The organism is Candidatus Polarisedimenticolia bacterium, from assembly GCA_036001465.1.
Lineage (GTDB): Bacteria > Acidobacteriota > Polarisedimenticolia > Gp22-AA2 > Gp22-AA2 > Gp22-AA3.
Genome location: DASYUH010000040.1, coordinates 1 through 56,188, shown reverse-complemented (window position 1 = coordinate 56,188; position 56,188 = coordinate 1). Strand labels below are relative to the sequence as shown.

Below are 56,188 nucleotides of genomic sequence, written 5' to 3'. Positions count from 1 at the left end.
GCTTGATGTGGGCGTACGCGCGGACGAAGACGGGAGGAAGGCGGCGGCCGCTGATCGGGAAGTTGAGCATCGCGCGTCGGGTCTGGATGCCGTAGTAGGCGTCCGCCGGCACGGCCAGGCTCCCGAGCGGATCGCGCTCGAGCCGCACCCGCCGGCGGCGACTTCGGGCTCTCATCACCGCATGCTAACAGAGCGCCGGCCCGCTCCACAACGACGCGCGGGCCCGGTGCCATTCGCGGGCGCGCCGGCCGAATACCCGGACAGACTCCGTGGCCCGCGGGCGCTGTGATAGAATTGCACCCACTCGAGATCATCGTGGTCCGGGCGTCAAACGGACGGGGCCCGGCAATCGTCAGGAGGCGCGGCATGGAGATGGACGCGTTACCGCAGGTGGGCTCGAAGGCTCCCGATTTCAATCTGGTGGGGACCGGGGGCAAGACCGTGGGCCTGAAGGATTTCATCGGCAAGAAGAACCTCGTGCTCTACTTCTATCCGAAAGACTCGACCCCGGGATGCACCATGGAAGCCTGCGCCTTCCGCGACGCGTACGGGGACTACGAGGCGCACGACACCGTCATCCTCGGGGTGAGCCGCGACGCGCCGGACTCGCACCAGACCTTCTCCAGCAAGCACCGGCTGCCCTTCCTCCTGTTGAGCGATCCGAGCGCCGAGGTCGCCACCGCCTACGGCGTCTTCGGCAAGAAGAGCTTTCTCGGTCGCGAGTTCTTCGGCATCCACCGGGCCACGTTCGTCATCGACGCCACCGGCACCATCCGTCGCGTCTACCCCAAGGTCAAGGTGCGGGAGCACGCCGAAGAAGTCCTGGAGTTCGTCCGGACCGAGCTCGCCTGAGCCACCGGCCCGGCCTAGGAAGCACGCGTGCCGCACGTGGTCCTGGAGGGAGACATCACCATCGACGTGGCCGAGCGCCGCTTCGAGCCGTTCGTCCACCGGGAGGGCGGCCTGATCATCAAGGCGGAGCGCTTCTACCGGGAGCGGGAGGCGCGCGCGGCCCTCATCGAGATGGTGGTCGTCGAGACGGGCCACACGCAGAAATTCTTCATCCAGCTGTCGCATCGGGACGACGGCCTCACCGTGCGGCTCGAGCCGCTGACCGACCCGGAGAAGACCTCCGGAGTGCGCCGGGCGCTGGCGCAGGTGGCCCACCGCTTCGTCGCCGCCTGCGGGGCGCGCTACGGCAAGACCAACATCGAGGACGATCTGATTCGCTGAGGAACGATGATGCCGATCAAGGCGCGCTGCGGCCGCGCGGAGGAGATCCCGCCCGGCAGCAGCAAGGTCGTGCAGGTCAACGAGCACGTGGTGGCGATTTTCAACGTGGGGGGGGAGCTGCACGCCATCGACAACACCTGCCCCCACCAGGGCGGACCGCTGGGGGAGGGGTACCTGGAGGGGGAGTCGATCGTCTCCTGTCCATGGCACGGCTGGACCTTCGACGTCCGCACGGGGGAGTCCCCCATCGACTCCGAAATGAAGGTGCGCTGCTATCCCGTCCGCGTGGAGTCGGGAGACATCATCATCGAGGTCCCCTGAACGGAGCCGTGTAGGCGGCGCGGTGAATCGTCCGTCCCGCCTGCACGTACTTGGCCTCGTAGTTCGTCCGCCCCTCGGTACCGTCGTCCGGGAACAGCGGATCGACGGCCTTCCTGAGGCCCGAGTGCGCCGGCACGACGGTCGTGATCTCCTCGAAATACTCCAGGACGTCGGTCGACACATGCAGGTAACCGCCGCCCGCGAGCACGCGGCCCAGGTGCGCGGCGGTCTCTTCGGTGAACAGCCTTCGCTTGCGGTGCCGCTTCTTCGGCCAGGGATCGGGGCAATAGACGTGCACCCGCGCGAGCGAGCCGTCCGGCACCAGGGCGGCCAGCACGTGGCGGGCATCGGCGCGGAACAGGCGGACGTTTCCGAGGCCCCGGCGCCGGGCCCTGTCCCGGGCCACCCGAAGGTACTTCAGCGACCATTCGACCCCGAGGAAGTTCACCTCCGGGCGGGCCTCGGCCTGCGCCAGCATGAACCGGCCCTTGCCGATGCCGATCTCCATCTCGACGGGGCGGCGGTTCCCGAACAGGGCCTCGAAGTCGAACGGGCCGCCCACGCGGCCGGGCGGAATCTCCAGGTCCGGCGCGTCCTCGGGCTCGTCGCTCATGGGATCCCGGGCAGCCGTCAGATGACGCGACGGTAGTCTTCGAGCCGGTAGGTCCAGACGCGCTCGCCGCAGTAGCGCCGGCCCTCGGGGCAGATGGGCCGCGATGCCGCCATCTGCCGGATGTTGCAGGGCGGCAGCAGGTAGCGGCCGATGCGCGGGTTCACCGCGCGGATCTGCAGCGCCTCGTCCAGCGAGGCGCGCCAGATCTCCTCCTGGGCGTTGTAGCACAGGCGCATGGCGTGCTTGTGGTGCAGGTCGAGAAGGCCGGCCGACTCGGTGAAGCGGATGGCCAGGGCGTTCGGGAGAACGTACGCGGCGAACTCGTCGCTCACGCCGAGCGCGCGGAGGCGGGAGAACCCGTCCCAGCTCGCCTCCATGGCCTCGCGGTAGCGCTTCAGGCTCGGCCCGTCCTGCCCGACCAGGATCGGCGTCACGAAGTCCGGCTCGGACGTGAGGTGCGCGTTCAGGATCGGCCGCGAAGCCGGGGTCATCCGGTGCCGCTGGTTCTGCGAGTCGGCGGTGTGGCTCAGGCGCTTGCGGAATGTGTAATGGCAGTGCACCAGGGCGCGCGACAGCTTGGACAGCGTCGTGAGATTCAGCGCCTCGCCCAGATAGCCGTTGCGGGCCGGGTCGAGAGCCAGGGCGATCGCCTCGTCGTCCGCCAGCCGCCCGCGCGCGACGCCGAGGACCTCCCGGACCGACTGCGCGAGCGTCTCCTCGTTGTGGGCCGGATAGTCCACCAGGAGCGACACGCGGTCGCCGAGCTGCCGGTCGAACCCTTCGAGGAACGACTTCCGGCCCTCGTCGTCGCGCGCCGCGTGCTCCTGCATCGCCCGGTGCTCCGCCGTCTCCTCCTCCGGGATCGGCTGCTCCAGAATCGCGGCGTAGGCCGGCTCGCGCTCGAGCAGCTCCTCCACCATGCGGCCGACGACGAGGCGCTGCTCCAGGGGCGCGTCCGGGACCAGGCAGGTGCGGTAGTAGCGCAGCAGAGTCAGCCCGCTGATGGTGTGGTACAGGTAGGCGAACGTGGCGATCGGCAGGACGTAGCGCGCCACCTCCTGCGCCTTCTTCTGCACCTCCTTCTCGTACTTCTTCGGATAGTGCCGGCGCGCCGGGTAGCGTGCGTAATAGGCGGACGACACGGGACCCTGCAGGAGACGGCAGAGGTCCTCATAGGCCTGCTGCTGCAGGGCCACCGTCTCCTCGTAGACCTGGAGCGCCCGGCCGGCGAGCGGGGGGACCGCGTAATGGCCGGGCTTGACCGTCACGTACCGCTGGCTGACCTGCTCGGAGTTGTAGAACGGATGGCTGTGCAGGAACGACCAGAGGAACTGCCGGCTGACGTTGCTCAGGGCGAACTGGAAATGGGCGTGCTGGAGCGTCGTGTGGTGGCCGGCCTGGTACAGGTCGCGCGCCAGCGTATCGCGGCGCCGGGCGCGCTCCGCGCGCGCCTCGGGCGGAGCCAGCGGGTCCCCCAGGATCTGCTCGTCGCGCACGATCCCCGAGCCGGAGTAGCACGTCCGCGCGGTCGCCACGACGTTGTCGAACGCCCCGGCGAAGGCGTTGGTGATCCGCACCTCGGGCGGCGGCGACAGGAAGCGGGAACCGCTGGCGCCGGATGCGGATCTCGGGGCGGATCGGGATTCCGGAAGGGTCACGACGGGATTATACCGGCGTCCGCTCGGGCCGATCAAACGCCCGCGGCGTCACGCCCGGGAGCGTCTCCGAACACTCGCACCGGCCGCCGGTGCCTCGTTGTGGTTATAATCCGCCCTGTCCCCATCGGCATGCCCGTCGATCCGGGCCGGTTCGCACGTTCCAGCGGGGCGCAGGGGAGCGCCACGGGAGGTTCCAGGTGGCCGATTCGCAGGCGAGCTTCGACGTCACCATCATCGGCAGCGGGCCGGGCGGCTACGTCGCCGCGATCAGGGCCGCCCAGCTCGGCCTGAAGACGGCCCTCGTCGAGAAGGGGGCCGCCCTCGGCGGGACCTGTCTGCACGTCGGGTGCATCCCGACCAAGGCCCTGCTCTACAGCGCCGAGGTCCTCGAGTTGGCCCGCGAGGCGGCGCGCTTCGGGGTGAAGACCGGGGACGTCAAGCTCGATCTCGCCGCGGTGCACAAGCACAAGACCGACGTGGTCCGCCGCCAGGCGAAGGGCGTCGAGTTCCTCATGAAGAAGAACGGCGTCGCCGTCTTCCAGGGACACGGGCGCCTGAAGGGGCCGGGGAAGGTCGAGGTGACGGCCCGCGACGGATCGAAGCAGACCCTCGCCACCAGGCACGTGATCCTGGCGACCGGGTCCGTTCCCAAGATGATTCCCGGCGTGAAGGCGGACGGCACGCGTGTCATCACCAGCACCGAGGCGCTGGCCCTGGAGTTCGTCCCGAAGGCGATGCTCATCCTGGGGGCCGGAGCGGTCGGGGTCGAGTTCGCCTCGATCTACGCGCGCTTCGGCAGCGCCGTCACGCTCGTCGAGATGCTTCCGAGGGTGCTGCCGATCGAGGACGAGGACTCCTCCGCCGAGCTGCACAAGGCGTTCAAGAGGCGCGGCATCGATGTCCGCGTGGGCACGAAGGTCGAGAGCGTCAAGGTCGGCGATCGGGGGGTCGAGGTGCAGGTGCAGTCGGAGAAGGGGGGGAAGGAGACCCTGAAGGCCGACGTGCTCCTGGTGGCCGTCGGCCGCCGCCCCCTGACGGACGACCTGGGTCTCGAGGTGACGAAGGTGGAGCTCGATCGCGGCTTCGTCAAGGTGAACGGCCAGATGCGCACGGGGGACCCGTCCGTGTACGCGGTGGGGGACCTGGTGCCGACGCCGGCGCTGGCCCACGTCGCCTCGCACGAGGGGTTGGTGGCGGTCGAGGCGATCGCCGGCAAGAACCCCGCGCCCATCAACTACGACCGGGTGCCGAACTGCACCTACTCAGAGCCCGAGGTCGCGAGCGTCGGTCTGACCGAAGCGGCGGCGCGGGCGCGCGGCCACAAGGTGCGCACCGGCCGCTTTCCGCTTCCGGTGCTCGGCAAGGGACGCATCGTCCTGGCCCAGGACGGGTTCATCAAGCTGGTGGGGGAGGAGCGCTACGACGAGCTGCTCGGAATCCACATCGTGGGCCCGAAGGCGACGGAGCTCATCGGCGAAGGAGGACTGGCGCTCCACCTTGAGGCGACTGTGGAGGACCTGTTCCACGCCATCCATGCCCACCCGACGCTGTCCGAGGCGATGGGGGAGGCCGCCCTCGCCCTGCATGCCCGCGGCATCCACCTCTGATCCCGGGAGGCCGATGAGCGCCGTCCTCAAGAGTGGCAGAAAACGCCCGCCCGCGTCCCGGCGCGGCCCGGGTCTTGCCGCCCGCCTCGCTCCGCCGTCCCGGGCGCCGATGCGGAACCCCGGGCTGTCGCGCGCTCGCCTCCTCGAGCTCCATGCCTTCATGCGCCTGAACCGGATGCTGGAGGACAAGCTGTCGGCGCTCTACCGGCAGGGGAAGATCGTCGGTGGCCTCTACAGCAGCCTGGGGCAGGAGGCGATCTCGGTCGGTTCGGCGTACGCCCTCCTCCCCGACGACCTTTTGGCGCCGATGATCCGGAACATCGGCTCGCTCCTGGTACGGGGCGTGCCCCCCCTGACCCTGTTCCTGCAATTCCTGGCGCGGCACGACGCGCCAACCGGGGGCAAGGACGGCACGCTGCATTTCGACGACCTGGAGCGCTCGATCATCGGGCCGATCAGCGTCCTGGGGACCCTCATCCCGGTGATGACGGGGGCCTCCCTGGCGGCCAGGATGCGCGGCGAGTCGCGCGTGGCGCTGACCTACATCGGCGACGGCGGGACGTCCACCGGCGACTTTCACGAGGGGTTGAACCTGGCGGCGGTCCTGAGCCTGCCGCTGATCCTGGTGGTCGAGAACAACGGCTACGCCTACTCGACCCCGACGCCCGCGCAGTACGCGGTCGAGAGCCTCGCGGAGAAGGGCCCGGCGTACGGCGTCGCCTCGGAATCCGTGGACGGCACCGACGTGCTGGCGGTGTACGACGCGACACGGCGCGCCGCCGAACGGGGACGCCGCGGGAAGGGCCCGACTCTCCTGGAGTGCCGGGCGTTCCGGCGCCGCGGCCACGCGGAGCACGACGACATGCGCTACGTCCCCAAGGCCCTGATCGCGGCCTGGGAGAAGCATGATCCGCTCGACCGTTTCGAGGCGTTCCTCGTGGACGAGGGGCACGCCACGAGCGCGAGCCTGCGCGCGGTCCGCGAAGGCTTCGAGCCCGGGCTGGAGGAGGCGGCGCAGAAAGCGCTGGCGAGCCCGTTCCCGCCTCCTGAGGAGACGCTGCGCGACGTCTATCACGAGGCGACATGAGGGCCGAGCTGACGGCCGGGTCCGGAAGGGGGGGAAGGGGACGTCCACGGGGCGTGCCGCGTGTGGAGGGCACGACGCTTCCCGCCTCCCGCCTCGAGGACGAGGACATGCCGGCGCCGGACGACGCCCTGCTCCTCAGGATGCTCCATTCCATGAAGCTGACCCGGGCGCTCGAGTACCGCATCGAGCGCAAGCTGTACCGGCAGGGAAAGATCGTCGGCGGCGTGTACGTGGGGCGCGGCCAGGAGGCGATCTCGGTCGGCGCGGCGGTGCACATCCGCCGGGGCGAGGGGGAGGATCGCGACGACATCGTCTCCCCGTCGCACCGCGACATGGCGGTCTTCCTCATGCAGGGCGTGCCGCCCGAGAGGATCCTGGCGCAGTACATGGGGCGGAGCACCGGGTTGACGCGCGGGCGCGACGGGAACATGCACATGGGAGATCTGAGGCACCGGATCGTGGCGTTCATCTCGCATCTCGGCGACAGCATCCCGGTCGCGGCCGGGTGCGCGCTCACCTTCGCGATGCGCGGCACCGACCAGGTGTCGTTCTGCTTCTTCGGCGAGGGGGCCACCAGCCGGGGGGACTGGCACGAGGGGTTGAACTTCGCCGCGGTGCGGAGGCTCCCGGTGGTCTTCATCTGCAACAACAACCAGTATGCCTACTCGACGCACGTGTCCCGCCAGATGCGGGTCGGGCGCGTCTCCGACCGTGCGGTCGGCTACGGGATTCCCGGCGAGACGGCCGACGGCAACGACCTGCTCGCCGTGTACGGTCGAGTCGGCCGGGCGGTCGGGCGCGCCCGTCGCGGCGAGGGACCGAGCCTTCTGGAGTTCGTCACGTTCCGCATGACCGGTCATTCCGCCCACGACGACGCCGGCTACGTCCCGAAGGCCGAGTTCGAGGCGTGGGGGCGCAAGGACCCGATCGAGAGGCTCCAGTCCGCCCTGCTGCGCCGCGGGCTCGTCGACCGGCCCGCCCTCGCCGAGATGGAGGCGCGCATCGAGTCGGAGCTGGACGAGGCGGTGGCCTGGGCGGAGCGCCAGCCGTATCCGGAGCCGGAGGAGTGCCTGGAGGGGGTTTATGATGAGGGCGGCCCGGGAGCGGGCGGCGGGCCGCAGGGGGAGAGCGAAGCGTGGCGCTGACGACGTACGTGGAGGCGATCCGGCAGGGAATCTGGGAGGAGATGGAGAGCGACCAGCGCGTCTTCATCCTGGGAGAGGACGTGGGGATCTACGGCGGCGCCTTCAAGGTGACGGAAGGGATGCTCGAGAAGTTCGGCGAGACGCGGGTCATCGACACGCCGATCTCCGAGTCGGCGATCGTCGGGGCGGCGATCGGCGCGGCGCTTCTGGGCATGCGGCCGATCGCCGAGATGCAGTTCATCGATTTCATCTCCTGCGCCTTCGATCAGATCACCAACTTCGCCGCCAAGAACCGCTATCGCTGGGGCGCGGGAGTGCCGATGGTCATCCGCGGCCCCAGCGGCGGCGGCGTGCACGGCGGACCCTACCACTCGCAGAACCCGGAAATGTATTTCGTGCACACCCCGGGGCTCAAGGTGGTCGCCCCGGCCACGGCGTACGACGCCAAGGGATTGATCAAGGCGGCCATCCGGGACGAGGACCCTGTGATCTACCTGGAGCACAAATACCTCTACCGCCGGATCAAGGAGGAGCTCCCGAAGGAGGACTACGTCGTGCCGATCGGCGTCGCCGCCGTCCGGCGGGAGGGCCGGGACCTGGCCATCCTGACCTATGGCGCCATGCTCTATCAGGCGCTCGAGGCGGCGGACGTGCTGGCGCGCGAGGAGGGGGTGGAGACCGAGGTGGTCGACCTGCGATCCCTCCTGCCGCTCGACAAGGACGCCATCCTGAATGCGGCGAAGAAGACCGGGAAGGTCCTGGTGGTGCACGAGGACACGCGCACGGGCGGCATCGCGGGGGAGATCGCCGCGATCATCAACGAGGAGGTCTTCGAGTATCTCGACGGGCCGGTCCTGCGCGTCACCGCGCCGGATACGCCCGTCCCTTACAGTCCGCCGCTGGAGGAATTCTTCCTCCCAAACAAGGACAAGATCCTCAAGGCGGCGAGACAGCTCGCGGCCTATTGAACTAAGGAGCCGACCATGCGGGTAGACGTCATCATGCCTCAGATGGGGGAGAGCATCGCGGAGGGGACCCTCACCCGCTGGCTCAAGAAGCCCGGCGACAAGGTGGCGCGCGACGAGCCGATCTTCGAGATCTCCACCGACAAGGTGGACGCCGAGATCCCGTCTCCCGCCGCGGGGACGCTGGTGGAAATCAAGGTCCAGGAGGGGCAGACCGTTCCGATCAACGTCGTGGTGGCGCAGATCGAGACCGAGGCCGGCGCGACGGCCGGCGCGGGCAAGGCGGCCGCTCCGTCCGCGGGGGCCAAGACCCCGCCGGCCGCGGCCCCCGCCGCCAAGCAGCCGCCGCCTGCCGCGGCGAAGCCGCCGGCCACGCCCGGGGGCCCGTCCGATGGACGCGATCGCGCCCCGCAACCGGCGGCCCCCGAGGGTCCGGCCGCCTCGGGTTCCTGGACGGCGGGCGCCTCCGCCGGCGGCGAGATCCCAAGGGCATCGCGTCTCACCGGATCCGGGGCGACCGTGGAGGACCTGCGTCGCGTGCGCTCGTCTCCGGTGGTGCGCAAGATCGCCCAGGAGCACCACGTCGACATCGCGCGGCTTGCGGGAACGGGAGTTTCCGGCCGGGTCACCAAGAAGGACATCCTGGCGGCGATCGAAGGGGGCGGCGCCTCCGCGGCGGCGATGCCCGCGGGCGCGCCCGCCACGGCGGCCCCGGCCGCGCCGCGCTCCGCGGCCCCCGCACCAGTCTATGCGCCCGGCCAGCGGATGTCGGTCGTGCCCATGACCGCGATGCGCAAGAAGATCGCCGAGCACATGATCGCCAGCCGCCGGACCTCCGCCCACGTCACCACGGTGTTCGAGGTGGACATGAGCCGGGTGATGCGCCTCCGCGAGGAGCATCGGCAGGCGTTCCAGGAGCGCCACGGAGTGAAACTGACGCCGACGCCGTTCATGGTGCGGGCGGCGGTCGAGGCGCTCAAGGCGTTTCCCGAGCTCAACGCGTCGATCGAGGGGGACAACGTCGTCTACAAGAGGGACATCAACATCGGCATCGCGGTGGCCCTCGACTGGGGGCTGATCGTGCCGGTCGCCAAGCACGCCGACGACCTGAGCCTGTCCGGCATCGCCAAGGTGGTCGCCGACCTCGCCGAGCGCGCCCGCACCAAGAAGCTGGCCCCGGACGACGTCCAGGGGGGCACGTTCACCATCACCAATCCCGGGATCTTCGGGAGCCTCTTCGGCACGCCGATCATCAGCCAGCCGCAGGTGGCGATCCTGGGCGTGGGCGTGATCGAGAAGCGCGTCGTCGTGGTGCAGGACGCCATCGGCATCCGCCCGATGGTCTTCCTGGCCCTGTCGTTCGACCACCGCCTGATCGACGGCGCCGTGGCGGACCAGTTCATGGCCCACATCAAGGCGACGCTGGAGCAGGGGAAGTTCGCCGAGATCGTCTGATGCGCCTCTGCCGGCATTCGTACGAGGGACGTGTCGGGTACGCCGAGGCGGCGGCCCTCCAGGAGAGCTGCGCCCGCCTCCTGAAGGACGGCGGCAGGGTGGAGCGCCTCCTGCTCCTCGAGCACCCGCCGGTGATCACCCTGGGCCGCAACGCCCGGAGCGTGGACGTCCTGCACGACCAGGCGACCTTGGAGTCCCTGGGTGTCGAGGTGCGCGAGACGAATCGCGGCGGGCAGGTCACCTACCACGGGCCGGGGCAGCTCGTCGGCTATCCGATCCTCGACCTGAGCCCGGACCGGCGCGACGTGGCGCGTTACCTGCGCGATCTGGAGGAGGTCCTGATCCGGGCGCTGGCGGCCTTCGGCGTAACGGCCGGCCGCGTCCCCGGGCTCACCGGTGTCTGGGTCGGGTCGGACAAGATCGCCAGCATCGGCGTGCACCTGTCGCGCTGGGTGACCACGCACGGCTTCGCCCTGAACGTGAACACCGACCTCGCCCGCTTCGGCCTGATCGTCCCGTGCGGTCTCCGCGGCGGCGCCGTCACCTCGATGCAGCGCCTCCTCGGGCGCGCCACCCCTCTCGAAGAGGTCGCCGCGGCGATCGTGCCGGTGTTCGGGGAGGTCTTCGGCCGGGAGATGGAGCCTCCGTCCCTGCCGGGTGCGATCCCGGCGCAACCGGCCCTCACCGAGGTGGCCTGATGTCCGGCCTGCCACGGACGGAGCTGCCGGGGCCGAAGCCCCCCTGGCTGAAGATTCGCCTCGACACCGGGGAGAACTACCGCGACCTGCACCGCATGGTGCAGGGCCTGAAGCTCCACACCGTCTGCCAGGAGGCCCGCTGCCCCAACATCTACGAATGCTGGGGCGACCGGACCGCCACGTTCATGATCCTCGGGGACACCTGCACCCGGCGCTGCGGTTTCTGCGCGGTGGCCACGGGGCGCCCCCGGGCCGTCGACCCGGACGAGCCGGAGCACGTCGCCGAGGCGGTGCGCCATCTGGAGCTGGAGCACGCCGTCCTCACCATGGTCGACCGGGACGACCTGCCGGACGGCGGCGCGGGGCACGTCGCTTCGGTGATCCGCGCCGTCAGATCCCGCAACCCCGAATGCGAGGTGGAGGTCCTGACCTCCGACTTCCGCGGGGTCGAGCGGCCGCTCGACGCGATCCTGGCGGAGGGCCCGGTCACCTTCAGCCACAACATCGAGACGGTGCCCCGCCTCTACCCGGAGGCGCGCCAGGGGTCGCACTTCGAGCGTTCCCTGGGCCTCCTGCGCCAGGCGGTCGTCTGGAGAGATCAGGCGCCGCGTCCGTTGGTGAAGACCGGGCTCATGGTCGGTCTCGGAGAGGAGCGCGACGAGCTCCTGGAGACGTTCGCCGCGCTGGCCGAGGCCGGAGTCGAGATCCTGACTCTCGGCCAGTATCTCCGGCCGACGCTCTCCCATCTTCCCGTCGTCCGCTACTACCCCCCCGACGAGTTCGCCGAGCTGCGGGACCAGGCTCTCCGGCACGGCTTCCGCCACGTGGAGGCGGGGCCGCTCGTGCGCAGCTCCTATCATGCGAAGCGGCACACGCAAGCCGCCGCTCCTCCCGGTAGTGGGTCAGTTTGACTTGTTGGTGGCGTCAGGACAGGCGTATTCCTCTAACAGTGCTGCGATGACTGCGATTTTGCCTGTTGTAAGTTGCCCTTTAACTCTAGACTCATTCTGAAGGAGCCATTTGACAACTATCGCTTGGAGAACGTCGCCACGCACACCTTCTGGCGGCAGACACGTGAGCATCGCCATCTTCGTTGACGATATGTCTAATCCGTCGACGTATCCTCTCAGATAGGCGATGCACAGCGCTTGGTATAGGTCCCGACCAACGGCCGGTCTTGATGGATCGGGTGTGCAGAACTCATAAACCCCTCCGTCCTTCACCGCTTTCGGTTTTTCTAGCTCGGTTTCAGCCGCGTGAACGCTGCCGAATGCTATCGCCATGAATAGTCCAAACGCGCATAGGCCGCCGTGCCGATTCATTGATTCCCCCTTGGATGGTTGAACTCATGCTACCATGAGGCATGCCTAACCGCTCAAGAAAGCCGACAGACCCAAATCAGCTGGCCGCATCCATCGTCCAGGAAGCCACATCCGACCCGCCCAGGGAAAAGAACCCTGCGGCGGTAGCTTTAGGACGGCTTGGCGGTCTCAAGGGCGGCAAGGCAAGGGCGGCGCGGCTTAGCGCCAAGAAGAGGAAGGCCATCGCCAGGGTGGCGGCAAAGGCACGATGGTCTAGGAAGTCATAGGACTTCTGGCGCGATCCCTGGCAGATATGCGGTGTCTTCAGCGTAGGGGTCTTCGATGATTTTTGGAATCTTGATACGTGCAGATGCCTTCTTGGCTGCATCTGAAACTACATAGGAGCGCCCTCGCTTCTCCCCCTCTGCGATTAGCAGTCCAGTACGCACTAATTCTCTAAGGTCCTTGCCAGCTACCTGATCGGAAATGTCAGCCATTTTCCGATAGGTTGGATTTCGAACCCGACCGCTGAACGTTGCATCAAGAAGAGCCAAGATGCATCTGTCTGGCAATTTGTGCTTTTTCGTCTCTTCTTCGAAAGCGCTCCACAACTGATCCAGGACTTTTGTTCTGCGAAGGACTCGTGAAGCCTGGAGGAAATGCGCGCTCATGCAAAACCGAATCCACGGATGCGCGTCCCTGTCAGGAGCCCATGTTGGACTGCCAACGGAGGCCAGCACTTGGTAGTAAGCCTCGCGGTTTCTCCCTAGATACTCTTCGATGCTAGAAAACTCCGGGGCCAGAACGCCAAGCCGACCCAAAACAAGCGTCTGTAGACAGCGTGCCATCCTTCCGTTTCCATCTGAAAAAGGATGAATCATTACTAGGTTCAGGTGAGCCATTGCCGCCGTGACCAGATCGGGCACTGCGTCTGCCTTTCGCAGTGATTCGACGAGCTCTTCCATGAGAGCTGGCACTTCGTCGGCCTGTGGTCCCTCATAGACTATTTCTCCCGTTGCTTCTCGCCTGACGAAGATAGGCCCCGGCCGCCAGCCGCCGGGATGTTTTGAAAGGTCATACTCAAGCATCATGAAGTGCAGGCTTCTGATGACTGCGTTGCTATAGGCGAAGTGTGGGTCTGACGCGAGTTGCAATACGTAGGTCATAGCCCTGCGGTAGGAAGTCACCGCAAGCCATTCCTCTGTCTTTGCATCCAAAGGCTCTTCGCCCTCAACCGCCGCGATGGCATCGTCCATCGATACGTTGTAACCCTCGATGCTGTTTGACCCTTGGATGGCTTTTGCCAGTGCGGTCCTGGCCAGCAGACCTATCCATCGCTTTGGAGCGCGAATTGCTACGCCAAGGCGTTTTTTGATATCATCAATTCTTGCAACAACTTCCAAGTCTTTCGCGGTTAGGTTTGGTGTGTTGAATAGCATAGCGTTATATCCCTTAAATAGATATTTCGTAGTGATACTATTCAATACAAAGTAGGAAGTCAAATGATATTTCGCTACAAATGCTGCTTGACTTTCCTTGACAGCTCAAGCATGCTTAGTGCATGAACAAGCTGACAAGAGAGAAGAGGGCTCAGGTAGTCGCGACGCTATTGAAGGGAACTCCATCCGGGCGACCTGCCGAATGACGGGCGCGGCCAAGGGTACAGTCCTCAAGCTTTGGGTTGACCTGGGCGCGGCCTATCCTGTCCACCAGGATGCGGCCTTCCGGAACCTCAAGAGCCGCAGGATTCAGCGCGACGCGCCTGCCCCGCCCGCCCCGCCGCTCCGCGCTTGACAGGCCTTTCAGCGCCACGTAATATACGACGATACATGTCGGATATGTTCTCGATTCTTGAGCGCGTCCAAGGGCGGGCGCGGCTCAGCTGAGAGGCGATCTTGATCAAGCTGTCCCGGCGCACCGATTATGGATTCCTGGCGATTCAGCACCTGTGCGCGGCGCCGCCGGGAGCGTACCGGAGCGCGCGGGAGATCGCGGCACGCTACAGCGTCCCGCCGGCCGTGATGGCCAAGCTGCTCCAGAGACTGGCGCGCAAGGGACTGGTCGCCTCGCATCACGGCATCAAGGGGGGATACCAGATCGCCCGGCCGCCGGCCGACATCACCATCCGGGAGATCATCGAGGCGATCGAGGGGCCGGTCTGGAGCCGCTGCCCGCACGAGTCGTCGGCGCAGTGCCGCCGGGCAGGGTGGTGCGACGGGGGCCGCCCGGTCCTGGAGGTGCAGAAGAAGATCGCCGAGGTGCTGGGTCGGACGACGCTCCGCGACCTGGACGCCCTCAAGGAGTCCGGCACATGACGTGGATGGCGGTGTACATGGACAACCACGCGACGACGCGCGTCGATCCGCGGGTCGTCGAGGCGATGCTGCCGTTCTTCGATCGCGAGTTCGGCAATGCCGCGTCGCGCACGCACGTCTTCGGGTGGCGCGCGGAAGAGGCGGTGACGCGGGCGCGCACCCGGCTGGCCCGCCTGATCGGCGCCGACCCGAAGGAGATCGTCTTCACCTCGGGGGCCACCGAGTCGAACAACCTGGCGATTTTCGGAGTCTTCGAGGCGCTGCGCGCCAGGGGCGACCACGTCGTCACGGGGGCCACCGAGCACAACGCGGTGCTCGATCCGATCGAGAGGCTCAGGACCCGCGGCGCGCGGGTGACGGTCCTGCCGGTCGACGAGCACGGCCGGGTCGACCCGGACGACCTGCGCCGGGCGATCGGCGATCGCACCGTGCTGGTCTCCCTGATGCTCGCCAACAACGAGGTCGGCACACTGCATCCTCTCGAGGAGATCGGCCGCATCTGCAAGGAGAGGGGCGTGCTGCTCCACAGCGATGCGGCCCAGGCGGCGGGCAAGGTTCCCGTGGACGTGCAGGCGGCCGGCGTCGACCTCCTGTCGCTGTCGGCGCACAAGGTGTACGGCCCCAAGGGGGTCGGCGCGCTCTATGTGCGCCGCAAGAACCCGCGCGTGGTCCTGGAGCCGATCCTGCTCGGAGGCGGACACGAGCGCGGCCTGCGCTCCGGGACGCTCAACGTCCCGGGCATCGTCGGCTTCGGCACGGCGGCCGAGATCGCGCTCGCCGAGATGCCGGAGGAGTCGCGGCGCATCCGGACGCTGCGCGATCGGCTGCACCAGGGGATCGTCGGGCGGCTCGACGATGTCCTGCTGAACGGCCACCCGGTCGACCGGCTTCCGAACAATCTCAACCTCAGCTTCGCCCACGTCGAGGGGGAGTCGCTGATGACCGCCCTGGACGGCATCGCCGTGTCGTCCGGGTCGGCCTGCACCTCGGCGAAGAAGGAGCCGTCGCATGTCTTGCGGGCCATGGGCCGCACGGACGAGCAGGCGGTCACCTCCATCCGCTTCGGTCTCGGACGCTTCAACACCCGGGAGGAGGTGGACGAGGTCGTGGAGCGCGTGGACGGCGCGGTGCGCCGGCTGCGATCCATCTCGCCGATGTACGTCGAGGCGCGCGGCGAGGCGCGGGGATCGGCATGATGAACGGACTCAAGGGAGACACGGAGGAACGATGATTCACGTCACGGACAAGGCGGCGGAACAGATCAGGAAGATCATGGAGAAGGAGGGGCTTCTCGGCCACGGTTTGAGGGTCGCGGTGGTCGGAGGCGGCTGCTCCGGCATGTCGTACAAGCTGAACTTCGAGAAGGACCCCGCGCAGGGGGACAAGGTCTACGAAGAGAAGGGGGTCCGCATCATCGTGGACAGCAAGAGCACGCTCTTCCTCAACGGGACGACCCTGGATTTCAGCGACGGACTCAGCGGCACGGGGTTCTCCTTCGTCAACCCGAACGCCAAGTCAACCTGCGGCTGCGGCACGTCGTTCTCGGGTTAGTCGCAGCCCTGCCGTCGCGGCTCCGGGTGACGTCCAGTCGCGGCCGGCGGAACGCCGCCGGCCCCGGCGCGGAAACGCCCCTCTCGCGCCTCCCGATATTGCGCGGCGCTTTTCGCGCGTGCTATCATCCTTCCGCAACACCCGCTCTCTCGCTCTGGATCACCGAACAGCAAGGATGGGGATGGCTCACAAGAAAACCTTTCTTTCGGGCCAGAGAATCTATCCGGATCCGATCCGCAGCGGCATGCCCGTCGATCGCCTGATCGACGAGACCTTTCTGGCCTACAACGGCGGGCGCCTTCAGAAAGCCTGCCGCCTCTTCAGCGAGAGGATGCTGGACGAGGACGTCACCGTCGGCCTGAGCCTGTCCGGCGCGCTGACCCCGGCCGGCGTCGGCCGTTCCTGCATCATTCCGCTGATCAAGGCCGGCTTCATCGATTGGATCGTCTCGACCGGCGCGAACCTTTACCACGACACGCACTACGGGCTCGGGATGTCGCTGCACCGGGGCGCGCACGACGTGGACGACACGCTCCTGCGCCGCGAGGGGATCATCCGCATCTACGACATCCTGTTCGACTACAACGTCCTGCTCGACACCGACAATTACCTGCGCGCCATCATGGCGGAGAAGCCGTTCGCCAGGGACATGTCCACCGCCGAGCTGCATTACCTGCTCGGCAAGTACCTGGCGGCGCGCGAGAAGGAGATGGGCGTGGAGGACACCTGCGTCCTCACCGTCGCGTACCGCGCGGGGGTGCCGTGCTACGTCTCGTCGCCGGGCGATTCCTCAATCGGGATGAACATCGCGGAGCTCGCCATGCGGGGGACCGGACCGCGCATCGACGTGTCGCTCGACGTGAACGAGACGGCCGGCATCGTGTACGCCGCGAAGCAGGGGGACGGCAAGAGCGGCATCCTGATGCTCGGGGGCGGGTCGCCGAAGAATTTCGTCCTGCAGACCGAGCCGCAGATCCAGGAGATCCTCGGCCTGACCGATCGCGGCCACGACTACTTCATCCAGGTCACCGACGCACGGGCCGACACGGGCGGGCTGTCCGGCGCCACGCCGTCCGAGGCGGTCTCCTGGGGGAAGATCGATCCCGACCGGCTCACCGATTCGGTGGTGGTCTACGCCGACAGCACGATTGCCGGGCCGCTCCTCACGGCCTACGTGCTGTCGCGCGTGAAGCCGCGCAAGCTGAAGCGGCTGTACGACCGGCGCCCCGAGATGGTGGAGCGGCTCAAGAAGGACTTCCTCGCCGAGCACGAACGGCGCCTCAAGGCCAGCCGGGTCGGCCAGAGCCGCTGATCGCGGAAGCGCGTCCCGTCACCGGCCTTCAGCCGGCCTCCTGTCCTCCCACCGCGGCCGTGAAGCGACGCGGATCGAAGCGGGCGAGGTCGAACCCGGGATCCTCACCGCGCAGGATCCGGCCGACGACGAGCGCCGTGATCGGGGCCAGCAGGATGCCGTTCCGCAGGTGGCCGCAGGCGTAAATCAGCCCCGGCGCGCCGCCGCGGCCGATGGCCGGGAGATCGTCCTCGCAGGCCGGACGCAGGCCGGCCCAGGCGGAGTGAAACGGCGCCTCCCGGAGGGCCGGGACCAGGGCGATCGCCGCCGCCGTCAGTGTGGTCACGCCCGCCGCCGTGACCCGCCTCTCGAAACCGACGCGTTCCATCGTGCTGCCGACCAGGATCCGCCCGTCTTGCCGGGGCACCAGGTAGCAGGCCGTGGCATACAGCGGACGCGCCGGTGCCGCCGACGGCCCCAGGCAGACGATCTGGCCGCGCACCGGGTGGGATGCCAGAGGAGGAACGCCGTCGCCGCCGATCTCCTGCGTCCAGGCGCCCGCGGCGATCACGACCGTGCCGGCATGGAACGTCTCGCCCCCCGCCCCGACCCCCGCGACGCGGCCCCCCTCGACCAGGAGCCGATCGATCCGGGTCCTCTCCACGAGGCGGGCCCCGGCGCGCGCGGCCGCCCGGCCGAGTCCCTGCACGAGGAGGACGTTGTCCACGCTCCAGTCGCGCGGCAGGTAGAGACCCTCCGTCAGGCCGGGATGGAGGGAGGGCTCGAGTCGCCGCAAGGCCTCGCCGCTCACTCGCTCCGCGGGGAGCCCGATCGAGTGCTGAAAGGCGGCCTGGCGGTCGATCGCCTCGATCTCGCCGGCGTCTCTGGGCAGGAGCACGGTCCCCCGCTCGAGCAGGCAGGGATCGAGACCGCTCTCGGCGGCGATGGAGCGCGCGAACCCGGGATAGAGATCCCGGCTGGCGAGGCCGAGGGCCTGCAGCGGATCGCCCCCCGCGAGTCCGATCTGCGGGCCCAGAAGACCGGCCGCCGCCGCCGAGGCCTCACGACCGATCTCCCCCTTCTCGAACAGCCGGACGCGCAGCCGGGATCGGGCCGCCTCGCGCGCGATCGACAGGCCGATGATCCCGCCGCCCACCACGATGACGTCGTCGCTGGATTGGCTCCGCATGAGGGCCGGAGTCTACCGCCCGCGCGCCGCTCCGGCAACCCCGGAACGCCGCCCAACCGAATGCCCGGACACGCTCCTGGCGCGATTGACAGGCGGGACCTCGCTCCCTATCATCGGCTGCTCTCAAGCGTGAAACGGAGACGACGTGCTGAACGGGCGGGCGCTCGCGGTCCTCTTCCTGACGCTGTTCCTCCTCATGCTGGGCGTCGGGATCATCATCCCCAATATCGCCTACCAGGCCCAGGCGCTCCGCGCGTCCTCGTTCCAGATCAGCCTGCTGTTCACGCTCTACTCCCTGATGCAGTTTCTCTGCGCGCCGTTCTGGGGGCGCCTGTCCGATCGCACAGGCCGCAAGCCGGTCCTGCTCCTCGGCCTGCTGGGGAACGCGGCCGGCCTGGCGCTGTACGGGATCTCCTCGACGCTTCCCATGCTGTACGCCGCGCGCGCCCTGTCGGGTCTCATGTCCTCGGCGGCGCTCCCCTCCGCCATGGCCTACGTCGCCGACGTGACCGACGACAAGAGCCGCGGCCGAGGGATGGGATATCTCGGCGCGGCCATGGGGCTCGGGTTCATCTTCGGGCCGGCCCTCGGCGGCATCCTGTCGCGCTTCGGGCACGGTGTGCCGTTTCTGGCGGCCGCGGCGCTCAATCTGCTGACCTGCCTGCTGGCCGCCGTGCTCCTGCGCGAGAGCCTGGGGACGCGGGCGACCCCGGCCGGTCCGGCGCCCGAGGCGGACGGCGTGACCACCGTGCTGCAGGCCCTCGCCGAAACGCCGATTTCCATCGAGTCCGCGGCGCGCCGGTCGTGGCCGCTGCGCGCCCTGGGGAGCCCGCTCCTGCCGTTCTATCTCGTTGCGTTCTTCGTCACCTTCGCCATGGCGGCGCTGGAGTCCATCTTCCCGCTGTTCATCCAGGCGCGCTTCGGCTACGGCGCGCACGACATGGGAACGATGTTCCTGTTCATGGGGACCGCCGTCTTCCTGGTGCAGGGGGTCCTGCTGGGTCGCCTCATCCAGGCGATGGGGGAGGAGAACGTGATGCTGGCGGGGCTCCTGGTCAACGCGCTCGGCTTTCTGCTCGTGGTCGCGGCGTCGGGGCGCATCAGCTTGACGGCGGCGCTGCTGATCAGCGGTGTCGGCAACCAGGTCATGCGGCCGACCAACGCCTCGCTCATCACCAAGCGGACGACGCGCGGCCGGGGGGCCGCCATCGGGATCATGGATTCGTTCGACTCCGCCGGTCGCATCCTGGGGCCGATCGTGGCGGGGTCGCTGTATGGCCCCCACCCCACGTACCCCTACCTGGTCTCGGCGGCCATCCTGGCGACTGCCGGGTCGGGTCTCTGGCTCTGGAAGGGCCTGGGGAGGAACGCACCGGGGCCGGGGGCCGATGACGTCAGTTCTTCGGGCGCCCCTTGAGCAGGTGCCGTTCCAGCGGCGCGAGCTCGTTGACCACGATCCGGGTCACGCGGTAGTTCTCCACCGAGAAATAGGTCCGGACCGAGCCGCTCTCGTTGACGTACTGATACTTGCGCGGCACGGACGGATCCACGTTCGCGTCCGCCCGGGGCGCCACGCCGCGAGGGCGGGCCGACATCAGATCGATGGGCGGACCGTAGGCCTCGAGCAGGTCGTTGACCGTCGAGCCCTTGCCGATCCCCTTGCCTGTCCTGAAATGTCCCTCGCTCATCCCCTCGTACGCCCCTTCCAGGTTGAAGCCCACCGACGCGACCTTCAGGCTGTCGGGAGCGCCGACGGCGATACAGGAGATCCCGACGGCCGGCACCTTCACGGTGACCGCGTCATCCTGCCCGGCGAACGCCGTGACGTCGGCGCCGGGAAACTTCTTCAGGAGATCGTCGAGCGACTGGCCGATGAACGCCATGCCGGGGATCCCGGAGTGCAGCTCGACCGTCAGTGTTTCATCCGCCCCGGGGGCGGCGGCCGGTCCCTCTCCCGCCCCGGTCTTCGTGGCGGGTGGAGGAGCAGGCGGATCCCCCGCCGCGACGAGGGCGGTCGGGAGGAGGATCAGAAGCGTGCCGAGAAGCCGTCCCATCGAGGTTCTGTCCATAGGAAGAAAAAAGTATAGCATGCCAGGCCGTGCCGGCGACGCCCGGAGGTCTGGGGTTAGAATGCTCGAGGAGGGACAGGTGGACGACGAAAAGTCACGGACGATCGGTCCGTCCACGGCGCAGAGCGCGTTCGCGCGCCAGGCGCAGGCCTACTCGAAGAGCCCGCTGCAGACCGACCCGTTGCGGCTGTCGCGGCTCGTCGACTTCGTGGGGCCGCGGCCGGGGGAGCGGGCCCTCGACGTCGCGTGCGGGCCGGGGATCGTCACCGGCGCCCTGGAGCGCGCCGGACTCCTGGCCGCGGGCATCGACCTGACCCGGGAGATGATCCGCGAGGCGGTGCAGCGCGGGGGATGCTACGTGCAGGGCAACGTCGAGCGGCTGCCCTTCGCGGGGTCCGCCTTCGACCTGGCGGTCTGCCGCAACGCATGCCACCATTTCACCGATCCCCGGGCGGTGCTCCGGGAGATCGCGCGCGTGCTGCGCCCCGGGGGCCGGGCGATCGTCGAGGACATGTGCGCCCCGGACGAGCCGCAGGCGCGCGACTACTACGAGACCATCGAGCGTCTGCGGGACGTCTCGCACGTCAGGACGCTCACCCTCGGGGAATTCGCGGACCTGGCCGCCGGGGCGGGGCTCATCGGTTTCGAGTCGGCGCCCCTGGCGTTCGTGATCGATTTCGAGGAATGGATCGACCGTGCGTTCCCGGCCCGGGAGAAACGGGACCGGGCACGCCTGATGATGGAGGCGGCGGTTGGAAACGAACGGTGCGGGCTCCGGGTCTTTCGGGAGGACGGCCTCCTGAAATTCGAGCGCCGGAGCCTGATCTGGCGGGCCATGCGGCCGGCCTAGGCTCCCAAGGAGGACAGGATGGTGCTTCAGGGTCGGGTCGCGGTCGTGACCGGCGGCGGCCGCGGTATCGGGCGGGCGATCGCGGAGCTGTTCTACCGGGAAGGGGCGCGCGTCGCCATCGCCTCCCGCAACACGAAGAACCTCCAGGCGCTGACCGCGGAGCTGAACACGGGCGACCACCGCATCGTGCCGTTCCGCTGCGACGTCAAGGACAAGGACGAGGTCGAGGTGATGATCGGCAACGTCGTCGAGGTCTGGGACCACGTCGACATCCTGGTCAACAACGCCGGCGTGTCGGGCACCACGCCGCTGGCCCCGGCGGACGAGCCGGGGATGGACGATCGGATCGAGGCGAAGTGGCAGGAGATTCTCGCCACCAACCTGACCGGACTCTACTATTGCACGCGCGAGGCGGTGCGCCACATGCCGACGGGAGGCGGCGGCCGCGTCCTGAACCTGTCGTCCGTACTGGGCAAGTTCGGTGTGCCGGGTTACGCCGCCTACTGCGCCAGCAAGCACGGGGTGATCGGCTTCACCAGGGCCCTGGCGCTCGAGCTGGCCCCGCGGCAGATCACGGTCAACGCCCTGTGCCCCGGCTGGGTCGACACCGACATGGCGGCACAGGGAATCAGGGACGGCGCCGCCGGGGAGGGGGTCCCTCCGGAAGAGTTCCGCCGCCGGGCGGAGTCGCGCGTGCCGCTGGGCCGCTTCATCACGCCGGCGGAAGTCGCGCGCCTGGCCCTGTTCCTGGCGTCCGACGCCGGCGCGGGCATCACCGGCCAGTCGATCAACATCGACGGCGGGGCGGCGATGTGGTGAGCGCCCGGACGGAGGACGGGTACCCGCTGACGGTGCCGATCGAGGTGCGCTTCCGCGACATGGACAGCATGGGACACGTCAACAACGCGGTGTTCTTCACGTATTTCGAGAACGCCCGCATCGCGTACTGGCGGGCCGTTCCGGCGATCCGCTCCCGGCGGGCCCTGGATTACATCCTGGCGCGGGCCGAATGCGATTTCAGGAGCCCGGCCACGGTCGAGGACGCGCTGGTCTGCGACATCCGCGTCGGGACGTTCGGACGATCCTCGTTCACCTTCGAGTACCGGCTCAGGGACGAGCCGTCCGGTCGGGTGGTGGCGGAGGGCCGGACGGTGCAGGCCCTCTACGACTATGCCCTCAGGAAGACCCGGCCGCTCGATACAGAGCTGCGGGCGGCCATCGAGGAGTTCGAGGCACGGACGATTCCGGCCCGCGCCTGATCGCGAAGGGGAATCGCGACGCCATGGACGCGCGGCTGCGCATCGGCGCCTCGAGCTGGAGCGCCCCGTCCTGGGAGGGGGTCTTCTATCCGCCCGGCACGCCGCCCTCCGGCTACCTGGAGCATTACGCGAAGCACGCCGACACGGTGGAGGTGGACGCCACGTTCTACCGCATTCCGACGGCGCGGATGGTCGACGCGTGGCGGGATCGCACGCCCCCCGGCTTCCTGTTCGCGGCCAAGTTCCCGCAGGTCATCACCCACGAGAAGCTCCTGCTCGACTGCGCCTCCGAGCGCGATGAATTCCTGCGCGTCATGGACCGGCTCGGCGACCGGCTCGGCCCCCTGCTGCTGCAATTCCGCTACTACCGCAAGGACGATTTCCCGGACCCGAACCCGTTCATCGATCGCCTCGAGACGTTCCTGCCGTCCCTCCCTCCGGGACGCCGCTATGCCGTCGAGGTGCGCAACAAGAGCTTCGTCACCAGGCGCCTGATCGGCATCCTGCGACAGCACCGGGTGGCGCTGGCGCTCATCGACCACCCGTGGTTCTTCGGCGTGGACGCGCTCATGCGCATGGACGGCATCCTGACGACCGATTTTGCCTACATCCGCTGGCTGGGTGACCGGAAGGGGATCGAGACGAAGACGACGCGCTGGGACCGCCTGATCGTCGATCGGCGGCGTGACCTGGGGAGATGGATCCCCGCCATCCGCGGCATCCTCGATCGGGGCGTGACCGTCTACGGCTACTTCAACAACCACTACGCCGGCTATGCCATCGGGTCGATCGAGATGTTCCGGGAAATGTGGGAGGGCTAGGAGCCTGCCCGGACACCTGGACAGGCACCTAGCGCCGCCGCCTTCGCGTCCGGGAGGCCAGCACGTTGATGCCGGCCGCAGCGACCTCGCGGTCCTGCTGGATGGTGCCGCTGCTGCACCCGATGCCGCCGACGATCTGACCGTCCAGGTACACGGGAAGACCGCCCCCCACGATCATGAAGCGGCCATGGTTGCTGACGTGGATGCCGAACGCCGGCCGTCCGGGCCCCGCGATCTCGGCATACTCGTGCGTGGGGCGGCGGGCGCAGGCCGCCGTCCAGGCCTTCGAGATGGCGATGTCGATGCTGCTCAGCTTGGCCCCATCCATCCGATTGAACACCAGCAGGTGACCGGCGTCGTCCACCACCGCAATGTCCATGGGTACCTTGATCGACTGGGCCTTGCGGACGGCCGCGGCCATCATCAGTCGGGCGCCTTGGAGCGTCAGTCGAAGCGCGTTCCTGGTGACAAACTCCGTCCTGGGCATTCCGTCCCTCCTGGAGGGCAGGCAAACCCCTCGCCCTCTTCAGTGGGGGGCGAGTGGGCAGATTTTTGACGGAGTATAGCGCAGGAGCCGGCCATTTGCTCGGACGGGCTCCCTGCCGCGTCATTGCCGGCCGAGTACCGGAGCCCTATATTTGCCGCCATCGTCCGGGACCCGTAAGTCGCGGGAGGAGAGGCGGATTGGCTCACCCGGACCCGAACGGCCCGCCGCCTCGCTGGAGAGTCCTTGCGTCCGTGGGTGGCGCGCCGCCATCGGCTAGGAGCCTGTCCGAGTATTGGGCCGGGTCGCGTTCCGGACGCCGTGGGACGGGATGCGAGGCGCCGCGACGACGTCCGATGCCTGTGCATCGACGAGGCGCGGCAACGAAGCAGACGGCCCCACGCCGCCGGAACCCGAAGGGCGCATGGGGATTGCGGCCGGAGCGGCCTGCCCGCCACGGCCGTGTTCCTGCTCTGGGTCTCCCTGCTCGGCGCTCCGTTCTCGATCATCTCCGCCCAGCCTGAGCCTCCGCCCCTGTTCGAGCAGGACGTCAAGGCCAGCTTCATCTACACCGTCGCCAAGTTCGTCGACTGGCCCGAGTCGGCGTTCGAGGCGCCCGAAGCACCCATGGTGTTCGCGGTCCTGGGGGACGAGTTGATCGCGGACGCGCTCGAGCGGGTGGTCGAAGGGAAAAGAGTGAACGGCCACCCCGTCACCGTCAGACGGGCGACGACCCTCGACGATCTGGCCGGGTGTCACGTGCTGTTCCTGGGCCGGTCGGAGGGGCCGCGCCTGCGGGACATTCTCGGACGGCTGCGGGGGCTCTACGTCCTCACGGTCAGCGAGTCCGAGCGTTTCGTCAGGGACGGAGGGGTGCTGGGGCTTCTTCTGGACCAGAACATGGTGCGCTTCGAAGTGAACGTCGATGCGGCCTCGAGATCGAAGCTGTCGATCAGCTCGAAGATCCTGAGGTTGGGCAAGGTGGTCCGAGACCGGAAGCGCGCTCAGGGGGCGCCGTGATGGCCTTCAGGGACATGTCGATCAGGCAGAAGCTGATGCTCATGATGATGCTCACCGCGAGCGCCGCCCTGCTCCTGGCCTGCCTCGCCTTCGTGACCTACGAGCTGGTCACCATGCGCCAGCAGATGGCGCGCGAGCTGTCGGCCCTGGCGGGCATCATCGCCGACAACAGCACGGCGGCCCTGTCCTTCAAGGACCGCAAGGCGGCGGAAGAGACCCTGTCCACCCTGGCGGCCAAGGAGCAGATCGTTGCGGCGGCCCTCTTCGACAGCCAGGGCGCCCAGTTCGCGCGGTATCTGAGGGCCGGGACGTCACCCGGCGCCGTCCCGGCGGGTCCGGAGGACGCAGGCTACAGTTTCGAGTCGGGCCGCCTGGTTCTGTTCGCGCCGGTCCAGATGGACCGGGACCGGATTGGCACCGTCTTCCTCCAGTCGGACCTCAGCGTGATGGTGGCGCGCCTCAAGCGCTATACCGCCATCGTGGTCATGGTCATGGCGGCCTCCTCGATCCTGGCCCTGCTCCTCGCATCGCGCCTGCAGGGGGTCATCTCCGGCCCGATCCTCGAGCTGGTGGGGACGACCCGGGTGGTCGCGGCCGAGAAGAACTACGCGGCGCGTGCCGTGCGCCGGAGCCGCGACGAGTTCGGGCTCCTGATCGACGGCTTCAACGACATGCTCACCCAGATCCAGGAGCGCGACCGCGCCCTGGAGTCCGCCCGCGAGGCCCTGGAACGGCGCGTCGTCGAGCGCACCCGGGAGCTGCAACGGCAGGTCTCCTACATCCAGCTGCTGCGCACCGTGGCCGCCCTGGCCAACGAGACCTCCACCATCGAGGAGTCTCTGCAGCACTGCCTGGACGCCGTCTGCAACCTGACGGGGTGGCCGGTCGGGCACGTCTACGCGCGCTCCCCGGAGGCCCAGGACGTCCTCGTCTCCCGGAAGATCTGGCACCTCGAGAATCCGGATCGCTTCGAGGCCTTCCGGAGGGAGACCGAGAAGACGCCTCTGCGGCGGGGGGAGGGGCTGCCGGGCCGCGTCATGGAGATTGGAAAGGCCGTCTGGATCGCCAACGTCCAGGAGGAGACGAGTTTCCCCAGGGGGAGGGTGGCGTACGACACCGGGGTGCGGTCCGCCTTCGGCTTCCCCGTGCTCGTGGCGGGAGAGGTGGCGGCGGTGCTGGAATTCTTCTCTCCCGACATGATGGCCCGGGACGACCGGCTGCTCGAGGTCATGGCGCAGGTGGGCACGCAGCTCGGCCCGGTCATCCAGCGACGCCGGGCGGAGGAGTCGCTCCGCCAGAGCGAGGAGAACTACCGTTCCCTGGTCGCCAACATACCGGACATCACCTGGACCTCGGACTCCGTCGGCCGGACCGTGTTCATCAGCCCGAACGTCGAGAGGGTCTACGGGTTCACCCCGGCGGAGATCTGCGCCGATCCGGGCCTCTGGTTCGGGCGCGTCCACCCCGAGGACGTCGATCGCGTGCGCGCCGCGTACCGCGACCTGTTCGAAGGCAACCGCAAGTTCGAAGTCGAGTACCGCATCCAGCGCAAGGACGGCGAATGGATCTGGCTGTACGACCGGACGCTGGGGTCGTACCAGAAAAACGGCGTAGCCTACGCCGACGGCATCTTCTCCGACGTCACCGAGCGCAAGCAGGCGGAACTCGAGCTGCAGAAGGCGAAGGCGGCGGCGGAGCAGGCCAGCCAGGCGAAGAGCGAGTTCCTGGCCAACATGAGCCACGAGATCAGGACGCCGATGAACGGCATCATCGGCATGACCGATCTCCTCCTGGACAGCCACCCGAGCCACGAGCAGCGCGAGTATCTCGACCTGGTGAAGAGCTCGGCCGACGCGCTCATGGTCCTGATCAACGACATCCTGGATTTCTCGAAGATCGAGGCCGGCCGGCTGGATCTCGACCCGATTGACTTCGGCCTGCGCGACTGCCTCGACGAGGCGATGCGGATCCTGGCGGTGCGGGCGCACGCCAAGGGCCTGGAGCTCGCCTGCCACGTCCTGCCCGAGGTGCCGGACGCGATGGTGGGCGATCCGGGCCGCCTTCGCCAGGTCCTGATCAACCTGGTCGGCAACGCCATCAAGTTCACCGACACGGGCGAGGTGGTGGTGCGCGTCGAGCCCGACGCCGTGTCGGGAGACCGGGCGCACCTCCGGTTCGCCGTGACGGACACCGGGATCGGCATCCCGAGCGACAAGCATGCCGCCATATTCGAGGCCTTCACCCAGGCGGATGGCTCGACCACCCGCAAGTATGGCGGAACCGGGCTGGGCCTGACCATCTCCTCCCAGCTGGTCGAGCTCATGGGCGGCCGGATCTGCGTGGACAGCGAGGTCGGGCGGGGCAGCACCTTCCACTTCACGGCGCGCTTCGGCCTGCAGGAGGGGCACACGAGGGTGCCCGAGACCACGCCGCCGGAGGAGCTGATCGGCCTGCCGGTCCTGGTGGTCGACGACAACGCCACGAACCGCCGGATCATGGATGAGCTGTTCCGCGGCTGGCGCATGGAGCCCACGGCGGCGGAAGGCGGCAAGGCGGCCCTCGCCGCACTCAAGCAGGCGGCGCGGGACAGGCGGCCGTTCCGTCTGGTCGTCCTGGACTGCAACATGCCCGACATGGACGGCTTCGCCGTGGCGGAGAGCATCCATGCCGATCCCGAGCTGGCCGGGACGGGCCTGATCATGCTGACCTCCGGGGGGCAGCGGGGCGAAGCGGCGCGCTGCCGCCGGGCGGGGATCGCGGCCTACCTCACCAAGCCGACCCGCCGCTCGGAGCTCCTCGACGTCGTGATGACGGTCCTGAGCCCTTCGGCGTCGGCGGGACGGAACGCCCCGCTGATCACGCGTCACTCCCTGCGCGAAAAGCGGCATCGGCTCCGCATCCTGCTCGTCGAGGACAATGCCGTGAACCGGGCCGTGGCGGTCCGCATGCTCGAGCGGCGCGGCCAGACGGTCACCATCGCGCGCCACGGACGGGAGGCGCTCGACATCCTGAAATCGAACACGTTCGACGTGGCGCTCATGGATCTGCAGATGCCTGAAATGGGAGGGCTCGAGGCGACCGCGGCCATCCGCGCCCTGGAGCGGGGGAGCGGACGGCACCTGCCGATCATCGCCATGACCGCCCACGCCATGAAGGGGGACCGCGAAGAATGCCTGGCGGCGGGGATGGACGGCTACGTGTCCAAGCCGATCCAGCCCGAACGGGTGTTCGAAGTCCTGGATGCCGTCGTCGCCGCGCGCTCGGCACAACCGGCGGCGGCGCCCGCCCGGGGGGCGGCGCCGGGGCGGAGCCTCGTCGACCGGGACGCCCTGATGTCCCGCCTGGATGGCGACACGCGGCTCCTGTCCGAGATCGTGGAGCTCTTCCTCCGGAGCTCGCCCCAGCTCCTGCGCGACGTCAAGAAGGCGCTGGCCGCGCGCGATCGCAAGGGGCTGCAACGGGCGGCCCACACGCTCAAGGGGGCGGTGGCCAACTTCGGCGCCAGGACGGTCTGGGCGGCCGCCCTCAAGCTGGAAAAGATCGGGCAGAATGGTAATCTGGCTCATGGGAGGCAGGCCCTGTCCGTTCTGGAGAAGGAGCTGGGCCGGTTGAAGAAGGAACTCGTCCGGCTGGCGGAGGAACACGCAGCATGAAAATCCTGATCGCCGAAGACGACGCGGTGTCGCGCAGAGTGCTGGAGGCCACGCTCGTGAAGTGGGGCTTCGAGGTGGTCACGACGACCGCCGGAGGCGAAGCCTGGGCGGCCATCTCGGCGCCCGGAGCCCCGAGGCTCGCGATCCTCGACTGGATGATGCCCGAGATCGACGGCGTGGAGATCTGCCGCCGCGCCCGGAAGAGGCCGGATCCGCAGCCGCTGCACATCATTCTCCTGACCGCCCGCGGCCGCAAGGAGGACGTCATCGCGGGCCTGCAGGCGGGCGCGGACGATTACGTGACCAAGCCGTTCGACCACGAGGAGCTGCGCGCGCGGGTCCAGGTCGGCGTGCGCATCGTCGATCTGCAGGCGGCGCTGGCGGTCCGCGTCGTCGAGCTCGAGGACGCCCTGGCCCGGGTCCGCCAGCTGCGCGGGCTGCTCCCGATCTGCTCCTACTGCAAGAAGATCCGGGACGACAAGAACTACTGGCAGCAGGTGGAGCAGTACGTGGGCGCGCACTCCGACGTGCAGTTCAGCCACGGAATCTGTCCCGACTGCTATCAAAAGGTCGTCGAGCCGCAGCTCGACGAAGTCATGAAAGATCGGGATCACCCCGGGAGTCCCGACAAGAAACGCCGCGGCTGAGCCGTTGTAGGATCCCCGTGTGGACCCGCTCACTCTGCTCGATGACGCCTGCCGGAAGAGGAGAGCCGCGGCCGTCTTCTGCGGCGGCTCGCACTTCGACTACCCGGGCCTGAGGGATCTCGCCCTGGCCGCGGGGAGCCACCTGGAGTCCCTGGGCGCGCGCCCGGGGGACCGCGTCGCGGCCCTGTTCCCGAACTGCCACCTGTACCTGGCCGCGTACTTCGCCGCCCTGCTGCGCCGCTTCGTCCTGGTGCCGCTGAATCTCCGGCTGTCGGAGCGCGAGATGCGCGCCATCCTCGATCACAGCGGCGCGCGCGTCCTGATCGGCGATCCGGGCCTGTGCGGGCCGCTGCTCGCGGGCGGCGCGCAGGCCGGGCAGGGCTGGGTCGCCGGCCCGACCGGCGCCGCCGGCCCTGGCGCCGCGGAGGCCGCGGCGCCGGAGGCGGTCCACCTCTACTACACCAGCGGCACGACCGGCCGGCCGAAGGGGGTCGTCCTGACGCTCGGGAACCTGGCCGCGCACGTCGACATGACGCTTCGAGAGCTCCGGTTCGGCCCGAGCGATTCCTGGCTCCACGCCGCCCCCATGTTCCACCTCGCCGACGCCTGGGCGGTCTGGACGGCGACGGCCGCCGGGGCCGCGCACGTCCTCCTGCCGCGTTTCGAGGCGGGCGCCGCCTTCGAGCTCATCGAGGCGCACGGCGTGACCATCACGAACCTCGTGCCGACCATGCTGCGCGGACTTCTGGCCGAGGCGGAGTCGCGCGGTCGGCCGTTGCGCTCCCTCCGCCTCCTCCTGAGCGGCGGCGCCCCGATCGACCCCGGCCTCGTGGCGCGTGTCACTTCGCTCCTCGGCTGCGACTACGCCCAGACGTACGGCTTGACGGAGACGTCGCCCTTCCTGACCTTCTCCCTGCCGGGCGACGGACAGGCTGCCGTGCCTCCGCCGGACGCGATGCGCCTGAGGGCCAGGACCGGGCGGGCGGCGCGGGGCGTCGACCTGCGCGTCGTCCAGCCCCACGGCGCGAGCTCCTTCTCGGACGTGCCCGCCGACGACACCACCGTCGGCGAGGTGATCGCGCGCGGGGCGACGGTGACGCCGGGCTACTGGCGCGACAGCGAGGCGACCCGGGAGGCCTTCAAGGGGGGATGGTTCCACACGGGCGATCTGGCCACCCTCGATCGACACGGGTCGATCCACCTCGTCGATCGCCTCAAGGACGTGATCATCTCGGGCGGTGAGACCGTCTACAGCACCGAGGTCGAGAACGTCCTGTACGAGCACCCGGACGTGCGGGAAGCGGCCGTGTTCGGCGTTCCCGACGAGACCTGGGGGGAATCGGTGCGCGCCGCGGTCGTCCTCGTGGGCGGGGATGCGGGGCGGGCCGGCGACCTCGTCGACTTCTGCCGGGGCCGCCTGGCGCATTACAAGTGCCCGCGCGCGGTCGACCTCCTCGCCGCCCTGCCGCGCACCGGCTCGGGGAAGATCGACAAGAAGGCGCTCCGGGAGCCTTTCTGGCAGGGGCGCCCCCGCCGCATCAACTGACCGATCGACCGGCCGGACCGCGGTGCAGGAAGCGCTCGGCTTCCTCGAACGAGCCGGTCTGCCGGCACGGGGGCAGGGACTCGAGGAACATCTGGCCATAGGGACGGGTCCGGAGCCGCGGATCGAGGACGGCGACTAGGCCGCGGTCGTCGTGGCTCCTGATGAGGCGCCCGAACCCCTGCCTGAATGTGAGGATCGCCTCCGGCAGCGTGTCTTCCAGGAAGGGATCCCCGCCCCGCGTCCTGATCGCTTCCGCGCGCGCCTCGGCCATCGGGTGGCCCGGCACCTCGAACGGCAGCCGCGTGATCACGACCAGGCGCAGGGCGTCCCCCGGCACGTCGACTCCCTGCCAGAACGTCATGGTCCCGAGCAGGACGCCCCGGCGCGTGAGGCGGAACCGCTCGAGGACGGAGGACGCCAGCCCGGGCTCGTGGCGGAAGAGCTCGAGCCCCTTGAGATCCGGGTCCTCCAGGAGCGCCGCGTGCACGCGCCTCAGAAGCGCGTAGGAGGTGAAGAGCAGGAAGGCCCCTCCGCCCGACGCGAGGAGGAGCCGCCGGCACTCGCGCAGGACTCCCTCCGCGAACCCGTGCGGGTCGGATCCGGGGTCCGGCACCGCCGCGGGCAGGTAGAGGAGGGCCTGCCTCTCGAAGTCGTACGGAGAGCCGAGGATGGTCTCGGCGGCCGACGCGATGCCGAGGCGGCGGCGGAGGTGGGTGAACGATCCTCCGGCTGCCAGAGTGGCCGAGGTCAGCACCACCCGGCGGGCGTCCTCGAACAGGCGCGGCCGCAGGACGTGCGCCACCTCGATCGGCGCGACGCGCAGGGTGGCGCCCTCCTGGCGCGGGGCGCACTCCACCCAGTAGACGGCGTCCGGCACCCGCTGCTCCAGGAACTGCGTGACTCTCTCCCGCAGATCGCGCGTGCGCGATCCGAGAGAGCCAAGGACGAGCGCCTCCGTCGGGTCGGCGCCGCGCGCCCTCTCCTCCAGGGCCTCCTCCAGCTCGAACAGCGGGGCGCGCAACCGATCCGCCACGGCCCCGGGAGCGCGCACCCGGGCGATCGGAGCGTACCCCGCCGGCGTCTCGGGGCCCGATCCCGGAGCGTCGCGCTGCGCGGCCAGTCCGAGCTGCCGCATTTCGGCGAAAAACTCCCGGGCGGCCTCTTCGAGGCGCGGGACGATGGCGGGGAACAGGCCGCCCCCGCCACGGCCGCGACCCGGGCCGGCGCGCCGGGGCCGACGCCCCCGCTTTCTCTCCCCGAGATCCTGCAGGAGGCCCCCCACGGAACGGTCCGAGACGCTGTACCCGAACTGCGCCGTGACCGACTCCTCGACGCGGTGCGCTTCGTCCAGGATGACGACCGAATGCGGCGGCAGGATCCGCCCTCCGGACTTGAGATCGAGGAAGAACAGGGCGTGATTGACGATCAGGAGGTCGGCATCGCGCGAGCGGGCCAGGTCCCTTCGGTACAGGCACGACTCCCAGAACGGCCCGCGCGCGCCCTGGCAGATCTCGCGATCGCGGCGCACCCGCTCCCAGATCGCGTCCGGCACGGGGAACGGGATCTCCGAGCGCAGTCCGGTGGGTGCGCTCCGGGCATGCCGATCGAGGGCCTGGAGCACTTCCGCGGAGGACGCATCGACCAGGTCGGCGCCGGAAAGCGTCCACTCGCTCAGGCGCTGGATGCAGAGGTAGTTCTCCGATCCCATGAGCAGGGCGTGACGAAAGGAGATGCCGGCGGGCTCCAGGGCGCGCTCCAGGAACGGCAGGTCCTTGCGCGCCAGCTGTTCCTGCAGCGCGCGCGTGTGCGTGGAGATGACGACGCGCCGCTCCGCCTGGGGAAGGGATCGGTCGCGCGTGGCGTACAGGATGGCCGGGACCAGGTACGCGAGCGACTTGCCGATGCCGGTGCCGGCTTCGATCAGGAGGTGCCGGCCCGAGGCGAGCGCCGCAGACACGTCGCGGGCCATCCGGGCCTGCTGCGGGCGCGGTTCGAACGATGGCAGCGCCCGGGCCAGGGGACCGCCCGGGGCGAACAGGCCGGCCACCTCGGCGATCACCAGCGACTCCTCCATGCGCGGCCCGGCCGAATGCCCGGATCAGTTCATCTGCGGGACCAGGCGCTTCATCTCGTCCAGCCGGGTGCGGATCTGCGACGCATCCGGGGCCCCGGGCGCGAGTCTCAGGTACCGGTCCAGATCCGCGACCGCCTCCGCGATCAGGGCGAGACGGTAATGGATGAGGCCGCGGTCCCGGATCGCATCGGGCCTGTCCGGGTCGATGCACAGGAGGAGCTGCTGAATCTTCAGGGCCATGTGGAAATCGCGTCGTTGCTGATAGATCCCCTTGAGGTTGTTGATCATCCTTTCGAGGATCTCACGGTTCATGGCCCGTTTCAGGAACTCCGGGCGGTATTCCAGCTGCCCCTTGTACATTTCGAGGATCAGGGCGCGGCAGTCCTCCTCGGTCAGGAGCCGGCCGCGATTGAACGGGTCGATGAAGATGTCCGGCGCCCCCTGCACGCCTCCCAGGCGCACCAGGAAGTGCCCGGGGAAGGCGACGCCGGCGAGCGGGCAGCCGATCCGCCTTCCGACCTCGAGATAGATGGTGGACAGCGTGATGGGAATTCCGATCCGGCGATCCAGGACGTCGTTCAGGAAGGAATTGCGCGGGTCGAAGTACTCCTCCCGGTTTCCCTGGAAGCCCATCTCCTCGAACAGCAGCCGGTTCAAGTGGGCGACCCGGCTTCTCGGGCCATCCCCCTCCTTCAGACGCCCGGCGATGTCGGCGGCCATCCCGTCCAGCCTGGAAAGGTACCGCCCCACGTCGAGGTCCGGATACTCCTCGCGCGCGATGAGCAGGGAGGCGTGGCCCAAATCGATGGCGTCGTCCGGAAGCGCCACGAGTGCGGCGAAGGCTTTGCGACTTTCTCTAGGATCCGCCATGATGACCCGCTTCTATTTTAGTATGAGCCGCATGCCCCTGCCCGCGCCCCTGACCCTCGGCTTCTATTACCTGGCCAGCTTCGCCGTCCTTGGGGCCTACCTGCCGTACTTCAACCTGTATCTCAAGGGCCTGGGATTCACCGGCGCTCAAATCGGCATGCTGACCCTGCTCCTGCCCCTGAGCATCGCCCTGGCCCCTCTCACCGGCGGGATGCTGGCCGACAGGCTGGGTTGGAGACGCGGGCTGGTCATCGCGTCGAGCCTCCTGTCCCTGGCGGCCTTCGCGTCGATGACGGCGGTCAGGACGTTCCCGGCGGCCGTCCTGGTGATCGCCGCCTTCTCGGCGGTGCGCGCTCCCGCCCTCCCGCTGGTCGAGGCCACGGCGATGGAGATCGCGGAGACGGGTGGCTCGCCCTATGGGCGGATGCGGGCCTGGGGGTCCCTCGCCTTCATCGTCACGGCGCTCCTGACGGGCCCCCTCATCGGCCGCCTGGGGGAACGCGCGGCGGTCTACCTGATCATCGTGCTCCTCGCGCTCCAGGTGCCGGCGGCCCTCCTTCTGCCGCCGGAGAGGCTGCGCGCCGCGCCGCCTGCCGGCGCGGTCGGACTCTGGCGACTCCTGCGGCGCCCGCCGGTCCTGTACTTCCTCCTCGCCGCGGTCCTGGTGCAGGCGGCGCACGGCCCCTACTACGTCTTCTACAGCATCCATCTCGAAGCCGCCGGCTACGCCCCCCGGACGATCGGCGCGTTCTGGGGTCTCGCGGTGGCCTGCGAGATCGTGGCCATGCTCCTGATGCCGCGCATCCTCGGCCGATGCGGGACCCTTCCGGTGATGGGGGCCGCGGCTCTGCTGGCGGCGGTGCGCTTCCTGATTTGCGCCGCGAGCGTCGCGCCCTTGGCGATGGCCGTGGCGCAGGCGCTTCACGCCGCCACGTACGCCGCCTTCCACGTGGCGGCCGTGACCCACACCTATCGGCTGTTCGGCGACGAGCGGCGGGCGAGCGGGCAGACGATCTATGGATCGGCCGCCTACGGCGTCGGCAACGTCCTCGGGATGTCCGCGAGCGGCCTGCTCTACGATCACACGTCCATGTCCGTCCTCTTTGCCGGAGCGGCGCTCGTGGCGCTCGCGGCCGCCGGCCTGGTGGTCGCCGCGGCGAGGCGGACGGGTTGCATGAAGCCCCCCGCGATGTAAGATGAAGGCATGCAGCCACCTTCGGAGCCGAAACGCCGCACGGTCCGGATCGGACACAGTCCCGATCCGGACGATGCCTTCATGTACTACGGGCTGGCCTCGGGCAGGGTCCCGACGGGGGACTACGAGGTCGAGCAGGTCCTCAAGGACATCGAGAGCCTCAACCGCCTGGCGCTCGAGGGGAGCATCGAGGTCACCGCGGTCTCGATTCACGCCTACGCCTACCTGGCGGACCGCTACCTGCTCCTGCCCTGCGGAGCGAGCATGGGGGACGGCTACGGGCCGATCCTGGTCACCCGCGGGCCCGAGCCTCTGGACGCCCTGAAGAGCATGACGATCGCCGTTCCCGGCCGGCTGACCACCGCCGCCCTGGCGCTCCGCCTTGCCCTGGGCGATGTGCGCATGGAGGTCATGCCGTTCGATCGGATCCTGCCTGCGGTGTCGGGCGGCGACGTGGAAGCCGGGCTCCTAATCCACGAAGGACAGCTCACCTACGCGCAGTCGGGGCTGCACAAAGTGCTGGATCTGGGGGCGTGGTGGAAGGTGCGGACCGGCCTGCCGCTGCCCCTGGGCGGAAACGCCATCCGTCGCGACCTCGGGGCCCGGGCCATCGCCGAGATCGGCGCGTTCTTCAGGGACAGCATCGCCTTCGGCCTCGCCCACCGGGGGGAGGCGCTGACCTACGCGCTCGACTTCGGCCGGGGGATCGGCCGGCCGCTTGCCGATCGCTTCGTCGGCATGTACGTCAACGACTTCACGCTCGACTACGGACCGGCCGGCCGGCGGGCCATCGACGAGCTCCTGCTGCAGGGCCACAGAGCCGGCGCCATCCCGCATCGCGCCGCCGCCGAGTTCGCCGACCTTCCCTCATGACCATGGAGGGCACGCCCGGAGATCCCGCCGCCGAGTACCGCGCGGCGCGCGCGGATGCCGTCCTCGCCGATCGGACGGACCTGGGCCGCCTCGAAATTACCGGGAAGGACGCCGCCGATCTCCTGCACCGCCTCACCACCAACGACGTGCGCGGCCTCGCTCCGGGGCAGGGGACCGCGACCGCCTTCGTCACGAACAAGGGACGTCTCGTCGATCTGGTCGTCCTGCATCACCTCGACGATCGCCTTCTCTGCCTCACCGGTCCGGGTCGGAGCGCCGTCGTCGTCGCCTACATCGATCGCTACACGTTCCGCGAGGACGTGAAGGTCCGGGACCTGGAGCGCTCCCACGGCACCCTCGGGCTCTACGGAGCCCGCGCCTCGGAGCGGGCCGCGGCCCTGTTCGGGCCGGAGGCCGCGGAGCGGCCAGTGCACCATGCGACAGCCGTCGGGTTCTCGGGATCCACGGCGATCCTGGCGCGCACGTTCCCTCTTGGGGGTGGCGGGTTTCACTTGACCGCCGGGGCCGACGCGCTCCCCGCGCTGCGGCAGGGGATCCTGGACCATTCCCCCGGACTCCTCGTGGCGGGCCCCGAATGCATCGAGGCGCTCCGCATCGAAGCCGGCCTCCCCCTGGCCGGCCGCGAGCTGACCGAGGAATACAACCCCTGGGAGGCGCGGCTCCACGACGCCATCTCGCTGAACAAGGGGTGCTACGTCGGTCAGGAGGTGATCGCGCGCCTGAACACCTACAAGAAGGTCTCGCGTTGCCTGGTGCGACTGGAGATCCGGGACGGCCTGCCGGCGCCGGGATCGCCGATCGAGTCGGGGGGGGAGACGATCGGCTCCTTGACCAGCGCGGCCGTGGTCCCGGGAGAGGACCGCGTGGTGGCCCTTGCGTACCTGCGGGACGAGGATGCCGGCCGGGAGGTGGTCGAGGTGACCGACGGCGGCAGACGCCTGCGCGCGCGCGTCCTGGGTCCGGCGCGATGAGACGAAAGGCCAGTGGGCGGCGGGCGGCCCCGCAGCATGCGCGGCGTGCGGCCCGGCCGCGCGTCCGGCGTGCAGCGCTCCTCGTCATCGGACACGGCAGCCGGGTCGCCTCCGCCAATCGCCTGCTGCGTGACCTCGCCCGGGGGCTCCGCCCCCTGTTCCCCGGCCGCGCCGTCGAGATCGCGTACCTCGAGGCCGCGACGCCCGACATCAGGGCCGGCATCGACCGCTGCGTCGCCCGGGGGGCGACCCGCATCCTGATCGTCCCCTACTTTCTGTACCTCGGAGGGCACGTCCGCCGCGACCTGCCGAAAGCGGCGGTCGCGGCGCGGAGACGCCACGCCGGCCTCGAGGTGCGCATCGCGGCGCACCTCGGCCTCGACCGGCGCCTGCTGGCGATCGTGGCCGATCGCTCCCGCCGTGGGTTGCGCGCCTGCCGCTGGCCCTGAGAGGTGCATGGTGGCGCTGAGAGTGTGGAAGCAAGTAAGAGTGGAGTGTGTTCTCTAGAGGCGATTTCGCATCAGAAGGCGCGTACCAGGGTGTGACGCTGCTCGTTCGGCAGGGAGGGGATGACCAGCTCCCTGCGATAATGCCGCATCACTTCGTGACCTGCCTGGATTCGGCCGACGTGGAGCCGCTCCGCCAGCACCTGGCCCCAGCTCCAGGGCCGGGTCGTGAGCCGGAGCCGCATTGCGGTGGTGCCATCTCTTGGATGCCGCTCCGAGCGGGCCTGCACCAGGTTGCGCCACACCACGAACAGGGCCAGTCGGTCGACCAGGCCGTTGTAGCTGCGCCCGAAGGCGATGGTCTCGCGCCGGTGGGCGGCCTGGCTGTGGCGCAGGAAGCGGTGCAGCTGGTCGTTCGGGAACATCGCCCGGTCCCGTTGGCGGGCCTCGAGAGTGCGGCGGCTGCCCTTGGGGCCACGCACCGGGTTTGGGTAGGCGCTCAGATGCAGGTGCGGGAGTGCGCTCGCGGCACGCCTTATCGCCGGGTCGTCGTCGGCGACGATGCGCAGCCGGCCCCGGGCTGGCGGAAGCGCCCGGAGCAGCGAGCAAAACGCGGCCGTGACCGAGCCGTGCGGGGGGCGGCCGTAGAGTCGCTCAAGACTTGTGCGGCGCTTCTTCTGCGTGGGGCTCATGGTTCCCCGGCGTCTCTCCCGGGCGAAGGCGAATCCATAGAGGAACCAGGAGTTCGAACCAGTGGCCGTGGGCAGCGTGCAGGGGAAATACTGCGACCCCGCGAAGCTGTCGAAATCATCGACGATGATCGGCTCGGCGACGGCGAGCTCCTGAAGTGCCGTCTGGTGCAGCAGCAGGGCATGGCGCCCCAACCGGCGGGAGCGCCGGGTGACCGTGCTGTGGTGGCAGCCGAGGCTGCGGGCGATCTGGCGATGCGCCGAGCCGGCCACCAGGCCGGCGGCGATGGGCCGGCTCAGCTCCGGACGCTTCAGGTAATAGGAAAACGCGAAGCTCTGCTGGGAGAAGGTGCGACCGCAGCTGAGGCAGCGGAACCGGGGCACGACCCGACCGTCGCATCGCCGCCGGTAGGAGCCGTGGGGAAGACAGCGAAAGGTCCCGGTACGTCGCCGGTGCTCAGCGCACTCCGGCCACGGGCAGAAGGCAGGAACGAAGGATTCCGGGCGCACCAACTCGACGATGACGGCGCGGTCCATGACCGGCATCTATCAAGATGCGGGCCAGAATCGAGCTTACACCGGAACCTGGAGCCGCACCCGAGTAGGGCCATTGCCCCGTTCGCGGGTGAACTCCCAAGACAGGACAGTTCCCGCCCGTGAACGCCTCTCTTCTCCACACTCTCGGCGCCACTATGTGTTCTTCGCGCTCGGAGGTTGCGCCTGGCGCCCCTCCCTTCTCCGTCGGGCACTTTCATCTAGAATGCGGTGGGCGTGCGGTCACTGTCCGATTCGTGCCGCCCAGGATCGCGGCAGCGGCGATGAGCACGAGACTTCTGCATCGGCTGTGGTCGGGCCACGGAGGCGCGCGGATGTCGTGGGCGCGCCGTATCGTCCTCGTCGTGTTCGTGCCGCTCGTCGCGCTGCCGGTGTGCCTGACGCTCGTCTACCGCTTCCTGCCGCCGCCGACCACGCCGCTCGCCGTGTCCACGTGGTGGAGGAAGGGCACGATCTACAAAGTCTGGACGCCCCTCGAGGGCATATCCCCGGCGCTCGTCCGCGCCACCATCGGCGCCGAGGACGACACGTTCTGCACGCATCACGGGTTCGATTGGCAGGCCATCGGAAAAGCGATACGCCAGAACGACCGGGGGCGGCGCGTGCGCGGCGGCAGCACGATCAGCCAGCAGACGGCGAAGAACGTGTTCCTCACCCCCCATCGCAACTGGCTGCGCAAGGGGCTCGAGACCTATCTCACGGTGATGATCGAGGCGCTGTGGTCCAAGCGGCGGATTCTCGAGATCTATCTCAACGAGGTGCAGTTCGGGCCCAGGGTATTCGGCGCCGAAGCGGCCGCCGAATATTACTTCCACAAGCCGGCGGCCCGGCTGGATGAGGCCGAGGCCGCCCGGCTGGCCGCGGTGCTGCCCGATCCCGAGGACTGGCGCGTGGTGGACGCGGGACCCTATGTCGAGAGCCGCACGCGCGCTCTCATCGATCGCATCACGGAGGTCCAGCGTGACGGCCTGGATGCGTGCATCTGGAAGTGACCCTCGACCTGGCCTGGCACACCCGGTTCATCAGGCCTTCATCCGGCCGAGCAACAGGAGGGCGCCGAGCGCGATCGCCCCCACGCTGCACCACATCGGGATGTTGACCGTCTCCTTGTCCTTGACGGACACCTCGAGCGAGCCGATCTTGAGGTCGTGGGACTCCTGGGTATAGGTGAACCTGTCGTAGACCAGCCCCAGGACCCCGGCCACAATCAAGACGATCGCGATGACTTTGACTCTGCTCATGTCTCACCTCGATGCACGTGGCGCTTCTGTCGGTCGCGGCGTCCCGCATTATACGGTCTCGCTACTTCTGCGTCGTCGTCGGGTTCTCGTTCCATACGACGGCGCCCTGTTCGTCCGGCACCAGCGCCGTCAAGGCCTGGGAGGCGCGATCGGTGCGCATCTCGTGCGGCGCGGTCACGTGGTACGACGCCTCCTCCGCCGATACGGCGCGCAGCTCGTAGGCGGCCTTGAAGCCGCGCAGCACCGCCTCGATCCTCGGCCTCAGCTCCGCGGTCCTGTCCCCGAGCTTCACCGACAGCTCGAAGACCCGCGTCCGCGGCTCGAAGCCCTCGATCACCCACAAGATGGCGACGAGGAACAGGGTCGAGAAGACGGCCAGTCCGATCACACCGACGCCCGACGCCAGTCCCACCGCAAGCGACGACAGCATCACGACGGCGTCCTTGGGGTTGTTGACCTTCGATCGGTAGCGGATCAGGCTGGCCACGCCCACCACGGCGAAGGCGCGCGCCAGGCTGGCTCCGACGATCAGCATGATCACGGCGCCGACGGCGGCCAGGACGATCTGGGTCTGCACGACCGCCGCGTCCCGGATGGGCGTGCCGCGGCGTCTCGGGCGCAGCGCGAGCATCGTTCCCAGGGCGGCCGCCAGCGGCAGGCGCACGGCGGCGGCCTGCAGCTCTTCGAGAAGATCCTGCGCCGTGACGTTCAGGTCGCGCAGCTCGTGCACCTCGGCCGGGGAGGAGCCCTGGCCCCGAGACACGTGCGTGACGGCGACCACGGCGAAGACGCCGACGATCCCGATCGCGACCCGGAGCGGATGGAGGCGCGCAGCCGAAAGAAGGCGCCTCACACCGCCCCCCCGGTACGCGTCTCGAGCGCGAGCCCCTGCCGGATCTTCTGCTTGATCTTGCGGACGAATCGCTCCCGCACGTCCCGCGTGTACCCCGCCGCCCGGAACGCATCGTGAAGCTGCCTGTCCGTGAGCCGGGCCATCAGACGGCAGGTCCACACGACGTCCGCCGCGGTGATCTCCTTCAACAGCTCCTTGTGCCGGGAGTGGAAATCGAACGTCACGCGGCCGTTCTCGAAATCCATGACGAGATCCTGGCTCTCGAAGTCCTCGATGACGTTGCGACTGCCCAGAGGCCAGCGGCTCTTGCCGAGCGCCGCGCCCAGGTCCTGCACGACGAACCACGTCGCGCGGCGCCCGGAGGCATCCTTGACTCTGTAGATCCGGTTGTTCTCGGCCGCAAGATCCCAGTTGTTCAGCAGAAGGTTCGCGATCACCAGGCCCCGATAGGGCACGCTGCCCACGAAGGGATTCTCCTGCCAGGACCATTCGCCGTCCTTCTTGTGGTCGGATTCGAACCGGAATCGCCCGGGCTCGGGCCTCGCCGTGGGGCCGCCGATCATGCGCCACCTCGGGACGTAGTAGGTGGCCGGCTGGTGATAACCTATCGCCCACAGAATGCGCGACACCACGGTCTCGGACTGCGCCTCGTCGCCAATCTTCACGTCCCACGTCCGCCCCTGCGGATCCTGGACGTCATATCCACCCGAGTGCCCGGTCGTATCCAGGTCCTGGAACCGGTAGGCGACATCCGGCCGCGGAACGAGGCCCGCGCCGCCCGGGCCGTAGAACAGGTTGCGCGACGAGATATCGGCCGGCTTCACCCAGAGGCACGACATCGATTCGGCGGTCGTGGCGGCAGGAAGAGACGCCTGGGTCGGGTGGCCCAGTGCGGGTGCGAAGGCGAGGGCCGTGATCAGGAGCAGGACGCCGCACGTTCTCATCGCTCGGGACCTGCATGGGGCATCGCTGGGACGGGATGGGCCAAGCCGTCATGCGCCATCCTCCCGCCGGCGCTCTGCAGGCTCGCGTAGAAATCCCTGACGAACGATCGCTTCGCGAATTCGATCCTCATCATCCCGTAGTCGAGGGCCTCCCGGATCGCCTTCTCGGCCGTCCATCCGGCTTGGGCGACGCGATAGCAGGCGACGATCACCCCCGTCCGGTCCGCCCCCGCCTTGCAGTGGATGAAGACGGGCCAGTTGTCCTTGTCGCCGATGAGGCCCAGGACGCGGGCGACCTGTTCGGAGGTCGGCCTGACCAGACCGTACATCGGAACGCTGAAGTACCGGAGCCCGGCCGCCGCCGCTTCATCCATTTCGGCTTTCACGCGCGCCGGCTCGTGGCGCAGGTTGACGATGGTGCGCACTCCGAGGGCCTTGAGCCTGGCGACACCGCCGGCCCCCGGCTGTCCGCCGCGAAGGAGATGCTCGTCGACCTTGTGGAAGTTCGGGAGATCCGGATAGAGCGGCTCGTCAACCTGAGCCGCCGGTGCGGCCGCCCCCAGAAGAACGAGGATCGCGGCCGAAGTGGCCCGTTTCAGGCTTCGTCGCAGCATCTCAATATGATAGTCGTGATGAAGGACGGCGACGAGCCTAGGGCCCGGGGGCTCCGCAGACGTTCGTCCCGAGGACGCGGTAGTAGACGATCGGCTCGGCGCCGGCCAGGCCGTCTTGCTGCAGCAGGCTGTTGGTCGCGAGGTCGCGGCCGATCTGGGTCGCCGTCAGGAAGGCCGGGTTGGTGTCGCGATAGACGCGGTAGAAATCGGCGTCCGGCCGGGCGTCCCAGGCGAACGCCAGGTCCCCCCCGGCCGGCGCGAGCATCAGGTTCGCGATGGCGCCCGGAATCGTATCGACCACGAGAGGGCCGTACGGAATCGACCCCACGCTCCAGTTCCCGGCGTTGTCCACGGTCCTGATGTTGAAGTAGCGGCGGGCATTCGAAGGCATGAGGATGGTCTGGACGCTCTGCACCGCCCCGATGTCGCGCACGGTGTCGGGGACCTCCGGGACGTCGGCGCTCCAGGAGATGCTGTACCCCGCGACGCCGCAATTGTCGTCGGGGGCCGCGGCCCACTGGAGCTGGACCGACCCCTGATCGGTGCAGGCGTTCACGGGATGGGTCGGGCTCGTGAGCGACGTCACGTAGCCGGGGGAGGTCGTGTCGATCTTGATCGGCCCCCACGACTGCGTCGTGCCCGACCAGTTGCCGATGCCGTCGACGGCCCGGATGTTGAAGTAGTATCGCGACGCCCCCTGCGCAAGCGAGGCGGTGAAATCCGTGACCGCTCCGATGTCGCGGGTCGTGTCGGGGGTCGCCGGCGCGACCGCGCTCCAGCTCACGCTGTAGCCGGTGACGCCGCAGCCGGCGCCGTCGCCTGCCGGGCTCCACTGCATCGTCACGGACTCGTCGTTCGAGCAGAACCCCTCGACGTGGTCCGCGCTCGTCAGGGCGCCGACGCCCCCCGGCGGGGCCGTGTCGACGGTGACGCTCGGATACGTCACGTACGGGAAGGTGCCGAAGGCCTGCCCCTGCATGGGGAGCGGGTACGTCCCCTCGAGGAGGCCCGACGCGGCGCGCAGCCCCCACGCCACGTCGCGCTGCACGAAGGGGCTCACCAGCCCCACGGTCATGGAGTAACGGTTCGACGGCGCATCGTGCGCCATCTCGCTCGCCAGGTACGTGTGCTGGCGGCCGGGGTCGTTGGTCTGGATGGTGGCATCTTCCAGGGAGAACTGGGAAGAGTTGTCGGGCAAATCGAGGATGATCTCTCCCGCCGCGCCCGGCGCCCCGCTCCCCGACAGGGTCGAACTCACGACGAACGGGTCCCCCGGGCGGATGCAGGCCTGGACGCTGGCGGCGTCGGTGACGACACCGGGAAACTGCGACACGACGACCCCTGCCAGGCCGAACTGGGCGCTTCCATCGGGGACGTTGTAGCCCCGCACGCTGGCCCGCCAGGTCCCGGGTGTGCCCCCGTTCAGCCGCACCGATTCGACCGTGTCGTCGAACGACACCGAGGCGCCGACCAGGGTGCCCGCGCCGTCGTAGATCCGCAAATCGAGGTCGTCCACGACCTCGGTCGAGAGGGACGGCGGGTCGCTCCAGGTGAGATCGACGCGCACTTCCTTGAAGCCCGCCGGCACGGCGAAGTTGTAGTTCAGCTCGGAGCCGGTCCCCGGCGTCGCGTTCGCCACCCACAGGGGCGTGGTCAGCCCGTCGGCATCGTAGATGGCGTGGAACGAGTCCAGCATGCCGTGGCCGTACTGGGTCACGTCCCCCAGATCGACGGCGGTCGCGAGCAGCTTCGCCTTGAGCGCCTCCGGCCACTGGGAGAGCACCGGAAACGCCTGCAGCATGAGCGCCACCGTCCCCGCGACCACCGGCTGCGCCATGCTGGTCCCCGACTTCAGCTGGTACAGCGGGGCGCCGGGCAGCAGATAGAAAGGGGCCGCCGACATGGTGTTGGTGCCAGGCGCCACGAGATCGGGCTTGATGCGCGTGTGTCCGTCCCCGTCGGTGTCGATCAGCCCGTGGTTGCTGAAGCAGATGCGGTCGGACTCGGGCTGGTAGTTGTCGCCGCACAGGGGACCGAAGTCGCAATCGCAGCCGTTCTCGCAGGTCGGCGACTTGAAGCAATCGAAGGCGTCGGCCGGCCAGTTGCCGTTCTTCGTGGCGCCGACGGTGATGACGTTCTTGCCGGTGCCGGGAGAGGCGCTCAGGTCGTTGTCGTTTCCCGACGAGATGGTGAGCACCATGCGTCGGGGCTGGCCGTTGCTGCCGTTCCAGGTTCCGCGCACGGCGCTGTCGGCGTAGTAGGCGTCCACCATGTACACGCCGTTGTAGCCGCCCCAGGAGTTGGCCACCACCTGGGCATCGTGCGCCGCGGCCCGGGCCAGGAGGCTGGCGAATTCTCCGAACCCGTGGTTGAAGCTGTCGCAGCAGTCCTTGTAGATGAGAAGGGTGGCGTCGGGCGCCACACCCGTGAAGTCGCGCTTGTAGCTGCCGTCGCCGCCGATCGTGCCGGCCGTGTGCGTCCCGTGGCCGTTGTCATCGCACGGGTTGTCGTCGCCATGATAGAAATCCCACTGGTCGGCGATGCGGCTGCCCGCCAGGTCGGGGTGGTAGGCGAAGGACGCTATGAAGCAGTCGGAGGCCGCGCCCGGCCGGGCGATCCCGGAGTCGTCGATCGCCACGCGCACCCCCGCCCCCGTGAAGGCGCCGATCCCCGCGACCGCGTCGGCGCCGCCGGACATCGTCCCCTCGATGTTATGCAGGCTGGCCGGCTCGTACGGCTCCATCCAGCGCACGACGTCGAGGTCCGCGACCGCCCGGGCCCGCCCCGCGGCGAGCCACCCGCGCGCCGACGGAACCGCTCCCGAATCGATCTGTTCGATTCGCATCGACCCGGCGAGCGCCTCGAGATCCGCGTCGCCCGGCGTCCTGAAGAAGACCACGGTCACGCGCTGCTCTGTGTCCCCCGCGGTCGCGAGCTCGCGGGCCAGCTTCGCCTCGGCCGGCAGGCGCTCGAGCCGTCTGAGCCGCCCCGACCTCAAGAGATGGAGGAGCCCCTGCGAAGCCCCAGGCGGCACTTCGACCACCAGGGCGTTTCCCTGCACGAAGTCGTGCACCCTCACCCCCAGCTTCTCGACGACCTTCCGTGCGGCCCGGTCGACGGGGCCCGGAAACTGCAGGACGTGCATGCCCTCGAAGACCTGACCGTCGGCCGGGCCGGGGCCTTTGGGAGGCCCCAGGACGTGACCGTTGCGGAAGCGCACTTCCGTGGGGCGCTCGGAGGCCCGCTTTTCGCGGTCCTTCTCGTCTTCCGACGTGACCTTCGTCTCGGGGACCCGGGCATCGACAACCGGCGGGGTCAGCCGGGGCGTATCGGGGGGGGCGGCGACTGTCCAGGAGACCGCGCACAGGCCGATGGCGAGCGGAATCAACAACATCGCCTTGCCGGTCCTGCGGTGTTCGCCCGGTCGTGTCATGGTCGATGACCTCACAGAGGTATACGCAGACAGGCTGCACCGGGGGTCATGAATGCAGGAATTCAGCGGCCCGTCGGGCCGGCCGAATACCCGGACAGGCCCCTGGAGCCCGGGTCGGGGCGGGTAGGGGCTCAGGTTGCGGTGACGCTTGAAGAGCTCAAGGCGGAGCCGGGAGAGCGCGCGGCGATCTTCCGTTTCGCCTTCTCGACCGCCTGCCTGGCCGATTCGGTGGCGCTGAAGATTTCGAGCACCTCGACCTCGCCCGAGGTCACGGGAGTGAGCGCCAGGTCCGTGTAGGCGGCCGACGCCGGGTCCGCCTCGATCCGCTTGCGCATGCGTGCGTACCGGCGGGACAGGAGGAACAGGCGCGACTGCTTCGAGAGGATCTCCCAGGCGTACCGGGGGTAGAACACGAACGGAGACTCGAGTGGCAGCCCCGGCCGCCGGTCCCGGCGGTACTTGCGCCTCAGAAAACCCGCCTGCAGCGGATGCACCCCTTCCACCGTCACGCTGCCGTAGAACCTCAGCACGCTTCCCGTGATCTTGAAGGCAGGAATCCCGCAGGCCACGGCGCGCCGGACCAGGGTCTCGATATGACGCGGCTCGTAGTAAATCAGCCAGGCGTCACGATAGATCGCACGCCAGTCATCGTCCGACATCACCGGGTGGTGCGTGGTGACGTGCTCGGTGTCGTAATTGTTCAGATCGGGGTCCATGGCGACGCCCTTGCGATGCAGGACCTGATGGTCTTCCGATCCCGGCAGCGGCGTGAGGATGAAGAATTCGAGCAGATCGATTGGCAGCTCCCGCTTGATGACCTCGATGTCGCGCTTCAGGCGCTCCGGGGTGTCGTGCGGGAAGCCGAGGATGTAGCCGCACATGATGACAGCGCCGATCGACTTCCAGGCCTGCAGCATGGTCCGATACTCGGTGATGAGGTTCTGCCTCTTCTTGGCCGCCGCGAGGTTGTCCGGGGCGATGCTCTCGAGCCCGATGAAGACGCGGTCGACGCCGGCGCGGCCGGCCTTTTCGATGAAGTGCGGAACGCGATGGCACAACGTGTCGACCTGGATGGTCAGCCGCATCCTGATCCCCTGCCGGCGCAGCTCGATCAGGCGATCCAGGATCGGCTCCCAGTTGCGGTTGCGGGCAAAATTGTCGTCGGTGATGAAGAAATGCCACACGCCCTGGGCGTGATTGGCCCGGATGATCTTCTCGACATCGTCGGCCGATCGATGGCGGGATTTCCGGCCCTGCACGTTGATGATGGTGCAGAAGCTGCACTCGAACGGACAGCCGCGCCCGGCATCGAAGCTGCTGAGCCCGCTGACGTGGCGGACCGCCTCCCGCGGCAGGAACGGCGCCGGGACCCCTTCCAGGTCCGGAAGGTCGGCGCGGTAGTCATAGAGGGGCTTCAGCCGGCCCTGCCAGGTGTCCCGCAGCACCTCTTCGAGGCGTCCGTCGGCCTCTCCGGAGAAGATCGAGATGCCGAGGCTCCAGGCCTCGCGGATCTCCGGTTGCGGCTCGGGGAGCATCGCGAGGCTGCCGGCCGCGTGAAATCCCCCGATGCAGACCTGCAGGCCGGCCGCGCGGGCCCGGCGTCCGATGTCGACCGCGCGCGGAAATTGATTCGACTGGACTCCGACGAGGGCCACCAGCCCCCGGCCGCCGGACCTGCGGATCTGCCGGGCGATCCTTCGGGTCGAGATCCGGGTGACGACCTCGTCCATCACGGTGATATGGATGTCGACATCGGGGCCGAGGACGCGGCGCCCGGCGCAGTCGCGGGCGATGCTGTACAGCGCAGCCAGGGAGTTCGACGGCGTGTAGGTGCGGGCCCACTGGATCAGGTACCCGTCGTCGTCATAGTGGGACGGCTTGATCAGAAAGAGCTCGAAGACTTCACGCATCGCGCGCCTCGCCGCTTGCCGAATCAAAGGTGAATCGCGCCCCGCCCGGCGAACGCATTCGCACGCCGACGGCGGCCCCGCCCCTTCCGGACCCTTGCTGTCCCCTGAAGCATCGACAAATAGGGTGTCCCTGAAATTACCGCGCCGGTGCAGCCGCTGTCAAGGGAAAACCCGCTCGAGCCGGTGTAGAGTATGCGCGCATCGCCGGCGCGGACTTTGAGGGGAGGCCCCATGACGCCGACTGACCCGCTGATCCCGTGCCCGCCACGCCCGAACGCCCGCCCGGGGCGCGGCCCCCTGGGCGCGACCTGCTGCGCTCTCACGCTCCTGGTCATCGCCTGCGCTGGGGGCGAGGGGACGGCGCCGAACGCCGCCGATGCGAGCGCCTCGCCTGCAACGGAGGCTCGCGCTTCGAGCCGGGGCGAGCCGGAGGAGATCGACGCGCAGGCGCTGCGGGGCGCGAAGCTGTACGACGAGGGGCAGACCGCGGAGGCGGAGCGTGTCTACAAGGAGCTGCTGAAGCAGCATCCCGATCACGTGGGGGCCCTGGTCGGCCTGGCGCAGATCCTGATCGATCGGGATGACCTGGATGGCGCCGGCGCGGCGATCGAGCGCGCCCTCAAGGCGAACCCGCAATCGGTTCCGGCCCTGCAACAGAAGATCGCCGTGCTCCTGGCCCGCGACCGGGCGGCGGAGGCGGTGAGCCTGGCGGAGACGGCGCTGCGCCTGGACGCGAAATCCCCCTCGCTCCAGGCCGCGCTTGGAGACGCGCAGCGGGCCTTCGGCGATGTCCCCAAGGCGATCGCGGCCTACCGGAAGGCCGTCGGCCTGAATCCCGAATGGGCGCCGGGCTGGACGCGCCTGGGGGAGGCGCTGGCGGAGAACGGCGATGCCGCCGGGGCCCAGGCGGCGCTGAAGCGGGCGCTCGAGCTCAACCCGAAGTCCTATCCCGCCTACCGGGCGCTGGCCAGGCTGCACTTCGACAACGGCCAGCCGGAGCAGGCGGTGGGCGACTGGGAGCGGGCGCTGCGCCTGCAGCCGGATCGCGGCGAGGCGCACGAGGGGTTGGCGGAGGCGCTCCTGGCCGCCCGGCGTCCCGCCGAGGCCCGCCGCCACGCCGAAGAGGCGCAGCGGCGCGGACGGGACGTGCGCGCCCTCCTCCAGCAGATCGCCCGCGCCCAAGCCCCCTGAGAGCGCCGCGACCTCGATCCTCCACAGCCCCGGGAACCGATGGCGCGATTACTGCTTGACGGCAGGACCTGATCTCTGAACCGTGCCGTTCAGGCGGAGCATCTCCACGAACACGTTTCGACCGCTCTTGTGCTTCGGGATGATGTAGCTGTACGAGTGCCCCACCCCGGTGACGCACTCCTCGCAGGGGATCAGGACCGGATTCAGCTGGGTCCGGTTCCCCTGCTGATCGAGGATCACGATGTTGAATCCGATCACGTCCACTTCGACGCAGCTCTCCCAGCTCACCAGGCCCGATCCCCTGCCGAGCGAGCTGGAGAAGCTGATCGTGGGAGGGGAAGCGCAGGTGGAGCACACGAGCGGATTCTGATCCCGGTTGGGGACGGTCGGACAGGTGTCACAGGCATCCCCGACTCCGTCGGAATCGGTGTCCAATTGGGTGGGATTGGGCGTCGTGGGGCAATTGTCGCAGACCGTCCCGAGTCCATCTCCGTCGGGGTCCTCCTGGGCGGGATTGGGCGCGAAGGGGCAGTTGTCGCAGACGTCGCCGGAACCGTCGCCGTCCGCGTCCTGCTGGCCGGTGTTGGCGGCCGCGGGGCAGTTGTCCACGGAATCGGGGATCCCGTCGCCGTCGGCGTCGGGCTGCACGGTTGCGTGAAGCATGTCGACCTGGAAGGGTGCGATGAGAAGCATCCCGAGCGTCAGCGCGATGAACACGTTTCTGGTCAGGATCGGCATGGGAGCCCTCCCTCCTTCCCGGCGAGGCGGCGGGAGACAGCGCTTGGACGATGCCGGGAATATACCGCGGCGGGGAGGCGGGGGGTACCGAAATTGCGCGGGGAAACGGCCCCGTCACTTCAGAAAGTGGAGCCCCTTCAGGATGAGGATCAGCAGCATGGCGCCGAGGACCGAGACCAGGAGGCTGGCGATGGGACCGTAGGCAGCCAGCCCGATCTCCGAGGCCAGCCATCGCCCGAGCGAGGAGCCGACGATGCCGACCAGGACGTTGGCGATGATCCCCATCTGGGAGTTGGTCTTCATGAAGAGACTCGCCAGCCAGCCCACGATCCCACCCACGATCAGCGCGATGATCAGATGCATGCTTCCCTCCGTCGGTGATCGGTCACTGCTTGGCCAGGCGGCGCATCTCGTCCTCTCCCAACGGGCGCTTTTTCTTGACGCGAAGGCTCTCGACCCATTCGCGGGCGAAATCGCGCTGCAGGTGGAAATGAACGGCGGCGGTCGCCAGCATGGCGAGGACGGCGCCGAGCGTCGCCAGCGCCATGTCCTTGTGGGCGTCCCAGGGATCCCCCTGCGTGCCGAGATAGGCCATGCCGAGGTCGCCCCCGAACGCCACCGCCGCCCCCCACTCGATCAGCTCGAAGAGAGCGGAGCAGGACAGGGTGACGTCGAGCGGCAGGTAGTAGGCCCAGAATCCCCTGGCCTCCGCCACCCGCACGAAGATCTCACGGACCGGGTAGGCGAGGAGCAGGCCGAAGCAGAAGTGGGCCAGCCGATCGAAATGGTTTCTCTCCCAGCCCAGCAGGGAATTGAACGTGCGGCCCGTGAGGGCCTGGAACCACGCATCGTACGGGACCTCGGCGTAGGTGTAATGCGCCCCGACCTCGTGGAGGCAGAGGAAGAGGAAGATCAGCACGTAGGAGAGGCGCGAGAAGGGGAAGCTCCGGCTGGTCAGGACCAGGCACGCGACGAAGGGCACGACCAGGACGTTCTCGAGCAGCCAGTCCGCGCGGTACAGCGGGCGGATCGAGAGCGCCGCCCACACCAGGGCGAACAGGACCCCCAGGATGATCATGGTGCGCCGGTGCGAGATCCGCATGTGCGGTTTCCATCCCGGGGCCGCGCCGCGCGGCCGTTGCGCCCGGGCCCGGGATCGTAGCATGGGGGCAGAGCCGACACCCGGCGTGTATGCGGCGGGAGTCGAACCCGCCCCACCCTGGGTACGCCAGGTGGCGGGGATGGCCGAGACGGAAATAGCCACCCGTCAGAGAGGCGGACGGCCGCGCGCCTCCATCTCCTGCGCGTGCCGGAGAATCAACGGATCGCGCGTCCCGACCTTCAGGATGCGCCGCATCAGGCGGCGGGCGGCGGCGACATCGCCCGTGCGCAACCGGGCGCAGGCCAGTCGATCGAGCGTCTGGACGTCGCGCCGCATTCGGGCCTCCCGCCGGGCGATTTCGAGCGCCCGCGGCGGGTCGGGACGGCGGTCCAGATAGAACAGCACGAGGTCGTGATTCTCGTTGGCCTTCCAGGTGTCGGCGAGCGCCGCCGTCTCGAAGCGGTCCTCGGCGTCGTGCGCCTCGGTTTCACGCCCCGCCGCCCGCAGGGCGTCGGCGAGAACGAGGTAGCGCTCCGCATGGGGCGCCGTGGCGATCGCCTCGGTCGCGAGATCGACGGCCTCCAAGGCCCGGCCGGCGGCCAGCGCCAGCTCGGCGAGGGCCGCCAGGGCGTAGTGATAGCGGGGGAACGCGGCGAGGGCCGGGCGGTGGCTCGACTCCGCGAGGGCCGGCTCGCCCATCACCTCGTGCAGGTGGCCGATCTGCACCAGCAGCCAGGCCCGGTCTTCCGGATCCTGCGCCCCGGTCGCCTGCAGCGACATCTGCATCAGCTCGAGGGCCCCGGTGAGATCCCCGCGGGTCTCGCGCAGGTAGGCGGCCCGCGTGTAAGCGGCCGGGCCCGGCCTCAGATCGACCATCCGCTGGAACGCTTCCTCCGCCTCGTCGTAGCGTCCCAGCTCCATCGCCGCGTCACCCAGAGTCCCCAGGTTCCAGTCGTCGTCGGGATGGGCGGCCGCGAAGCGGCGCGCGATCGTCCTGGCCCGGGCGAACTCGTGCCGGCCCATGCGGACCCAGGCGAGCGTCCGCGCCGCTTCGACGCTTTCGGGGTCGACCCGGCGGGCCTCGGCGAGAGCCTCGAGGGCCCGGTCGTAGTACGAGCCGTCGCCGGTCTCGCGCGCCCGCCGGGTCAGCCCCGCCGCGAGCGAGAGGTACGCGTGGGAGTCGGCGCGTCGGGCGGCGATGCGCTCCTGCGCGGCGCGAATCTGCGTCTCGGCGGGAGAGAGCGCCGGCTGGCCGGCCGATTCGGCCGAGGCGCCGGCAGCCGGCGCGCCGGTGGCCGAAGCCGCCACCGGCGCGAGCCACGCGATCAGGAGGCATGTGCCTGCGAAGGAAGGGGCGCGCGTCGTCATCGCCGGCCTCAGTTGACCGGTCCGCCGCCGGCCTCGCCTGGATCGAGGTGCCTGCGGTCGCGACCGCTCTGGGCGAATGCGATGTATGGGAACGAGGTCTCGTACGGAACGTCGTTCACGTTCACCCCGTCACCGAGACGGTTGTTGGGGAAGCGGTTCAGCGACGCTCCGCCGGCGTCGTTCGCCAGAACGCCGCCGACCACGAGCCGCAGGACGATATCGGTGACGTCGTCCTGGGGACGCCGGCCGTTCGGAAAGCCGGCCCGATCTCCGCCCAGAAGCCCGAGCCGGTCGATCTGCCCGTACGGTGTCGCCGGCACCCCCACGTTCAGGCGCAGAAGATCGGCCACCGGCCCGCCAGCCGTTCCGGCGGCGGCGATCGGCGGCAGGTACCGCACCACCGGCAGCAGATCGGCGCGCGGGGCCGGCGCGATGTCGAACGCTCCGCCGTAGGCCGCCTGGGCCACGCGCGCGATGAGCGGGTCGAGGGCGAAGGCGGCGAACTGCGCGTCGTCCTTCGGCAGCGCGCGGCTCCAGAAATCCTTGAACCCTGTGCCGATGAGCAGCTCGTTGAACAATGGGTTCCCCATGCGCTGCACCTGCTTGAACGACGCGGCATCCGGGACGAGCGACTGAACGATGACGCCGCTGCGGCCGATGGCCCCCTTCGGCCGCACGCTCACGCTCCTGCGCGAGGTCGTCCCCCAGGCGCCGAGCGTGGCGCCGGGACTGTCGGCCGGAGGCAGCGTGCCTCTCCTGGTCAGCATCGTGATCGGCACCTCGACGGCGATGGCGTTGACGTTGAATCCGGAGACGCTGTCCGAGACGAAGTTCGCGGCGGCCGTGTCCTGGCCGTCGGTCAGCACCGCCGGGATGTTCGTGCTGCCGTATCCTCCGTTCCCGCTCACGTCGTGATCCGGGATGACGCGGAAGTTGAGCGAGTCGAACGTCGCCCCCAGATCGATCCAGAACGGATCGTCGATCGTCCCGGCGAACACCCGCACGCCGTGGCCCAGATCGTAGATCCCCTGCCTGGCCAGCGCGGCGTAATCCGGCATGGTGCGCGGGCCGACGTTGCTCGGCACGGCGAACAGCGTCCCGCCGGCGGCGGGGGGGAGGGGGATGCGCACGGCCGCGAGGCCGTGGCCGCGCACGAGCGTCACCGTGAACGCCTGGCGCAGGCTGAGTCCCTCCGAGCCCGGACCTTGCAGCGCCGTGATGGCCGGCGGGATCAGCGCGCTGCCCGGCGCCACGGGCGGCGGAGAGTTCGCGGGAGCCGTGACGCCGCCCCCCGCGCCGACGAGCCCGACCGGCACCTGCGGGGCGCGGATCTCGGTGGTGAAGCGGACCTCGAGCGACACGTCCTCCACGGCATCGTTGTCGTTGTCGACGTGGATGGCATACAGCACGTGGTCGTCGAACGGGAAGTAGTTGGGGCCGTTGCTCGGCTCCAGGAACGGATCGACGTCGAGGATGAACGTCACCTTGTCCGGGTCGGCGTAGGTGACGAAGGCGTAGAAGTCGGTGATGTCGGCGGTGCGGTCGATGGCGGTCAGCGGCGCCTCGCGGTGGCTGGCGGCCTGCGGCCCGCGCCCCCCCGGCAGGCCCGTCACGAGAAGCGCCGTCACGACGATGGCGATGGCTCTCTTGGATTGGCTCACGTTTCATCCTCCTCCCGGGGCCCCCAGGGCGACCCCATCGAAGCCCGACCGCGGAGCGAAAACCCCGGCAGCGGGCGGTTCGACTCTCTCTACGCCGGCGGAGGGGGATCGGATGGGTGTAGACTGCGCCGGGTCGCGCCCGGTGGCGCGCCGGCACCATCCGCCGCGCCACCACGGGCGTAGATCGTCATGGAAGCCGCTTCACGGGAGCCGCCGCCCGGAATGCCACCCGGTACCGCCGCCACAGACGAGGGACTGCTCGCGGGCATGTCCGCCGGGGACCAGGATGCCCTGTCGTCCCTCTACGATCGCTACCGGACGGTGGTGTTCGCCCTGGCGCTGCGCATCCTGCGGGATCGCGGCGAGGCGGAGGAGGTGCTGGCCGACGTCTTCCACCAGGCCTGGCGCCACGCCTCGAGCTTCGATCCACGGCGAGGCACGGTGACCGGGTGGCTGTTCAACCTATGTCGCAGCCGATCCATCGATCGCCTCCGGGCGCGCGGGCGGCGCGAAGCCGGCCTGGCCCGCATGTCGCTCGCCGAAGGCGGTCCCCACGAGAGCGCCTCGGTCGAAAAGGGTCCGGAGGCGGCGGCGGATCTGACCGACCGTCGCCGGCTGGTCGGCGCCGCCCTGGGCGCCCTGTCGCCCGCCCAGCGGCAGGCGATCGAGCTGGCCTACTTCGAGGGACTGAGCCACTCCGAAATCGCCGCGCGGATCCGCGAGCCGCTCGGCACGGTGAAGACGCGGATCCGGCAGGGCCTGATGACGCTGCGCGACAGTCTCGGCGCGCAGTTCGAGAGGTGAGGAGGCATGCGCTGCGATGAGCTGAAGGACCTGCTGCCGCTCCACGGGCTCGATCTCCTCGGCCCCGAGGAGGAGTCGCAGGTGCGCCGTCACCTCGAAGACGGCTGCCCCCGCTGCGCCGGAGAACTGGCCGCCACGCGGGAGGCGCTCGACCATCTGCCGTTCGCCCTGCCGGGCGAGGAGCCCTCGGAGATGGCGAGGACCCGGCTGATGGCGCGCGTCCGGCGGGACATGACCCCGACCGCGGCGGCGGAGGGAACGGAGGGGCGGGATCCGGCGGCGCGGGGTCCCGCGCCACCGCGCGCCGTGTCGCGGCGCGCCGGCGCCCTGATCGCGATCGCCGCGGCGCTGTTCGCCGGGCTCGGGATAGGACTCCTGGCGGCGACGCGCGCCGGCAGGGTGATCGCCGGCCTGCGCCTGCAGATCGAGCGGCGGGAGGAGGAGATGGCCACCCTGCGGCAGCAGGTGCGTGCCGCGCAGGAGTCGATCCGGCTGGTGAGCGGGCCGGGCGTCCTGGTCGCCGATCTGGCCGGCCAGGGCCCGCAGGCGGCCTGGTCGGCGCGCCTCTTCTGGGACCGCCAGCGCTCCGACTGGCAGCTCTTCGCCTCGAACCTGCCGCCCGCGATGCCGGGAAAGACCTACCAGCTGTGGCTCATCACGGCGACCGCCAAGGTCAGCGCCGGCACGTTCCAGCAGGCCACCCTCGAGGCCGCCGGCGGCCGGTTCGCGGCGCCGCCGGAGGCCGGTCCGATCGTGGCCGCGGCCGTGACCGACGAGCCGGCCGGCGGATCTCCGCAACCGACCGGATCGATCCTCCTGCTCGGGAAGATCTAGATCCGGAGCTGCTCCCGGGCGAAACGCCCGGCCGCAGGCCATTCGCGATGTGTGTTATCGTGCCCGCGTGCTCCGGGTTTCCGAAGCCTGCCGCCTGTTCCACCGCCTCCACGAGTCGGGCTGCTTCGTCATCCCGAATCCCTGGGATCTCGGCAGCGCGCGGCTCCTGGTCAGCCTCGGTTTCAAGGCGCTGGCCACGACCAGCGCCGGGTTCGCCTGGACGCAGGGACTGCCGGACCACCACGTGTCGCTCGAGCAGGCGCTGCAGCATCTTCGCGTCATGGCCGCGGGAGTCAGCGTGCCGGTCAACGCCGACTTCGAGGGGGGCTTCGCCGTCGAGCCCGAGGCGGTCGGTCGCCATGTCGCGGCCGCGGTTGAGACCGGCATCGCCGGTCTGTCCATCGAGGATTCGACGCACGACGCGGCCCGGCCGCTCTTCGAGTTTCCGCTGGCGGTCGAGCGGATCAGGGCGGCGCGGCGGGCGATCGACGCCAGCGGGCCCGGCGTCCTGCTCACCGGCCGATCCGAGGGGTTCATCGCCGGGCGCCCGGATCTCGCGGAGACGCTGCGCCGTCTCGTCGCCTATGCCGAGGCGGGGGCCGACTGCCTCTATGCGCCCGGGATAAGGAGCCGGGACGAGATCGCGGCGGTAGTGAAAGCGGTCGCGCCGAAGCCGGTCAATGTTCTGGCCGCGGGAGACTCCACGACCGTGGCCGATCTCGCCGCCCTGGGAGTCCGCCGCATCAGCGTGGGGGGCGCCCTCGCGAGGGCCGCCTGGTCCGGCTTCTTCGAGGCGGCCAGGGAGATCGCCGAGCGCGGCACCTTCAAGGCCCTGGCGCGCGCCGTCCCATCCAGAGAGATCAACGAGCCGCTCGGCAAGGCCTGAGCGTCGTCCGGCCGTGCGTCCTGCTGCGCGGCCCTTCCGATTCGTCCCGTGATATAACCGACCCCCGAGCCGGTGCGCGCCTCGAGAGGAGTTTCACGATGCGACATCGGCCGATCCCCTCCATCAGCGCTCTCATC

The 56,188-nt window shown here is 69.2% G+C and carries 53 protein-coding genes and 1 pseudogene (1 of these 54 cut by a window edge); 32 read left to right on the top strand and 22 right to left on the bottom strand.

Annotation, left to right across the window (positions count from 1 at the left end; genetic code table 11):
- On the bottom strand, positions 1 to 175 hold the 5' end (the start) of the coding sequence (locus VGV60_08005) for an aspartate ammonia-lyase (protein HEV8701198.1). It extends 1,310 nt beyond the left edge of the window; only the first 175 of its 1,485 coding nucleotides appear in the window; it begins with the start codon at positions 173 to 175; the stop codon falls past the left edge of the window.
- Between the two features lie 197 nt (positions 176 to 372).
- Here VGV60_08005 and bcp point away from each other — a divergent pair, with 197 nt between their 5' ends.
- The 3 genes from bcp to VGV60_07990 are packed head-to-tail and all read left to right on the top strand — an operon-like array spanning position 373 to position 1,554.
- Positions 373 to 852, top strand: coding sequence for a thioredoxin-dependent thiol peroxidase (gene bcp, locus VGV60_08000; GenBank protein ID HEV8701197.1), 480 nt, complete (start codon positions 373 to 375; stop codon positions 850 to 852).
- Between the two features lie 27 nt (positions 853 to 879).
- Positions 880 to 1,233, top strand: a complete 354-nt coding sequence (locus tag VGV60_07995; GenBank protein ID HEV8701196.1) for a hypothetical protein — start codon at positions 880 to 882, stop codon at positions 1,231 to 1,233.
- 6 nt (positions 1,234 to 1,239) lie between these two features.
- A complete protein-coding gene (locus VGV60_07990; protein ID HEV8701195.1) occupies positions 1,240 to 1,554 on the top strand; it encodes a Rieske (2Fe-2S) protein in 315 nt (104 codons plus the stop codon).
- Here VGV60_07990 and trmB read toward each other — a convergent pair.
- Positions 1,538 to 2,167, bottom strand: a complete 630-nt coding sequence (gene trmB / locus VGV60_07985; protein HEV8701194.1) for a tRNA (guanosine(46)-N7)-methyltransferase TrmB — start codon at positions 2,165 to 2,167, stop codon at positions 1,538 to 1,540. The two genes, VGV60_07990 and trmB, sit on opposite strands and share 17 nt — an antisense overlap.
- A gap of 17 nt (positions 2,168 to 2,184) precedes the next feature.
- Complete coding sequence (locus tag VGV60_07980; protein HEV8701193.1) at positions 2,185 to 3,825, bottom strand: FAD-dependent thymidylate synthase; 1,641 nt, start codon at positions 3,823 to 3,825, stop codon at positions 2,185 to 2,187.
- 197 nt (positions 3,826 to 4,022) lie between these two features.
- On the opposite strand from VGV60_07980, the gene lpdA reads away from it, so the two are divergent.
- From lpdA to lipA, 7 genes are read left to right on the top strand one after another with little or no spacing between them, the layout of a single operon-like run.
- The gene (lpdA, locus tag VGV60_07975) at positions 4,023 to 5,432 is read left to right on the top strand and encodes a dihydrolipoyl dehydrogenase (GenBank protein HEV8701192.1); all 1,410 of its coding nucleotides are present in this window, start codon (positions 4,023 to 4,025) and stop codon (positions 5,430 to 5,432) included.
- Between the two features lie 13 nt (positions 5,433 to 5,445).
- A complete protein-coding gene (locus VGV60_07970) occupies positions 5,446 to 6,519 on the top strand; it encodes a thiamine pyrophosphate-dependent dehydrogenase E1 component subunit alpha (protein HEV8701191.1) in 1,074 nt (357 codons plus the stop codon).
- 53 nt (positions 6,520 to 6,572) lie between these two features.
- Positions 6,573 to 7,664 (top strand): thiamine pyrophosphate-dependent dehydrogenase E1 component subunit alpha, encoded by a 1,092-nt coding sequence (locus VGV60_07965; GenBank protein HEV8701190.1) that lies wholly within the window; start codon positions 6,573 to 6,575, stop codon positions 7,662 to 7,664.
- Positions 7,655 to 8,632, top strand: a complete 978-nt coding sequence (locus tag VGV60_07960) for an alpha-ketoacid dehydrogenase subunit beta (GenBank protein HEV8701189.1) — start codon at positions 7,655 to 7,657, stop codon at positions 8,630 to 8,632. Before VGV60_07965 ends, VGV60_07960 begins: the two co-directional genes overlap by 10 nt.
- Before the next feature lie 15 nt (positions 8,633 to 8,647).
- Entirely contained in the window at positions 8,648 to 10,084 is a 1,437-nt protein-coding gene (gene sucB / locus VGV60_07955; GenBank protein ID HEV8701188.1) for a 2-oxoglutarate dehydrogenase, E2 component, dihydrolipoamide succinyltransferase, read from the top strand.
- A complete protein-coding gene (gene lipB / locus VGV60_07950) occupies positions 10,084 to 10,782 on the top strand; it encodes a lipoyl(octanoyl) transferase LipB (protein HEV8701187.1) in 699 nt (232 codons plus the stop codon). The genes sucB and lipB overlap by 1 nt, the downstream gene beginning before the upstream one ends.
- Positions 10,782 to 11,693 carry a lipoyl synthase gene (lipA, locus tag VGV60_07945; GenBank protein ID HEV8701186.1) on the top strand — a complete coding sequence of 304 codons (912 nt, stop codon included), beginning with the start codon at positions 10,782 to 10,784 and terminating at the stop codon, positions 11,691 to 11,693. Before lipB ends, lipA begins: the two co-directional genes overlap by 1 nt.
- Here lipA and VGV60_07940 read toward each other — a convergent pair.
- Both VGV60_07940 and VGV60_07935 read right to left on the bottom strand, forming a co-directional pair.
- On the bottom strand, positions 11,685 to 12,065 hold the full coding sequence (locus tag VGV60_07940) for a Rap1a/Tai family immunity protein (GenBank protein ID HEV8701185.1): 381 nt from the start codon (positions 12,063 to 12,065) through the stop codon (positions 11,685 to 11,687). The two genes, lipA and VGV60_07940, sit on opposite strands and share 9 nt — an antisense overlap.
- Before the next feature lie 299 nt (positions 12,066 to 12,364).
- Positions 12,365 to 13,522, bottom strand: coding sequence for a Fic family protein (locus tag VGV60_07935; GenBank protein ID HEV8701184.1), 1,158 nt, complete (start codon positions 13,520 to 13,522; stop codon positions 12,365 to 12,367).
- A gap of 456 nt (positions 13,523 to 13,978) precedes the next feature.
- Here VGV60_07935 and VGV60_07930 point away from each other — a divergent pair, with 456 nt between their 5' ends.
- The 4 genes from VGV60_07930 (at position 13,979) to speY (ending at position 17,261) form a co-directional block, all read left to right on the top strand.
- Positions 13,979 to 14,398: an Rrf2 family transcriptional regulator gene (locus VGV60_07930; GenBank protein ID HEV8701183.1), complete on the top strand. Its 420-nt coding sequence runs from the start codon at positions 13,979 to 13,981 to the stop codon at positions 14,396 to 14,398.
- Complete coding sequence (locus VGV60_07925; GenBank protein ID HEV8701182.1) at positions 14,395 to 15,594, top strand: cysteine desulfurase family protein; 1,200 nt, start codon at positions 14,395 to 14,397, stop codon at positions 15,592 to 15,594. Before VGV60_07930 ends, VGV60_07925 begins: the two co-directional genes overlap by 4 nt.
- Before the next feature lie 31 nt (positions 15,595 to 15,625).
- Positions 15,626 to 15,949, top strand: a complete 324-nt coding sequence (locus VGV60_07920; protein ID HEV8701181.1) for an iron-sulfur cluster assembly accessory protein — start codon at positions 15,626 to 15,628, stop codon at positions 15,947 to 15,949.
- A gap of 181 nt (positions 15,950 to 16,130) precedes the next feature.
- The gene (speY, locus tag VGV60_07915; GenBank protein ID HEV8701180.1) at positions 16,131 to 17,261 is read left to right on the top strand and encodes a deoxyhypusine synthase; all 1,131 of its coding nucleotides are present in this window, start codon (positions 16,131 to 16,133) and stop codon (positions 17,259 to 17,261) included.
- 28 nt (positions 17,262 to 17,289) lie between these two features.
- Here the strand turns inward: speY and thiO are convergent, their stop codons facing one another.
- The gene (gene thiO / locus VGV60_07910) at positions 17,290 to 18,429 is read right to left on the bottom strand and encodes a glycine oxidase ThiO (GenBank protein ID HEV8701179.1); all 1,140 of its coding nucleotides are present in this window, start codon (positions 18,427 to 18,429) and stop codon (positions 17,290 to 17,292) included.
- A 145-nt stretch (positions 18,430 to 18,574) separates the two neighbouring features.
- Between thiO and VGV60_07905 the strand changes: the two genes are divergently transcribed.
- On the top strand, positions 18,575 to 19,846 hold the full coding sequence (locus VGV60_07905) for an MFS transporter (GenBank protein ID HEV8701178.1): 1,272 nt from the start codon (positions 18,575 to 18,577) through the stop codon (positions 19,844 to 19,846).
- Here VGV60_07905 and VGV60_07900 read toward each other — a convergent pair.
- On the bottom strand, positions 19,824 to 20,483 hold the full coding sequence (locus VGV60_07900; protein HEV8701177.1) for a hypothetical protein: 660 nt from the start codon (positions 20,481 to 20,483) through the stop codon (positions 19,824 to 19,826). The two genes, VGV60_07905 and VGV60_07900, sit on opposite strands and share 23 nt — an antisense overlap.
- A 94-nt stretch (positions 20,484 to 20,577) precedes the next feature.
- Here VGV60_07900 and VGV60_07895 point away from each other — a divergent pair, with 94 nt between their 5' ends.
- Genes VGV60_07895 through VGV60_07880 form a run of 4 tightly spaced genes read left to right on the top strand, consistent with a single transcriptional unit; the run spans position 20,578 to position 23,428 of the window.
- Positions 20,578 to 21,348 carry a class I SAM-dependent methyltransferase gene (locus tag VGV60_07895; protein ID HEV8701176.1) on the top strand — a complete coding sequence of 257 codons (771 nt, stop codon included), beginning with the start codon at positions 20,578 to 20,580 and terminating at the stop codon, positions 21,346 to 21,348.
- An 18-nt stretch (positions 21,349 to 21,366) separates the two neighbouring features.
- Complete coding sequence (locus VGV60_07890) at positions 21,367 to 22,167, top strand: SDR family NAD(P)-dependent oxidoreductase (GenBank protein HEV8701175.1); 801 nt, start codon at positions 21,367 to 21,369, stop codon at positions 22,165 to 22,167.
- On the top strand, positions 22,164 to 22,607 hold the full coding sequence (locus VGV60_07885) for a thioesterase family protein (GenBank protein ID HEV8701174.1): 444 nt from the start codon (positions 22,164 to 22,166) through the stop codon (positions 22,605 to 22,607). Before VGV60_07890 ends, VGV60_07885 begins: the two co-directional genes overlap by 4 nt.
- Positions 22,608 to 22,630: 23 nt before the next feature.
- Positions 22,631 to 23,428 (top strand): DUF72 domain-containing protein, encoded by a 798-nt coding sequence (locus VGV60_07880; protein HEV8701173.1) that lies wholly within the window; start codon positions 22,631 to 22,633, stop codon positions 23,426 to 23,428.
- Positions 23,429 to 23,456: 28 nt separating this feature from the next.
- Here the strand turns inward: VGV60_07880 and VGV60_07875 are convergent, their stop codons facing one another.
- Positions 23,457 to 23,915 (bottom strand): heme-binding protein, encoded by a 459-nt coding sequence (locus VGV60_07875; protein HEV8701172.1) that lies wholly within the window; start codon positions 23,913 to 23,915, stop codon positions 23,457 to 23,459.
- Between the two features lie 318 nt (positions 23,916 to 24,233).
- Here VGV60_07875 and VGV60_07870 point away from each other — a divergent pair, with 318 nt between their 5' ends.
- From VGV60_07870 to VGV60_07855, 4 genes are read left to right on the top strand one after another with little or no spacing between them, the layout of a single operon-like run.
- Positions 24,234 to 24,932, top strand: a complete 699-nt coding sequence (locus VGV60_07870) for a YfiR family protein (protein HEV8701171.1) — start codon at positions 24,234 to 24,236, stop codon at positions 24,930 to 24,932.
- Positions 24,932 to 28,585: a response regulator gene (locus tag VGV60_07865; protein ID HEV8701170.1), complete on the top strand. Its 3,654-nt coding sequence runs from the start codon at positions 24,932 to 24,934 to the stop codon at positions 28,583 to 28,585. The genes VGV60_07870 and VGV60_07865 overlap by 1 nt, the downstream gene beginning before the upstream one ends.
- The gene (locus VGV60_07860) at positions 28,582 to 29,232 is read left to right on the top strand and encodes a response regulator transcription factor (protein HEV8701169.1); all 651 of its coding nucleotides are present in this window, start codon (positions 28,582 to 28,584) and stop codon (positions 29,230 to 29,232) included. Before VGV60_07865 ends, VGV60_07860 begins: the two co-directional genes overlap by 4 nt.
- Positions 29,233 to 29,251: 19 nt before the next feature.
- On the top strand, positions 29,252 to 30,778 hold the full coding sequence (locus VGV60_07855) for an AMP-binding protein (GenBank protein HEV8701168.1): 1,527 nt from the start codon (positions 29,252 to 29,254) through the stop codon (positions 30,776 to 30,778).
- Here the strand turns inward: VGV60_07855 and VGV60_07850 are convergent.
- Both VGV60_07850 and VGV60_07845 read right to left on the bottom strand, forming a co-directional pair.
- Positions 30,771 to 32,852: a helicase C-terminal domain-containing protein gene (locus tag VGV60_07850; GenBank protein ID HEV8701167.1), complete on the bottom strand. Its 2,082-nt coding sequence runs from the start codon at positions 32,850 to 32,852 to the stop codon at positions 30,771 to 30,773. The genes VGV60_07855 and VGV60_07850 overlap by 8 nt on opposite strands.
- A gap of 24 nt (positions 32,853 to 32,876) precedes the next feature.
- Positions 32,877 to 33,722: a tetratricopeptide repeat protein gene (locus VGV60_07845; GenBank protein HEV8701166.1), complete on the bottom strand. Its 846-nt coding sequence runs from the start codon at positions 33,720 to 33,722 to the stop codon at positions 32,877 to 32,879.
- 31 nt (positions 33,723 to 33,753) lie between these two features.
- Between VGV60_07845 and VGV60_07840 the strand changes: the two genes are divergently transcribed.
- The 4 genes from VGV60_07840 to VGV60_07825 are packed head-to-tail and all read left to right on the top strand — an operon-like array spanning position 33,754 to position 37,231.
- Positions 33,754 to 34,917 carry an MFS transporter gene (locus VGV60_07840; GenBank protein ID HEV8701165.1) on the top strand — a complete coding sequence of 388 codons (1,164 nt, stop codon included), beginning with the start codon at positions 33,754 to 33,756 and terminating at the stop codon, positions 34,915 to 34,917.
- A 9-nt stretch (positions 34,918 to 34,926) separates the two neighbouring features.
- Positions 34,927 to 35,790: an MqnA/MqnD/SBP family protein gene (locus VGV60_07835; GenBank protein HEV8701164.1), complete on the top strand. Its 864-nt coding sequence runs from the start codon at positions 34,927 to 34,929 to the stop codon at positions 35,788 to 35,790.
- Positions 35,787 to 36,782: a glycine cleavage T C-terminal barrel domain-containing protein gene (locus VGV60_07830; protein HEV8701163.1), complete on the top strand. Its 996-nt coding sequence runs from the start codon at positions 35,787 to 35,789 to the stop codon at positions 36,780 to 36,782. Before VGV60_07835 ends, VGV60_07830 begins: the two co-directional genes overlap by 4 nt.
- Positions 36,779 to 37,231: a CbiX/SirB N-terminal domain-containing protein gene (locus tag VGV60_07825; protein HEV8701162.1), complete on the top strand. Its 453-nt coding sequence runs from the start codon at positions 36,779 to 36,781 to the stop codon at positions 37,229 to 37,231. Before VGV60_07830 ends, VGV60_07825 begins: the two co-directional genes overlap by 4 nt.
- A 71-nt stretch (positions 37,232 to 37,302) precedes the next feature.
- Here VGV60_07825 and VGV60_07820 read toward each other — a convergent pair whose 3' ends face one another.
- Positions 37,303 to 38,301 carry a hypothetical protein gene (locus VGV60_07820; GenBank protein HEV8701161.1) on the bottom strand — a complete coding sequence of 333 codons (999 nt, stop codon included), beginning with the start codon at positions 38,299 to 38,301 and terminating at the stop codon, positions 37,303 to 37,305.
- 485 nt (positions 38,302 to 38,786) lie between these two features.
- Here VGV60_07820 and mtgA point away from each other — a divergent pair, with 485 nt between their 5' ends.
- On the top strand, positions 38,787 to 39,464 hold the full coding sequence (mtgA, locus tag VGV60_07815; GenBank protein HEV8701160.1) for a monofunctional biosynthetic peptidoglycan transglycosylase: 678 nt from the start codon (positions 38,787 to 38,789) through the stop codon (positions 39,462 to 39,464).
- Between the two features lie 30 nt (positions 39,465 to 39,494).
- Here the strand turns inward: mtgA and VGV60_07810 are convergent, their stop codons facing one another.
- The 6 genes from VGV60_07810 to VGV60_07785 form a co-directional block, all read right to left on the bottom strand.
- Entirely contained in the window at positions 39,495 to 39,713 is a 219-nt protein-coding gene (locus VGV60_07810) for a hypothetical protein (protein HEV8701159.1), read from the bottom strand.
- A 61-nt stretch (positions 39,714 to 39,774) separates the two neighbouring features.
- Positions 39,775 to 40,566 carry a DUF4956 domain-containing protein gene (locus VGV60_07805; GenBank protein ID HEV8701158.1) on the bottom strand — a complete coding sequence of 264 codons (792 nt, stop codon included), beginning with the start codon at positions 40,564 to 40,566 and terminating at the stop codon, positions 39,775 to 39,777.
- Positions 40,563 to 41,510, bottom strand: a complete 948-nt coding sequence (locus VGV60_07800) for a hypothetical protein (GenBank protein ID HEV8701157.1) — start codon at positions 41,508 to 41,510, stop codon at positions 40,563 to 40,565. Before VGV60_07800 ends, VGV60_07805 begins: the two co-directional genes overlap by 4 nt.
- Positions 41,507 to 42,124, bottom strand: coding sequence for a tyrosine-protein phosphatase (locus VGV60_07795; GenBank protein ID HEV8701156.1), 618 nt, complete (start codon positions 42,122 to 42,124; stop codon positions 41,507 to 41,509). Before VGV60_07795 ends, VGV60_07800 begins: the two co-directional genes overlap by 4 nt.
- 37 nt (positions 42,125 to 42,161) lie before the next feature.
- A complete protein-coding gene (locus tag VGV60_07790; GenBank protein ID HEV8701155.1) occupies positions 42,162 to 45,557 on the bottom strand; it encodes a S8 family serine peptidase in 3,396 nt (1,131 codons plus the stop codon).
- A gap of 131 nt (positions 45,558 to 45,688) precedes the next feature.
- Entirely contained in the window at positions 45,689 to 47,467 is a 1,779-nt protein-coding gene (locus tag VGV60_07785; protein ID HEV8701154.1) for a radical SAM protein, read from the bottom strand.
- A 231-nt stretch (positions 47,468 to 47,698) separates the two neighbouring features.
- On the opposite strand from VGV60_07785, the gene VGV60_07780 reads away from it, so the two are divergent.
- A complete protein-coding gene (locus VGV60_07780) occupies positions 47,699 to 48,658 on the top strand; it encodes a tetratricopeptide repeat protein (protein HEV8701153.1) in 960 nt (319 codons plus the stop codon).
- A 348-nt stretch (positions 48,659 to 49,006) separates the two neighbouring features.
- Here the strand turns inward: VGV60_07780 and VGV60_07775 are convergent.
- From VGV60_07775 to VGV60_07755, 5 genes and pseudogenes are all read right to left on the bottom strand, one after another.
- Positions 49,007 to 49,297: pseudogene (locus VGV60_07775) on the bottom strand (thrombospondin type 3 repeat-containing protein).
- Positions 49,298 to 49,510: 213 nt separating this feature from the next.
- Positions 49,511 to 49,759: a GlsB/YeaQ/YmgE family stress response membrane protein gene (locus tag VGV60_07770; GenBank protein HEV8701152.1), complete on the bottom strand. Its 249-nt coding sequence runs from the start codon at positions 49,757 to 49,759 to the stop codon at positions 49,511 to 49,513.
- Between the two features lie 22 nt (positions 49,760 to 49,781).
- Positions 49,782 to 50,498, bottom strand: coding sequence for a DUF2238 domain-containing protein (locus VGV60_07765; GenBank protein HEV8701151.1), 717 nt, complete (start codon positions 50,496 to 50,498; stop codon positions 49,782 to 49,784).
- A gap of 165 nt (positions 50,499 to 50,663) precedes the next feature.
- Positions 50,664 to 51,866: a tetratricopeptide repeat protein gene (locus VGV60_07760; protein HEV8701150.1), complete on the bottom strand. Its 1,203-nt coding sequence runs from the start codon at positions 51,864 to 51,866 to the stop codon at positions 50,664 to 50,666.
- An 8-nt stretch (positions 51,867 to 51,874) separates the two neighbouring features.
- A complete protein-coding gene (locus VGV60_07755) occupies positions 51,875 to 53,527 on the bottom strand; it encodes a DUF4331 domain-containing protein (GenBank protein ID HEV8701149.1) in 1,653 nt (550 codons plus the stop codon).
- 222 nt (positions 53,528 to 53,749) lie between these two features.
- Between VGV60_07755 and VGV60_07750 the strand changes: the two genes are divergently transcribed.
- The 3 genes from VGV60_07750 to VGV60_07740 all read left to right on the top strand — a co-directional run bounded on the left by VGV60_07750 (position 53,750) and on the right by VGV60_07740 (position 56,051).
- Complete coding sequence (locus VGV60_07750; protein ID HEV8701148.1) at positions 53,750 to 54,331, top strand: sigma-70 family RNA polymerase sigma factor; 582 nt, start codon at positions 53,750 to 53,752, stop codon at positions 54,329 to 54,331.
- 6 nt (positions 54,332 to 54,337) lie between these two features.
- The gene (locus VGV60_07745) at positions 54,338 to 55,165 is read left to right on the top strand and encodes an anti-sigma factor (GenBank protein ID HEV8701147.1); all 828 of its coding nucleotides are present in this window, start codon (positions 54,338 to 54,340) and stop codon (positions 55,163 to 55,165) included.
- Between the two features lie 67 nt (positions 55,166 to 55,232).
- Positions 55,233 to 56,051, top strand: a complete 819-nt coding sequence (locus tag VGV60_07740; protein ID HEV8701146.1) for an isocitrate lyase/phosphoenolpyruvate mutase family protein — start codon at positions 55,233 to 55,235, stop codon at positions 56,049 to 56,051.
- Positions 56,052 to 56,188 lie beyond the last annotated feature (137 nt).

Excerpts from the sequence above, each read along its gene's own strand:
- bcp (HEV8701197.1), top strand. The coding sequence starts at position 373 with ATGGACGCGTTACCGCAGGTGGGCTCGAAGGCTCCCGATTTCAATCTG.
- VGV60_07990 (HEV8701195.1), top strand. The coding sequence starts at position 1,240 with ATGATGCCGATCAAGGCGCGCTGCGGCCGCGCGGAGGAGATCCCGCCC.
- trmB (HEV8701194.1), bottom strand. The coding sequence starts at position 2,167 with ATGAGCGACGAGCCCGAGGACGCGCCGGACCTGGAGATTCCGCCCGGC.
- VGV60_07970 (HEV8701191.1), top strand. The coding sequence starts at position 5,446 with ATGAGCGCCGTCCTCAAGAGTGGCAGAAAACGCCCGCCCGCGTCCCGG.
- sucB (HEV8701188.1), top strand. The coding sequence starts at position 8,648 with ATGCGGGTAGACGTCATCATGCCTCAGATGGGGGAGAGCATCGCGGAG.
- lipB (HEV8701187.1), top strand. The coding sequence starts at position 10,084 with ATGCGCCTCTGCCGGCATTCGTACGAGGGACGTGTCGGGTACGCCGAG.
- lipA (HEV8701186.1), top strand. The coding sequence starts at position 10,782 with ATGTCCGGCCTGCCACGGACGGAGCTGCCGGGGCCGAAGCCCCCCTGG.
- VGV60_07940 (HEV8701185.1), bottom strand. The coding sequence starts at position 12,065 with ATGGCGATAGCATTCGGCAGCGTTCACGCGGCTGAAACCGAGCTAGAA.
- VGV60_07935 (HEV8701184.1), bottom strand. The coding sequence starts at position 13,522 with ATGCTATTCAACACACCAAACCTAACCGCGAAAGACTTGGAAGTTGTT.
- VGV60_07925 (HEV8701182.1), top strand. The coding sequence starts at position 14,395 with ATGACGTGGATGGCGGTGTACATGGACAACCACGCGACGACGCGCGTC.
- VGV60_07920 (HEV8701181.1), top strand. The coding sequence starts at position 15,626 with ATGATTCACGTCACGGACAAGGCGGCGGAACAGATCAGGAAGATCATG.
- speY (HEV8701180.1), top strand. The coding sequence starts at position 16,131 with ATGGCTCACAAGAAAACCTTTCTTTCGGGCCAGAGAATCTATCCGGAT.
- thiO (HEV8701179.1), bottom strand. The coding sequence starts at position 18,429 with ATGCGGAGCCAATCCAGCGACGACGTCATCGTGGTGGGCGGCGGGATC.
- VGV60_07900 (HEV8701177.1), bottom strand. The coding sequence starts at position 20,483 with ATGGGACGGCTTCTCGGCACGCTTCTGATCCTCCTCCCGACCGCCCTC.
- VGV60_07890 (HEV8701175.1), top strand. The coding sequence starts at position 21,367 with ATGGTGCTTCAGGGTCGGGTCGCGGTCGTGACCGGCGGCGGCCGCGGT.
- VGV60_07880 (HEV8701173.1), top strand. The coding sequence starts at position 22,631 with ATGGACGCGCGGCTGCGCATCGGCGCCTCGAGCTGGAGCGCCCCGTCC.
- VGV60_07875 (HEV8701172.1), bottom strand. The coding sequence starts at position 23,915 with ATGCCCAGGACGGAGTTTGTCACCAGGAACGCGCTTCGACTGACGCTC.
- VGV60_07865 (HEV8701170.1), top strand. The coding sequence starts at position 24,932 with ATGGCCTTCAGGGACATGTCGATCAGGCAGAAGCTGATGCTCATGATG.
- VGV60_07860 (HEV8701169.1), top strand. The coding sequence starts at position 28,582 with ATGAAAATCCTGATCGCCGAAGACGACGCGGTGTCGCGCAGAGTGCTG.
- VGV60_07850 (HEV8701167.1), bottom strand. The coding sequence starts at position 32,852 with ATGGAGGAGTCGCTGGTGATCGCCGAGGTGGCCGGCCTGTTCGCCCCG.
- VGV60_07845 (HEV8701166.1), bottom strand. The coding sequence starts at position 33,722 with ATGGCGGATCCTAGAGAAAGTCGCAAAGCCTTCGCCGCACTCGTGGCG.
- VGV60_07840 (HEV8701165.1), top strand. The coding sequence starts at position 33,754 with ATGCCCCTGCCCGCGCCCCTGACCCTCGGCTTCTATTACCTGGCCAGC.
- VGV60_07835 (HEV8701164.1), top strand. The coding sequence starts at position 34,927 with ATGCAGCCACCTTCGGAGCCGAAACGCCGCACGGTCCGGATCGGACAC.
- VGV60_07830 (HEV8701163.1), top strand. The coding sequence starts at position 35,787 with ATGACCATGGAGGGCACGCCCGGAGATCCCGCCGCCGAGTACCGCGCG.
- VGV60_07825 (HEV8701162.1), top strand. The coding sequence starts at position 36,779 with ATGAGACGAAAGGCCAGTGGGCGGCGGGCGGCCCCGCAGCATGCGCGG.
- mtgA (HEV8701160.1), top strand. The coding sequence starts at position 38,787 with ATGTCGTGGGCGCGCCGTATCGTCCTCGTCGTGTTCGTGCCGCTCGTC.
- VGV60_07810 (HEV8701159.1), bottom strand. The coding sequence starts at position 39,713 with ATGAGCAGAGTCAAAGTCATCGCGATCGTCTTGATTGTGGCCGGGGTC.
- VGV60_07800 (HEV8701157.1), bottom strand. The coding sequence starts at position 41,510 with ATGAGAACGTGCGGCGTCCTGCTCCTGATCACGGCCCTCGCCTTCGCA.
- VGV60_07795 (HEV8701156.1), bottom strand. The coding sequence starts at position 42,124 with ATGCTGCGACGAAGCCTGAAACGGGCCACTTCGGCCGCGATCCTCGTT.
- VGV60_07790 (HEV8701155.1), bottom strand. The coding sequence starts at position 45,557 with ATGACACGACCGGGCGAACACCGCAGGACCGGCAAGGCGATGTTGTTG.
- VGV60_07785 (HEV8701154.1), bottom strand. The coding sequence starts at position 47,467 with ATGCGTGAAGTCTTCGAGCTCTTTCTGATCAAGCCGTCCCACTATGAC.
- VGV60_07780 (HEV8701153.1), top strand. The coding sequence starts at position 47,699 with ATGACGCCGACTGACCCGCTGATCCCGTGCCCGCCACGCCCGAACGCC.
- VGV60_07770 (HEV8701152.1), bottom strand. The coding sequence starts at position 49,759 with ATGCATCTGATCATCGCGCTGATCGTGGGTGGGATCGTGGGCTGGCTG.
- VGV60_07765 (HEV8701151.1), bottom strand. The coding sequence starts at position 50,498 with ATGCGGATCTCGCACCGGCGCACCATGATCATCCTGGGGGTCCTGTTC.
- VGV60_07760 (HEV8701150.1), bottom strand. The coding sequence starts at position 51,866 with ATGACGACGCGCGCCCCTTCCTTCGCAGGCACATGCCTCCTGATCGCG.
- VGV60_07750 (HEV8701148.1), top strand. The coding sequence starts at position 53,750 with ATGCCACCCGGTACCGCCGCCACAGACGAGGGACTGCTCGCGGGCATG.
- VGV60_07745 (HEV8701147.1), top strand. The coding sequence starts at position 54,338 with ATGCGCTGCGATGAGCTGAAGGACCTGCTGCCGCTCCACGGGCTCGAT.